The sequence below is a fragment of the Candidatus Dactylopiibacterium carminicum genome, assembly GCF_014736495.1.
Taxonomy (GTDB): domain Bacteria; phylum Pseudomonadota; class Gammaproteobacteria; order Burkholderiales; family Rhodocyclaceae; genus Uliginosibacterium; species Uliginosibacterium carminicum.
Genome location: NZ_MDUX01000002.1, coordinates 55,975 through 113,383 on the forward strand (window position 1 = coordinate 55,975; position 57,409 = coordinate 113,383).

Here is a 57,409-nt window from a genome sequence, read left to right on the forward strand (position 1 = left end):
ATGAAGGCATTCATGTCGGGGTTGTCCTCGATCACGAGGACCAGCGTGTTGATCGGGCTCCAGTAGCGCACCTCGAAGCCACCGCCCTCCTCCGGCGGCTTGCGGATGTCGTACTTCTGCACCGGCATCGCATCGACCTGGCCGGTCTGCAGCACACGCATCAGGGAAACGCGGAGATTCCTGACCCCTTCAGCCTCGGGGTCATCAGGATTGTCCGGAAAGACCTCGAAAATCCCCTTGCCAAGGATGTCTTCCCGCCGGGTTTTCGTGGCGCGGGCATACGCCTGGTTCACGGCCACGATCCGCAGTTGCGGGTCGAGCACAAGATACAGCCCCGGCGCCGCATCAAAGAGGCGCTCGTACTCGGGCGTGCGGACAGCGGGCTTCCCGGATGCCCCTTCTTTCGTCATTCCTCCACCTTTGCCTTCAACGCACCTACCAGGAGCCCGAAGACCATCGACAGACCCGACGGCCTCTGGCGCCCTGGAACCTTGCGAACCAGTTCAATGTAGATCGGCACCGCCCACCGCCTTGGTGGATAGCCCCGTTGTACAGTAAAGCGCGCCGCGATAAATGCGGCTTCGGAGGCGAGATAAATGGATTGTCTCAGCGTTTCGCTGAGTGAAACAAATTTACGCACTAGAAAACAGGCCGGCGCGATGCCGGCCTTGTTGTTTCTACCAGTTGCGGATGATCAGCTCTCCGGATCGCGCTTTGGATCGCCCAGAGCCTCCCACCTGATAGTTGATCTCCACCCGCTCCATCGTGAGCCCTGAGAACGCCTGCCGCATCTCCGGGATGTCATTCACGCTGATAACCATGCGCCCCTTGATCGATCTGGCCAGGTTGGCGATGTGGGTGTATTCATCCAGACCGAATTCGAAGCCATAGCCTTCTGTGCCCCAGTACGGCGGATCGCAGTAGAACAGGGTGTGCTCGCGGTCATAGCGGCTGATGCACGCTGCCCACGGCAGGTGTTCGATGTAGGCGTGCACGAGCCGCAGGTGAGCTGCTGCAATGTCATCCTCCAGCCGCATGAAGCTCAAGCGAGGGGCCGAGGTGGTGGCCGTGCCGAAGGTTTGCCCTTCCACCTTGCCGCCGAAACCGCACTTCTGCAGGTAGTAGAAGCGGCTGGCGCGCTGAACATCGGTGAGCGGCTCCGGCGGGCTGACCTTCGCCCACTCGTAAATCTGTCGGCTAGTCAGCGCCCACTTGAACTGCCGGGCAAACTCTTCCGGGTGATGCTTGACCACCCGATACAGGTTGATCAGCTCGCCGTTGATGTCGTTGAGCACCTCGGCCTTTGCGGGCGGCTTGAGGAAGTAGAGCGCTGCCGCACCGCAGAAGGGTTCAACGTAGCAGGTATGTTCAGGAAACAGCGGGAGGATGTGTTTGGCCAGGCGGCGCTTGCCGCCGATCCATGGCACGAGAGGTTTGGCTTGCATGGGCATCTCCAGATACAGACGCTCCAAGGCGCGCGGGTGTGGGGCGCACGGCCCTTGTATCTTTAAGCCTCGGACCGGCTCGGGTAGCCCGAGCGGCCTCTGGGATGTTTGAAGCCCGTGACTGAGCACTGGGCGCCTGAGCCGGACCGTCCTTTCTTGCAGCCCGAACGGTTGTAGGAATCTTTAGTTCGCATAAACAAGGATGGGAGCGAGAGGACGTGTCCGACTCTGTTTTTATAGGTATCGACGTTTCCAGCCAGACGCTGGAGGTCGCCAGCAGCGATCAGGCCAAGACTTGGCAGGTCGCCAACGACGCAAGCGGCATCGAACAACTGGTCAGCCAGGCATCGGCCTTGGCACCCACGCTGATGGTCCTGGAGGCCACCGGCGGCTACGAGTTCGAGGCAGCCTGCGCACTTCAGGCCGCAGGCTTGACGGTGGCCGTTGTCAATCCTCGCGCCGCGCGCGACTTCGCCCGTGCGATGGGCGCCCTGGCCAAGACCGACGCGCTCGATGCGCGCATGCTGGCGGCCTTCGCACGTGTGCTGCACCAGCACCCCGAGCGCGAGCGCTTCGTCAAACCGCTGGCCGATGCCGAGCTGCAGCAGTTGCAGGCCCTGGTGCTGCGCCGTCGCCAACTGGTGCAGATGCTGACGGCCGAGCGGCAGCGCCTGCGCTTGGCGCATGCGGCCGCACGCCCGAGCATCGAGCGGGTCATCGAGTTCTTGAAGCAGGAGCTGGGCGACAGCGAAGCGGAGGTAGCTGCGCATGTGCAGAGCCATCACGCCGCGCTGGCCCAGGCGCTGGCGAGTGTGCCGGGCATCGGTGCGGCCAGCGTGGCGGTATTGCTGGCCGAACTGCCTGAATTGGGCAAGCTCGACCGACGCCGTATCGCCGCGCTGGTGGGCGTGGCGCCCCTGAACCGCGACTCTGGCCAGATGCGTGGCCAGCGCTGCATCTGGGGCGGGCGCGCAGATGTGCGGCGAACGCTGTACATGGCTACGTTGACGGCAGTCCGGCATAACCTGGCGCTCAAGGCCTGCTACGAGCGCCTGCTGGCGGCGGGCAAGCGCAAGAAGGTGGCCCTGGTTGCCTGCATGCGCAAGCTGCTGACGATGCTCAACGCCATTGCGAAACATGGCTCGATGTGGGATTCGACTATGCATAGCGCTTGACGGCCAAGACGGTTGCTCAGTTGATTCATGACCCCGCAGCGGGGGCACTTGATGTTCAGAGCTGAATAATCGGCTTCAGCGAGCTTCCGGTTGCAGTTGGCACAGCGCACTTCTTTCATCACACGCAAATCCTTTTCGTGTAGTGATAGCCTTCGCCCTGCCTGTACAGGCAGGAGGGCCTTGGCCACGATCTGCAGTGTGCTTGCGGATACGGGTGGCGCCATCTGGTGTTCCCGCACCGGGTGGCGTCGCCCTCTTTCTGATGTCTCTCCAGAGCCCGGATCTCCCGGGCGATTCCTGAGTTCCTTTTGGTGTTGGCCGCCAGCTGCTGCGGCTCAGTGAATTTCGGGGCTTATTCCTGACGGACTTTGCATCGTGGCGCGCCACGCCGCCCTGGAGAGACTCGCTGGATGGCCCAGGCAGTCGCCGCTCCACCCAGCATTCCGCCGAGGTGGGCGGCGTGGGCCGTAGATGACTTCGATGCCACGAACGCCAGAACGGCACTAAATGTTCCAAACAACAATACCGACAGACGCATGCCTTTCGCTGGAACAACCCAGGCAGTCCCGGCCATGCAGCCACAAACGATTCCGCTCAAACCGATCGGAGCACCATTACCGCCAAGAAGGCAGTCAACTATGGATTGCGCAGCCACACCCACCGCTTGAGACACCGCACAAAGCGATATCAAGCGCAGCATTCCAACGATGCGCAGAAGCCTCGGACAGAACCATACAAGACCCATGATGTTTGCCATCAGGTGTCCAGCACCGGCATGTTTGAATACGTCAAGCACGACCCACAACCACCGAATGAGCCTGCCTACTCTTAAGATCGCCGCGTTGAGATGACAGCGTTATCTTGTAACTAGGAAGATTGGAGGTTGTGTCCAAGCTGGTGATAGACACGTTGTCCACGACGCCTGTCACTGTGGAAGTTGCGTATGCGCGAACGCCGAACAGCCCGGCACCGATGAGGTCTGAACTTGTAGCTGTGACCTTAAGGGCCCCATCTAAATAGACTTTATGGGAAGTGCCTTCGGCACGGATTTTCAACCGATATGTTGTTCCGGCGGTAAGCCCACCAGTGTTTGACCCATTGCCCGGCGCGTGAGCAATCAGCTCCACATCCAGACGGCGCGCCAGATTCTTGAATGCGCCGCTGGTCATTGCGCTGCCCATGTCCATCATCAGGATGTAGGGCACTCCGTAGAAGGGCTGATCGTCCCACTGCTGGGTAAAGCGGATGAAGCTTTCGGCCAGGTTGAGTGCGCTTTCAGCCCCCATCACATAGTTGAGCTTGATGGCGCCAGACCAGTGATCCGTGCTCTCGTAGCTCCACACCCGGTCGGCCTTGATACGCTTCAGGTTGGCGGGCTTGTTCTTGTAGAACTTGCTGTGCTCCATCACCTGCAGGCCGCTCTCCTTCTCGGTGCGCGCATTCAGGTAATAGAGCACGCACAGCGAGGCATCGATCTGCCAGGCATGATTCGGATGCAGGCTGGCGAGCTCCTTCGCCGGCTCCGGGCGCAGCAGCTGATCGGGGTGCAGGCCATAGGTGCGCAGCGCGCGGGCAATGGCGCTGTACGAAAGCTTGATCAGTTCGCCCGTGGCGTCATCCAGGCGCTCGGCGCGGATTTCACCATTGGCGCGCAGCAAGTCCACCGCCTCGCCGATGGACTTGAGGCGCTTATTGGTTTTGCGCAGGGAGTCCATCAGCAGGGCACTGATCAGCTGCGCCTCGGCCAGCGGCAGGCTCACATCGCCGGCATCGGCCCGCTGCTTGCGCGGCGCCTTCACGGCGATCTGCCCGAGATAGCGATGCAGGGTCGGCAGGCTGATGCCGAGCCGGCTGCAGGCCTCGGCATACACCGCACTCTTGCCGCCGTGCCCGGCCGCCTCGGCGGCGGCACGGATGGCGATAAGTGATTCGATCATGGCGGGTGACATGGCGGCCTCGCTCAGGACTGAGCTACCCAGCCCAGCTCATCATTGCGCACAGCCTCGGCCAGATCCGGCAGGCCGAACTCGGTGCAGAGCTGCACCAGGTCCGCCTGGATCTGCCCGAGCAGGCCGGCGGCAAACACCTTGGACGGAGACTCGCCACGCTCTTCGCTCTGGTTGTTCAGCGCGATCACCGCCTGGCGCAGGTTGCCCATGATGTGGCCGCGCACCTCGGCTGCGATCTCGGTAGCCTCGCGATGCAGGGTCTGCAGGGCTTCATCGGGCGACTGGCGCTGCAGCAGCTTCTGAGCGGCGCGGGCCTTGTCCAGCGCCTTGTTCTTGGTGGCGAGTACTTCCTCGGTAGCCTTCTGCTCCTCGCGCGCCTCACGCAGCGCTGCGCGCAATTCACCCGCTACCGCCAGTGCGCCAAGCGCCTCAACGCCCTGATCAACTTTAACGAGGGGAAACAGCCTTGAACCCGGCAGACATTGCCCAGGACCGCGAGCTGGAGGAATGGTCGCGCCCCCAGTCCGAGGCTGCCCAGCACGATACCGAGCTGCCCGCCGCCTTCTTCTGTGAAGACTGCGAGATCGAAATACCGCCTGAGCGCAGAGACGCTCAGCCCGGCTGCACGCGCTGCGCGGCGTGCCAGGCCGACTACGAATCACTCAAAAAACGGGGGCTTGCAGCATGAAGGTGGAATTCGAACTGTGGCACCTGGTGCTGTTGCTGATGGCCTTCTTCGGGTGCGTGGGCACCTTCGGCAAGGTGTTGCTCGCGCAGTTCGAAGCGCGACTCGATGAGCGCTTCAACGGGCTAGAAGACGGCCACACCAAGGCCCTCGAAGTGGAGCGCCAGCTGCTGATCTTCAAGGCCGAGCTGCCGCTGCAATACGTGCGCCGTGAAGACTATGTGCGCAACCAGACCGTGATCGAGGCCAAGCTGGATGCAGTGGCTTCCAAGATCGAAAACCTGCAACTGAAGACCAAGGGAGTCTCCTGACATGGATGCCGCCAAGATCCGCCGCGAATCGCTGCGCTGGTATTTGATCCTCGCGCTCTACAACGCGCGGCCTGAAGAAGTGTGCGAAGAAGTGGTGCAAACCACCATGCGCAGCATCTACCCGGATGTGACGCCGCTGGAGGTGCGCCAGCAGCTGGACTACCTCGCAGACCGCACGCTGGTGGATCTGCGCAAGGAACCCAGCGGCCGCTGGTGGAGCAGCCTCACGCGCTGCGGCATCGATATCGCGGAATACACCATCGACATTGAGCCGGGCATTGCGCGGCCGGCGAAGTACTGGGGCTGAGTGATGAACCCCCACGTTCGTAACTTCGTTACTTCACTGCCCCCCAAGGGGGCGAGCGCCTCCCTTGGGGCGGCCCTACGGGAGGCTTGATATGGCAAAGCCCAGTGCCATCGAGCAGCTGCCTGAGGACGTGCGTGAGTGGATCAACGCGCAGATCGTGGCGAACAACTTTGCAGGCTATGAAGCCCTGCAGGAACTCGTGCGCGAAAAGGGTTTGTCCATTGGCAAAAGCCAGCTTCACCGCCACGGCCAGAAGATCGAACGCCGCATGGCCGCGATCAAGAGCAGCGTGGAGGCCAGCAAGCTGATCGTGCAGGCCGCTGGCGATGACCAGGACGTGCTCTCGGAAAGCGTGATCGCCCTGGTGCAGTCCGAAATGTTCGAAGCCATCGTCAGCCTGCAAGAGGCCACCGGCGAAGAGGCGATGAGCAATGAAGATCGCATCGGCCTGCTCTCCAGCGCTGCGAAGAACATCGCAACCCTCTCGCGCGCCTCGGTGAATCAGAAGAAGTGGCGCCTGGAAGTGGAGGAATCCGCCCGCAAGAAGCTGCTCGCCGAGCAGGCCGAGAAGCTGGCCGCGATGCCCAACAAGGGCGGCGTTACCGCCGAGACCAAGGCGGCGATTCGCGAAGCACTGGGGATTGTGTGATGGCTACGCACAAGGGCCGGGCGAAGTGCATTCCGAAAGATCCGGACGCGATCTTTCTGCCGTTCCAGTCCAAATGGATCATGGATTCGTCGCGGCTGAAGCTGATGGAGAAGACGCGCCAGATCGGCATCAGCTGGTCGACCGCCTACGGCTCGGCAGAGCGCACCGCCGCGCAAGGCGCCCGCCACGATGAGTGGGTGAGCAGTCGCGACGACATCCAGGCACGCCTGTTCATTGAGGATTGCAAGCTGTGGGCCGGCATCATGAACCTAGCCGCCAAGGAGCATGCAGCGCAATCTCCGGCAGGGCGAAATGAACGGGCCTTCCTGATGCTCCCCATCCGCCAGAACCTTCCACGCAGAGTGGTCGACACCAGCATCAACCGCTGGGATCTCTATCTATTGCCGCTGGTGCTGGCCGTGCTGATCCTGGCGGCCTATGGCGCGCGCCAGATGACGGGCCCCTTCCAGCTGGGCACGCCTCTGCCGATCACGCTCGACCCCTGGAGCCTGCCCTACTACCTGCTGCGCACCACCGTGCGCATGTTCCTGGCGCTGGCGGCCTCCCTGCTCTTCGCCTGCGCCTTCGCGGCCATCGCCGCCAAGTACCGGGCGGCCGAGAAAGTGCTCGTCCCGATCCTCGACATCCTCCAGTCGATCCTTATCCTGGGTTTCCTGTCGATCACCGTGACCGGCTTCATCGCGCTTTTCCCCGGCAACCTGCTGGGCGTGGAATGCGCCGCCGTCTTCGCGATCTTCACCTCGCAGGCCTGGAACATGGTGTTCAGCCTGTATCAATCGCTCAAGACCGTTCCCGGCGAACTCCGCGAAGCCTCCGACGTCTTCCAGCTTTCCGGCTGGCAGCGCTTCTGGCGCCTGGAGCTGCCCTTCGCCATGCCGGGCCTGCTGTGGAACATGATGATGTCGATGTCGGGAGGCTGGTTCTTCGTCGTGGCCTCGGAAGCCATCTCCGTGGCGAACCAGAACATCAAGCTGCCCGGCATCGGTTCCTACATCGCCACGGCCATCGAAATGCGCGACCTGGGCGCCATCGGCTGGGCCATCGGCGCCATGCTGGTCGGCGTGGTGATCTACGACCAGCTTTTCTTCCGCCCCCTGCTGGCCTGGGCGGACAAATTCCGTTTCGAGGAATCCGGCGGTGAAAACGCCCAGTCCTCCTGGCTGCTGACCTGGCTGCGGCGCACGGGACGCATCCAGGCGCTGGGGCTCACAGGCATCCGCCTGCTGGCGAGCAGCTTCACGCTGTTCCGCCGCGATTACGACGGCACCTCGATCCGGGCACGGCTGCGTGGCCGTCTGGCGGGGCTCGAACGCGTGTGGGATGCCACCCTCGCGGCGCTGGTGCTGCTTTCGCTGTGGCATCTGCTCGCCTTCATCCATACCGAAGTCGGCTGGCGCGAGGCCGCCCATGTCGTGCAGCTGGGCTTCTACACCTTGCTGCGCGTCAGCTTGCTGATCGCCCTGGCCGCGCTGATATGGGTCCCCGTGGGCATCTGGATCGGCATGAACCCGCGCTGGGCCCACCGCCTGCAGGCCGTCGCACAGTTCCTTGCCGCATTCCCCGCCAACCTGATGTTCCCGCTGGCCGTCATGCTGATCCACCGCTGGAATCTGAACACCGAGATCTGGCTCTCGCCACTGATGGTGCTGGGCACCCAGTGGTACATCCTCTTCAACGTGATCGCGGGCGCTTCCAGCATCCCCGTCGAGCTGCGCTACGCGGCGGACAACGTCGGCCTGCGGGGCTGGTTGAGATGGCGCCGCTACCTGCTGCCGGCGATCTTTCCGAGTTTCGTCACGGGTGCGATCACGGCCAGTGGCGGCTCATGGAACGCCAGCATCGTCGCCGAGTACGTTACCTGGGGCGGTACCACCCTCAAGGCACACGGGCTGGGCAGCTACATCGCGGAGATGACCGCCACGGGCGATTTCCCGCGCATCGCGCTGGGAATCGGCGTGATGTGCCTCTTCGTGATGTCGATGAATCACTTTCTGTGGCGCCGCCTCTACGACATGGCGCAAAACCGGCTGCACTTCTGAATGGTGTTCACATGGAACAGGCCCTGATTGAACTCAGAGACGTCGGCAAGACCTTCCGCTCTGCCGACGGCTCCGCACGCTCGGTGCTGGAGCATGTGGATTTCGACCTCCGCCCGGGCGAGATCGTCGCTCTGCTGGGCCAGTCCGGCTCGGGCAAATCGACCCTGCTGCGCATCATGGCCGGTCTGATCGGCGCGGATGGCGGCAGCGTGCTGTATCGCGGCCAGCCGCTGTACGGGCCGGCACGCGGTATCGCGATGGTATTCCAGTCCTTCGCGCTCTTCCCCTGGCTGACGGTGCAGCAGAACGTCGAACTGGGCCTCGAAGCCCGTGGCATGGCCCCGGAGGAAAGAGCCGCACGGGCCAGCCAGGCCATCGGCATGATCGGCCTTACCGGCTTCGAGGGCGCCCTGCCGCGCGAACTCTCCGGCGGGATGAAACAACGCGTGGGCATCGCCCGGGCGCTGGTCGTCGAGCCGGAAGTGTTGCTGATGGATGAAGCCTTCTCTGCACTCGATGTCCTCACCGGCGAACGCCTGCGCGACGACATCCTGGAACTGTGGGAAGGTGGCAGCATGCCGGCCAAGGCCATCCTGGTCGTCTCCCACAACATCGAGGAAGCCGTCCTGATGGCGGACCGCGTGCTGATCTTCGCCAGCGACCCGGGACGCGTGAGAGTGGAGCTGCCTATCCACCTGCCCCACCCGCGAGACGCCAAGGCGCCCGCCGTACGTGCCCTGATCGACGAGGTCTACGCCCTGATGACGGCCAGCCGTGCCGCGCCGCCCACAGAAGCGCCAGCCAGGCCGCATCTGGTGGAACGCCTGCCGGCGGCGGACGTCGAGAGCATGGAGGGCATCCTGGAGCTGCTCGCGGCACGCCCCTTCGCCGGACACGCCGACCTGCCACAACTCGCCGAGGAATCCGGGCTGACGGACGAGGATCTGCTGCCCATCTCCAGCGCCCTGCACATGCTGCGGCTGGCCGTGCTGGAAAAAGGCGACATCAGCCTCACGCCCATCGGCCAGCGCTACGTGGCAGGCAGCAATCTGCTGCGCCACGAGATCTTCGGCCAGCAACTGCTCGAACACGTGCCCCTCATCGCCAACATCCGCCACAACCTGGAGCAGGAAGAGCACGGCGCATTGCGTGCCGAGCACTTTCTCAAGCTGCTCAGCGACAGCATGAACCTGGAGGAAGCCAGAGACGTGCTCAGCACGGCCGTCGAATGGGCGCGCTACGGTGAAGTCTTCGAATACGACTACCACAACGGCATCATTCACCTGCCGGAAGGCACGCCGCTGACATTGCGCATGTGAGGCTCAGCGCCGTATTCCGGCCTGATTTCCAGCGCCCCGTCATCCTACCCGGGGCTGGCGCGTTAGGCCGCCAAGCCTCTGGCGCACAAGTGATTTTCCGCCCATGTAAAGGAAGGAAAATCTGGCAGATTTGCCGAGCCGGATACTTCATATTGCCGCACCAGTTTCCTGCCGGAGACGTAAATCCATGCCCGCTCTGACGCCTGCCGCCAACTCTCGAAACGCCACCCGCAGAGGCCGCCGAGGCTTGCTGCTACTGCTTGTCCTCGTACTGGTGCTGACCGGTGCCGGTGGTTGGTGGTGGTATCGCGGCCACAAGGCACAGCCTGCTGAAACGGCCGCCAAGCCCAAACGCATCGTGCCGGTACAGATCGGCACGGTCGGTGAGGACGACATCCGCGTCTTCTACAGCAGCCTGGGAACGGTGACAGCCTCCAGTTCGGTGATCGTGCGCTCGCGCATCGATGGCTACGTCACGAAACTCGGCTTCAAGGAGGGCGACAGCGTCGAAACAGGGCAGCTGCTGGCCGAAATCGATACGCGCCCTTACAAGATCCAGCTTACCCAGGCCGAAGGGCAGCTCGCCAAGGATCAGGCGCAACTGGCCAATGCGCGCAACGATCTGGCCCGCTATCAGGGACTGCTTGCCGAGGATTCCATCGCCCGCCAGCAAGTGGATACCCAGCAGACCCTGGTACGCCAGCTCGAAGGCACGGTGAAAGCCGATCAGGCGCAGGTTGAAAGTGCACGCCTGCAACTGACCTATGCGCGGGTAACCGCCCCTGCCGCGGGGCGCCTCGGCCTGCGCAACGTCGATATCGGCAGCCTGGTACGCAGTTCGGAAACGGGGGGGCTGGTCACCATCAACCAGATGCAACCCATCAACGTGCTCTTCACGCTGCCGGAAGCCCAGGTGCCCCTCATTCTGGACGCCCTGCACGCAGGCAAGAAAGTGCGCGTCGAAGCCTGGGATCGTGAGCGCAAGCAACAGCTCGCCGTCGGGCGCATCGCGGCGGCGGATAACCAGATCGACACGGTTACGGGCACTCTCAAGCTCAAGGCCATCTTCCCCAACAAGGACGAGAAGCTCTTCCCCAATCAGTTCGTGAACGTCCGCGTGCTGGCCGAGACCCACAAAGGGGTGACCGTCGTCCCCACCGCTGCGATCCAGCGCGGCCGGGACGGCGCCTTCGTCTATCTCGTCAAGGATGAAGGCGTGGCCACACTGCGGCGGGTGACCCTGGGGCCCACCGAAGGCTCGCTGAACGAGGTACTCAAGGGGCTGGAGCCCGGCGACGCGGTCGTCACCGACGGCATCGACCAATTGCGCGAAGGCACCCGCGTCGAAGTGGCAAACCCGGGCGACCTGCTCAAGCGCAAATCGAAAAAGAAGAAGAATGTGCCGGCGGCTCAGTCAGCCCCGTCAGCACCAGACGACAAAACGCAGCGGCACGCGGCAACCGGCGCAGAAGAAACACGCCAGCCACCGCGCAGCGAAAGCAGCGCCCCCACGGACAGACAACACCGCCAATCCCGGGCCGACGCCAACGGTTGAATCCGGCATGAACCCCTCCCGTCTGTTCATTCTGCGGCCGGTGGCGACCTCGCTGCTGATGCTTGCCCTGTTCCTCGCCGGCCTGATTGCCCTGCGCGTGCTGCCTATCTCGGCGCTGCCGCAGGTGGATTACCCGACGATCCAGGTGGTCACGCTCTACCCGGGGGCCAGCCCCGATGTGGTCACCGCCACCATCACCGCACCGCTGGAGCGCCAGTTCGGCCAGATGCCGGGGCTGGTGCAGATGAGCTCGCAGAATTCCGGCGGCGCTTCGGTGATCACCCTGCAGTTCTCGCTGGACCTCGATCTGGATATCGCCGAACAGCAGGTACAGGCCGCCATCAATGCCGGCAACAACCTGCTGCCCTCCGATCTGCCCAGCCCGCCGATCTACAGCAAGGTCAATCCGGCGGACGCACCGATCATGACGCTGGCTGTGATGTCTGCCGCCATGCCGATGCCTCGCGTGCGCGACATGGCCGAAACGCGCGTGGCGCAAAAAATCTCGCAGATCTCGGGTGTCGGTCTCGTCGGCATCTCCGGCGGCCAGCGCCCGGCCGTGCGGGTACAGGTCAATCCGCGTGCACTGGCAGCCCTGGGGCTGGATCAGGATGACATCCGCACCGTCATCAACAACGCCAACGCGCGTCAGGCCAAGGGCAACTTCGATGGCCCCCAGCGCGCCTCCACCATCGATGCCAACGATCAGCTCAAGTCGGCCAACGATTACCGGCAGCTGATCCTGGCCTACAAGAACGGAGCGCCCGTCAGACTGGCACAGGTGGCGACCGTGATCGATGGCGCCGAAGATGCACGCCTGGCAGCCTGGGCCGACACCACGCCGGCCATCGTGCTCAACATCCAGCGCCAGCCCGGTGCCAACGTGATCGAAACGGTAGACCGGATCAAGGCACAGCTGCCGGAGCTGCAGGCCAGCCTGCCCGGCGCGGTGGAGATCCGGATGCTCACCGACCGCACCGTGACCATCCGCGCCTCCATCGAAGATGTCGGCATCGAGCTGGCCTTCTCCATCGCCCTGGTGGTGCTGGTGATCTTCCTCTTTCTGCGCAACCTGCCGGCCACTCTCATCCCGGGCGTTGCGGTGCCGCTGTCGCTGGTCGGCACATTTGGCGTGATGTATCTGGCGGGCTTCTCGGTCAACAACCTCACGCTGATGGCGATGACGATCGCCACCGGCTTCGTGGTCGATGACGCCATCGTCATGATCGAGAACGTCTCCCGCTACATCGAGGCTGGCGAATCCCCCTTGCAGGCAGCACTCAAGGGCGCGCGCCAGATCGGTTTCATTATCATCTCGCTGACCATCTCGCTGATCGCCGTGCTGATCCCGCTGCTGTTCATGGGCGATGTGGTCGGCCGTCTGTTCCGCGAATTCGCCATCACCCTGGCGGTGGCCATCCTGCTCTCGGCAGTGGTTTCGCTCACCCTCACGCCGATGATGTGTTCGCGCCTGCTGCGTCATGTGCCGGAAGCCAGGCAGGGCCGTTTCTACCGCAGCAGCGGCCGCTTCTTCGAGTGCCTGATCGCGGCCTACGACCGGGCCCTGCGCTGGGTGCTGCGCCACCAGACCGCCACGCTGCTGGTGGCCGTCGCCACCTTGCTGCTCACCGCCCTGCTCTACCTCTGGATTCCCAAGGGTTTCTTCCCGGTGCAGGACACGGGCCTCATCCAGGGCATCTCCGAGGCCCCTCAATCTATCTCCTTCCAGGCCATGGCCGAGCGCCAGCGCCAGCTCGCCGAGCTGATGCTGCAGGACCCCGACGTGGCCAGCGTCTCCTCCTTCATCGGCACCGACGGCGCCAATGCGGCACTCAACAACGGCCGCATGCTGATCAACCTGCAGCCCGTGCAGGATCTGTCGCTGGACAACCGCGTGACCCGTACCCAGTACCAATACACGCTACAGGCCAGCGATCCGGAAGTGCTGGGCGAATGGATGCCGCGCCTGACCGGACAGCTGCAGGCCCTGCCCCAGCTCGCCGACGTGATCAGCGACTACCAGGATCAGGGCCTGCAAACCTACATCGAGATCGACCGTGAAGCAGCCTCGCGGCTCAACGTGACCGCGGCTGGCATCGACAATGTGCTCTACAGCGCCTTCGGCCAGCGCCTGGTATCGACGATCTTCACGCAGTCCAACCAGTACCGTGTGGTGCTGGAGGTGAAGCCGGAGTATCAGCGAGGGCCGGAATCGCTCTCCGAACTCTACGTGCCGGCGGGCGGCGGCAAGGTGGTGCCGCTGACCAGCGTGGCACGCATCGTCGAGCGCAACGGGCTGCTGGTGATCAACCGTCTGGCGCAGTTTCCCGCCGGCACGATCTCCTTCAACCTGGCCCCCGGCATATCGCTCGGCGAAGCCGTGGCAGCCATCGACGCGGCACGCGCGCAGATCGGCGTACCGGCCTCGATCCGTGTTGGCTTCCAGGGTGCGGCGCTGGCCTTCCGCGCCTCGCTCGGCAACGAACTGTGGCTGATCCTCGCCGCCGTGGTCACCATGTACATCGTGCTCGGCGTGCTCTACGAGAGCACCATCCATCCGGTGACCATCCTGTCCACACTGCCCTCGGCCGGTGTCGGTGCGCTGATCGCGCTGATGCTCGCGGGCAGCGCACTCGACGTGATCGGCATCATCGGCATCGTGCTGCTGATCGGCATCGTCAAGAAGAACGCCATCATGATGATCGACTTCGCACTGGAGGCCGAGCGCGAAGAGGGTAAATCACCGCAGGAGGCCATCCACCAGGCCTGCCTGCTGCGCCTGCGCCCGATCCTGATGACCACGCTGGCCGCACTGCTCGGTGCGCTGCCGCTGATGCTCGGCACCGGCATGGGCTCGGAGCTGCGCCACCCGCTCGGCATCACCATGGTGGGCGGCCTGATCTTCAGCCAGGTACTCACGCTATTCACCACGCCGGTGATCTACCTGGCATTCGACCGGGCCAAACGCTGGCTCACCGGCGCGGCGCCTGCAGGCGCCGCCGCGCCATGAAATTCTTCGCGCTCTTCATCCGGCGCCCGGTCGCCACCTCGTTGCTCACGCTGGCCATCGTACTGGCCGGCATGGCAGCCTTCGTGCTGCTGCCGGTCTCACCGCTGCCGCAAGTGGATTACCCGACCATCTCGGTGAGCGCCTCGCAGGCCGGCGCCAGCCCGGAAACCATGGCGGCCACCGTGGCCACACCGCTGGAGCGCGCACTCGGCCGCATTGCCGGCATCAGCGAGATCACCTCGTCGAGCACGCTGGGCAACACACGCATCACCCTGCAGTTCGAGCTGGACCGCGACATCAACGCCTCGCGTAGCCTGCTGCCGGCACTGCCGCGCAACCCCGGCTACCGCAAGGTGAATCCGGCGGATGCACCGATCCTCGTGCTGTCACTGACATCCTCCACCGCCACACGCGGCCAGATGTACGACATGGCCGCCACCGTGCTCGCCCAGCAGTTGCTGCAGATGCAGGGCGTGGGTGACGTGGGCATCGGCGGCAGCTCGCTGCCCGCCGTGCGCATTGAACTGAATCCGGAGCAGCTTGCCAGCTACGGCATCTCGCTCGATGCGGTGCGCACCGCGATCAACAATGCCAACGCCAACCGGCCGAAGGGCTTTCTCGAAACGGACGAGCGCCGCTGGCAGATCGTGGCCAACGACCAGATCGAACGCGCCGCCGACTACCGCCCGCTGATCATCCGTCATAGCGAAGGCCGCCTGGTACGCCTTGAAGATGTGGCCACGGTGAGCGATTCGGTGCAGGACATCCGCAACGCAGGCTCCGCCAATGGCGAGCCAGCCGTGTTGCTGTCGATCTACCGCGAACCCGGCGCCAACGTGATCCGCACCATCGACGGCGTGCGCGCGCTGTTGCCGCACCTGGAAGCGCAGATCCCGGCATCGATGCAACTGGCGGTAGCGCTCGACCGCTCGCCGATGATCCGCGCCTCGCTCAAGGAAGTGGAACGCGCCCTGGTGCTCTCCGTCGCGCTGGTGATCCTGGTGGTGTTCCTGTTCCTCAAGAACGGGCGTGCCTCGCTGGTGCCTGCCGTGGTGGTGCCGGTGTCCTTGATCGGCAGCTTCGGTGCGATGTACCTGTGCGGCTTCTCGCTGAACAACCTCTCGCTGATGGCGCTCACCATCTCGACAGGCTTCGTCGTCGATGACGCCATCGTCGTCATGGAAAACATCCACCGCCACGTCGAGCGCGGCATCCCGCCCTTCCGCGCCGCCCTGCTCGGTGTACGCCAGGTCGGCTTCACGGTGCTGTCGATGAGCCTGTCGCTGATCGCCGTATTCATCCCGCTGCTGGCGATGGGCAGCATCGTCGGGCGGCTGTTCCGCAAATTCGCCATCACGTTGTCCGTGGCGATCCTGATCTCGCTCGTCGTCTCGCTGACGACCACGCCGATGATGTGCGCTCGCCTGATCCGCCGCCAGCCGGCCACCGACAGTGAAACTCCCCGGGGCGGATGGCTTTACCGCCTGCTCTTCGCTGCTTACCGGCACTCGCTGGCCTGGGCGCTGCGTCATGGCATATGGATGCTCATCCTGCTCGCTGCGACCATCGCCCTGAATGTGTATCTCTACACCATCGTGCCCAAGGGGTTCTTCCCGCAACAGGATACCGGCATCCTCTCGGGCTCCATCCAGGCGGACCAGAGCATTTCCTTCCAGGCCATGCAGGTCAAGCTCAAGCGCTTCATCGACATCGTGCGTGCCGATCCGGCGGTCGCCAATGTCATCGGCTATACCGGCGGCTCGCGTACCAACAGCGGCAGTGTCTCGATCGCGCTGAAACCGCTGGATGAACGGCGGGAGCCGGCCGAAGCGGTGGTCGACCGGCTGCGCGAAAAACTGGCCCACGAGCCCGGCGCCCGCCTGTATTTCCAGGCCGTGCAGGATCTGCGCATCGGCGGACGCTCTGGCGGCGCGCAATACCAATACACCTTGCAGGCCGATGACCTGGACCTGCTGCTGAAGTGGGAGCCGCGCGTGCGGCTGGCCTTCTCCAACCTGCCGCAGCTGGAAGACGTGAATACCGACCAGCAGGAGCGCGGCTCGCAGACCTCCATCCTCATCGATCGCGATGCAGCCTCGCGCCTTGGCTTGTCGCCCCGCCTGATCACCGCTGCGCTGAGCAACGCCTACAGCCAGCGTCAGATCGCCACGCTCTACCGGCCCCTGAATCAGTATCGCGTGGTCATGGAAGTGGCCCCGCGCTTCCGTGAAGGACCGGAAGCGCTGGAGCGGATGGTGCTCATCAATGCCGCCGGCGAGCGCATCCCGTTCGCCGCCTTTGCCCGCTACAGCCAGACCTTCGCCTCGCTCGCGGTGAGCCACCAGGGCGAATTCCCCGCCTCGACGATCTCCTTCAACCTGAAGAACGGGGTATCCCTGTCGGAAGCCTCCGCCGCCATCGACAACGCGATGCGCCAGATCGGCGTGCCCAGCAGTGTGCATGGCAGCCTGCAGGGCTCGGCCAATGCCTTCAAGAAGAATCTCGCCGAACTACCGCTGCTGATCCTCGCGGCGATCGTCACGCTATACATCGTGCTCGGCATCCTCTACGAAAGCCTCATCCATCCGCTCACCATCCTGTCCACGCTGCCCTCGGCCGGCGTCGGCGCGCTGCTCGCGCTGATCGCCTTCATCGGCGTGCTGCTGCTCATCGGCATCGTCAAGAAGAACGCCATCATGATGATCGACTTCGCACTGGAGGCCGAACGCCGCGAAGGGCTGGCCCCGCGCGAAGCCATCCACAAGGCCTGTCTCCTGCGCTTCCGCCCGATCATGATGACCACCCTGGCCGCCATCCTCGGTGCCGTGCCGCTCGCGCTCGGCTCCGGCGATGGCGCCGAGCTGCGCGCACCGCTCGGCATCTCGATCATCGGCGGGCTGCTGCTGAGCCAGTTGCTCACGCTCTACACCACGCCGGTGGTCTATCTCTATCTCGACCGCTTCCGCCTGTGGTGCCACCGCTGGCGCCACGCAGCCCCAGCCCGGCCCGAAGCCACGGGAGTCCGCCCATGAACAGGATCACCGCCTTTCCGCTGCTTGCCCTCTGCCTGCTCACGGCCTGTAAGGTCGGCCCGGACTACACCCGCCCCGATCTGCCGCTGCCCGCCGCGTTCAAGGAGAACCCGGCCTGGAAGCCTGCCGAACCGCGCGACGATGCACCGCGCGGGCGCTGGTGGACCGTCTTCGGCGACCCACAGCTGGATGCCCTGCTCAGCCAGGTGGCGGGCGCCAACCAGAGCGTGCAGGTGGCACTGGCGCAATTCCGGCAAGCCGACGCCGCCACAGCGCTGACGCGTGCCGACCTGTTCCCCGAAGTGGATGCCAGCGGCGGCGCAACACGATCCCGCAGCAAGGACAAGCTGACGACCAATCACACGCTGGGCCTGTCAGCAAGCTGGGAGCCCGACCTCTGGGGGGCATCGCGCGGAGCGTGGAAGCCGGCGAAGCGAGTACTGCAGCCAGCCTCGCCACGCTGGCCTCGGCACGCCTGTCAGCCGAAGCCAGCCTGGCGCAAAACTATTTCCTGCTGCGCGTGGCTGACGCCAGCGCCAATCTGCAGCGTGCGACGGTGCAGGCCTACCAGCGCGCCTTGCAGATCACCGAAAATCAACTCAAGGCCGGCATCGTGACCCGGGCTGACGTAGCCCAGGCGAAAACCCAGCTGCACAACGCCGAAGTCACGCTGACCGATCTCGCGGTCTCCCGCGCCCAGTATGAGCATGCGATCGCGATCCTGATCGGCAAGGCACCGGCGGATTTCTCGCTCGCACCAGCCACGCTGCCCGAAACGCTGCCCTCCGTGCCCGCCCTGCTGCCGGCAGACCTGCTGGAACGCCGGCCGGACGTGGCCGCTGCCGAACGCAAGATGGCCGCCGCCAACGCACAGATCGGCGTAGCCCGGGCAGCCTGGTTTCCCAGCCTCAAGCTGACGGCCGGGAGCAGCCTGCAGAACACCGACCTCACGGAATGGCTGAATGCCCCCAGCCGCGTCTGGTCGCTCGGCGCCACACTGGCCGAAACCCTGTTCGATGGCGGACAACGCACGGCCAAGGATCGCCAGACCCATGCGGCCTACGACATCACCGTCGCCCAATACCGGCAGACCGTGCTCGGCGCGCTGCAGGAAGTCGAAGACAATCTCGTCGCACTGCGCGTGCTCGCCGACGAGGCCCGACAGCAAGCCACCGCACTGGCCGCTGCACGTGAAGCCGAGCGCCTCATGCTCAACCGCTACAAGGCCGGCACCGTGAGCTACACCAGTGTGGTGAGCACCCAGGCCACCGCCAACAGCAGTGAACGCAATGCCCTGCAGATCCTCGCCCGTCGCTATACCGCCTCGGTACTGCTGATCAAGGCGCTCGGGGGCGGCTGGCAAGGGCTGACGCAGGAATCCCCGCCGCTGGCATTCCGCCAGCCCCGGGAAAAACCGATGCCCGCCCCCGACGGACATCCGTCATGACGACACCGGGTCGGTGAAACTCAGATCCGGCTGATGACCCGATCGACCGGCAGGCGGGATTTGGGCAGCTTGGCGTTGAAATCCTCGCCGCCGCCGTAGCCCAGCGCCACGATCACCACGCTGGTCAGCCCTCGGGCGCGCAGGCCGAGTTCCTCATACTTGTTTCGCCCCATGGCCTGCCAGACGCAGCACCCGGTTCGAACGATGACGCGCTTTGTTAGCTGCGCTAAAGACTGTTACGGAGCCGCCTCTTCCGCAGTTTCTGCGCGCCGCAGGCTGCGAAAAGCACCCAACTCCCACTGCCGGAATGCCAGCACGAAGCCTACGCCGTGCCGTTTGTGCAACGGCACGGCGAGGCTTTCCTCGTGCAGCTCCGCCAGCTTCGCGCGGACCCTGCGGGCTTCTTCGTGCAAGCGCCCGAGCGCGGACTCCGTCAGCATGCCGTGGGCGAAGGCGAAGTATTCGTCCTCGCCGCCGAAACCGCCGTCGAAGAAGTCGCCCAGGCCGTTGCGGGCGAAGAAGCCGCGGATGGGGCCATGAGGCAGCCAGTCGAAGTCGCGGGTGACGTTCAGGCGCACACGGTTGCCGGGCAGCACATCAAGCAGGCGCAGTTTGTCCAGCCGCAGCAGCAGCGAGATCACTTCCGCCTCGCTCAACGCGTAGTTGGCCATGATGTCCTGCACGCGCCATTGGTTGAGCGTACACACCGCCACCAGCAACAGCTTCGGGTTGGAAACCAGTTCGGTTTCCTGCGTCGCGTCCAGCGTGCGAATCCGGCGCTCCTGCTCGGCGGCTTCCTGCGCCAGCTCGGCGATGCTCACACCGAGCAGGTTGGCCACCGCCATCAGGCGGTCCAGCGTCATGCGCTTGATGGAGAACATCCGCTTGACGCTGGCCTCAGCCAGCCCGAGCGCCACCGCCACGTCTCGGTAGGTCAGCCCCTGTTGCCGCAGCATGCGCTTGGCGCAGTCGATCAGCTTGCTCGCCTCATCCATATTGGTATCGTTTTTCTATACCTTTGATGCACAAATCCTAAACATCTCCGGCATTCATTGCAAACAGGGATACCTGAATGAAAACTGGGCCACCTTCATTCACGGAGATCCCTCGCATGTCACATATCCGCTTTCTCCTGGCCCTGATGAGTCTCACGCTGGGGCTGTCGGCCGCTCCGGTACTGGCTACCCCTGCCGCTGCCGCTGCCGATGGCACTTTTGCCGATACCCCGCTGGCTGCGCCTGCCGTAGATAGCATCCGCATCGGCGATCTCATCTTCATCCACGTCACACCTCTGCCCTTCGAGAAGGTTTCGCAAGCCACGGGAAGCTGGACCAATCACGTCGGCATCGTGGTCGATGTCGTGGAGGGCGAGCCGGTGGTGGCGGAAAGCACCTTTCCACGTTCGAAGATGACGCGGTTTTCCGCCTTCGTCGCCCGCTCGGCCGAAGGCCGGTACGCCGTCAGGCGTCTCAACGCGCCGCTGGACGACACCATGCGCCAAGGGCTGCTGGAAGCCAGTCGGAAGCGGATGGGCATCTTCTATGACACGGGGTTCAACCTGGATTCCTCGCGCCAGTTCTGCTCGCGCTTCGTGCATGAAGTGCTGCAGGAAGCCATCGGCGTGCAGGTGGGGGAAAGCGAGACCTTCCGTGAGCTGCTGGCCCGAAATCCGGAAACAGAGCTGGGCTTCTGGCGTGCCTGGTACTTCGGCTTCATTCCCTGGGAGCGGACGACGATCACGCCCGCCAGCCTCTATCACAGCCCGACGCTGATCACCGTAACCACGGCAGAGTAAGCCCAACGCCATGAATCAAGGGAGATTTCTCATGCGCAGCTTCATCAAGGCCGTGCTCGCCGTCATCCTCAAATGCCTGTTCCGCGTCCGCCTCAAGGGCGGCCAGAAAGGCCTGGACGCCCGCCGCCTGCTCATCATCGCCAATCACGAATCACTGCTCGACGGTTTGCTGCTGGGCGTCTTCCTGCTGATCGATCCAGTGTTCGTGGTGCATACCGGGGTGGCCCGCAGCCGCCTCTATCGCCTGATCCTCACGCTGGTCGACCACCTCACCGTAGACCCGAGCAGCCCGATGGCCATGAAGGCGGTAATCCGTCTGATCGAATCCGGCCGGCCGGTGATGATATTCCCCGAGGGGCGCATCACCGTGACCGGCTCACTGATGAAGGTGTATGACGGCCCGGCCTTCATCGCCGCACGCACTGGCGCCACGATCCTGCCGGTGCGCCTGGACGGCCCGGCGCGCTCCTTCTTCTCGCGCATGCCGGGCCGTGCAGACCGCCGACTCTTCCCGCGCATCACCCTCACGCAACTGCCGCCCACCACGCTGCCGATGCCCACCGGCGCCACCGCGCGCGAACGCCGCCGCGAGGCCGGCGAGGGCATGCGCCGGTTGATGCAGCGGATGCTCTTCGCCTCGCGCGAACGCCGCACGCTGTACGCCGGGCTGGTCGACGCCATGCACCGCTTCGGCCGCCGCCGCCCCATCGTGGAGGATCTCAAGCAGATCGAATACACCTATGGCGATCTGCTGAAGATGACGCTCGGGCTCGGCCGCCTGGTGAGCCGGCATTCCGCGCCCGGTGAAAACGTGGGCATCCTGATGCCCAATCTGGCCGCCACGCTGGGCATGATCATCGGCACTGGCGCCACCGGCCGCGTGCCCGCGCTGCTCAACTACAAGGCCGGCGTGCGGGGCATGCAGGATGCCTGCACGGCCGCCGGCATCCGCACGGTGTTCGCCTCGCGCGCCTTCGTGCAGCAGTCGAAGATCGAACAGGACGTGGCCGCGCTAAGCGACCTGCGCGTGCTGTACCTGGAAGACCTGCGCCCCACGCTGACGCTGGCCGACCGCCTGTGGATCCTGAAGGGCATACTGCTGCCCCGCACGGTGGAGCGCCAGCGCGATCCGTCGCACCCGGCGGTGCTGCTGTTCACCTCCGGCTCGGAGGGCAAGCCCAAGGGCGTGGCGCTCTCGCATGACGCGCTGATGGCCAACATCGAGCAGATCCGCGCCGTGATCGGCTTCACCCCCGACGACAAGATGCTCAACGCGCTGCCGGTGTTCCATTCCTTCGGCCTCACCGCCGGCGCGCTGTTGCCGGTGATGACCGGCATGAACCTCTTCCTCTACGCCACGCCGCTGCATTACCGCGTCATCCCGGAGATCGCCTACGACCGCAACTGCACGGTGCTCTTCGGCACCAGCACCTTCCTCGCCAACTACGCGAAATTCGCCCATCCCTACGATTTCTTCCATCTGCGCTACGTGGTGGCCGGCGCCGAGAAGCTGGCCGACCCGGTGCGCGAGCTGTGGCTGGAGAAGTTCGGCATCCGCATCCTGGAAGGCTACGGCGCCACCGAGACCGCGCCGGTGCTGGCGGTGAACACGCCGCTGGCCTACCGCTCGGGCAGTGTGGGGCAGTTCCTGCCGGCCATCGAGCACCGCCTGGTGAAGGTGCCCGGCATCGAGCGCGGCGGCATGCTGCACGTGCGCGGGCCGAACCTGATGTCCGGCTACTACCGCTTCGAGGCGCCCGGCCGCCTGCAGCCGCCGGCTTCCAGCCAGGGCGAAGGCTGGTACGAAACCGGCGACATCGCCGACGTCGATGAGGACGGCTTCGTCTCCATCGTCGGCCGCGTCAAGCGCTTCGCCAAGGTGGCCGGTGAAATGGTGTCGCTCGAAGTCGTCGAGCATCTGGCCGCGCAGGCCTCGGCCAGCGCCCTGCACGGTGCCACCACGCGGCCGGACGGCGCACGCGGCGAAAGCATCGTGCTGTTCACCACCGACGCGAGTCTCACCCGCGAACGCCTGTCGGACGCCGCACGCAGCCTCGGCATCCCCGAGATCGCCGTGCCGCGCAGCCTCCGGCCGCTGGCGGCGCTGCCCCTGCTCGGCACCGGCAAGATCGATCACGTCACCCTCAAGCACCTGGCGGAGGCCATCGCATGAATACCCGCACCCTGAATCTCCCGCTCGCCTCCACCGGCATGTTTGCCGTGCTCGGCGCGCAGTTCTTCTCCGCGCTGGCGGACAACGCCATCCTCATCGTCGCCATCGCCCTCGTGAAGGCCCGGGGCGCCGGCGAGATGGCGCCCTTGCTGCAAGGCGCCTTCGTGCTGCCCTTCATCCTGCTCGCGCCCTTCGTCGGCCAGATCGCGGATGGTTTTCCGAAAGGCCGCGTGATGCTTGCCGCCAATGCGTTCAAGCTCATCGGCGCGGTGCTGATAGCCTGCGGCATCCAGCCCATCCTCGGCTACGGGCTGATCGGCGTGGGCGCGGCCGTGTATTCGCCGGCCAAGTACGGCATCCTCTCGCAGATGTTCGCGGCGGACCGCCTGGTGCGCGCCAACGGCATGCTCGAAGGCTCCACCATCGCCGCCATCCTGCTGGGCTTGCTGCTCGGCGGCTGGCTGGCCGACCATTCGATGGCCTGGGCGTTCGCCGGCGTCATCGGCGCCTACGCGCTGGCGGCGGCTATCAACCTGCTCATCCCGCGCCTGGCGCCGGAAAACCCCGCCCCCACCTTCGCGCCGCGCGCACTCATCCGCCGCTTCGGCCAAGCCCTGCGCACGCTCATGCGCGACCCCGACGCCCGCTTCAGCATGCTCGGCACCAGCGTGTTCTGGGGCTGCGGCAGCACGCTGCGCCTGATGCTGTTCGCCTGGGTGCCGGTGGCCCTGACGATCCAGGACAACCAGACGCCGGCCAACCTCATGGGCGTGGTGTCCATCGGCATCGTCGCCGGTGCCGCCATCGCCGCCGGTGCCGCCATCGCCGCCGGCTGCATCTCGCTCGACAAGGTGAACCGCAGCCTGATCGGCGGCCTGCTGATCAGCCCCATCGTGCTCTGCCTGGCCCACATCAACCAGTTGCTGCCCGCCTCGCTGCTCATGGCCACGATCGGCGTCTGCGGCGGGATCTTCGTGGTGCCGCTGAATGCCCTGCTGCAACAGCGCGGGCACGAATCGGTGGGCGCCGGCAACGCGCTGGCGGTGCAGAACTCCATGGAGAACACCGTCATGCTGCTGTTCGTTGGCGCATACTCGCTGGCCAACCGGGCCGACCTTGCGGTGGGTACGGCAATGACCGGTTTTGGCCTGCTGCTGTCGGTGTCCATCCTCCTGCTGGCTCTGGCACGTCTGGCCCGTGGCAAGGCAACGATGGCCCGGAGCCGTTGCTGACCCCATCCCGCAAACAAACGGGCGGTGCGCATATCCGCCATCGCGGCATGTGCACCGCCCAGACGAAAACAGACGAAAACATGACCTTGCACCAGCACCGTTCGCGCGCCGTCAGCCTGCTCGGCACCGGCCACGCGCTTCCCTCCGTCGTGATGACCAGCACCGACCTGGACCGCACGCTCAACCACGCCCCCGGCACCATCGAACGCCTCAGCGGCGTACGCGTGCGGCATTTCGCCCGGCGTGATGAAACGGCGGCCATGCTGGCCGCGGCCGCCGCCAGCCTGGCGCTGGCGGACATCGATTGCCTGGTCGCGGCCAGCGGCACACAGGATTAGGGCCTGCCGCACAACGCCGCGCTCATCCACCGGGAACTCGGCCTGCCGGCAGACGTTCCGGCCTTCGACATCAACGCTTCCTGCCTGGGCTTTCTGACCGCGCTGGACACGCTGGCGTGGCCCATCGTCGCCGGCCGCTACCGGCACGTTCTCATCGTGGCGGCAGACATCGCCTCCTGCGGCCTGGACTGGAGCAAGCTGGAGGCCAGCGCCATCTTCGGCGACGGCGCGGCAGCGGCCGTGGTCGGTACGGCGCCTGCCGGAGCCTCCCGTCTGCTTGCGGCCGAACACCAGACTTTCTCCGAAGGCGTAGCCCTGTGCCGCATCCCCGGCGGTGGCAGCCGCTACCATCCGACCCGCATCAATCAGCCCTTCGAGCCACTGGCCCGCTTCCACATGGACGGCAAGGGCGTGTTCAGGCTGGCGGCGCAGCATCTGCCGGCATTCGTCGCGCGGCTGCTGGTCCGCGCCGGCCTGCGCCTGGAACAGATCGACTGGATCGTGCCGCATCAGGCCAGCCAGTTGGCCCTGACGCATCTGGGCCGCCGCCTTGGCTTCGCCCGGAACAAGTTCATCGACGTCTTCGCCGACCACGGCAATCAGGTGGCCGCCTCGCTGCCCACGGCGCTCGACATCGCCATCCGCGATGGCCGCATCCAGCGCGGGCAGCGGGTGCTGCTGCTGGGCACGGGGGCCGGCCTGGCCGTCGGCGGCATGATCTTGGAGTACTGATGAAGATCGTCATTACCGGAGGCACGGGCTTCCTCGGGCGCCACCTGGTCTGGCGTGCGGCCGCCGAAGGCGCGCAGGTCATCTTCACCGGCCGCGACGCCAGCGCCGCCCGCGAAGTGATCGATCACGCCCCTGCGGGCGCCGTCCGCTGGCAGGCCGTGGCGCACGGCGAGGCCGACGCCCAGGCTACGCTCACCGACATCGCCCACGATGCCGACGCCCTCGTGCACTGCGCGGCCCTGTCCGCCCCCTGGGGCCGGCGCGAGGCCTTCCATCGCGCCAACGTCCTCGGCACGGCGGAGGTCATCGCTGCCTGCCAGGCCAATGCGGTGCCGCGCCTGGTTCACATTTCCACCCCCAGCGTGTACTTCGGCTTCGCTGACCGCCTGAGGATCAACGAAGACGCGTCATTGCCGACGCCCGCCAACGAGTACGTGCGCACCAAGCTGGCCGCCGAAGCGCTGGTGCGCAAGGCGGTGCTGCCTTCGGCGGCCATCCTGCGGCCGCGCGCCCTGCACGGTCCCTGGGATCAGGCACTGGTGCCGCGGCTGCTGCGCGTGATGCGCCGCGGCCCCATCCCCATCATGCGAGGCACGGACATCCAGCTGGACCTGACCTACATCGACAACGCCGTGGACGCCGTCTGGCTGGCGCTGACCCGACCATTGCCACGCCCGCTCAGCGTCTACAACGTCAGCAACGGCCAGCCGGCCACGCTGGGCGCGCTGCTGGAAGCCATCGCCCGGGAATTCGGCCTGCCCCTGCGCACGCGCGTGCTGCCCTGGCCGGTGGCGGCACTGGTGGCGCGCGGGCTGGAAGCCACGGCCCGCCTGGGGCGCGGCAAGGAGCCGCTGATCACGCGCTACAGCGCCGGCGTGCTGGCGTTCAGCCAGACGCTGGATGTCTCGCGTCTGCGCAACGAACTGGGCTGGCAGGCATCGGTTTCGACGGAAGAAGGCATCCAGCGCCATGCCCGCTGGTGGAAGGCCCGGCAAACATGACCCGCGTCAGCCTGGAGGTGTTACGCGTGGGCGCCTGCCGCCATCTGGAATGCATGGCGGCGCGCGGCGGCCGCTGGCGCCTGGTGGACTTCCCCGCCCTGTGCGGCCTGATCCGCCACCCCACGCGGGGCTGGCTGCTCTACGACACGGGCTATGCCGATCACTTCTTCACCGCCACGGCAGGCTGGCCAGAGCGGCTTTACCGCACGGCACTGCCCGTGGAACTACCCACGAACGAAATCCTGGGCACCCAGCTGGCGGCATGGAATCTACGCCTCGCGGACATCGGCACACTCATCGTGTCGCACTACCACGGTGACCACATCGCGGGCCTGCGCGATTTTCCCGCCGCGCGCTTCATCGCCCTGCAGGCGGATTCCGCGCCTTTCATGGCGCTCAGGGGCAAGCGCTGGCGGGCCACCCTCGGCGGCCACCTGCCCGGCCTGCTGCCCGACGACTATGCCAGCCGCCTCACGTTCGCCGAAACCTGCCCGCTGCGCGACCTGCCCGGCTGGCTGGCCCCCTTCACGCAAGGATTCGATCTGCTCGGCGACGGCAGCCTGCTCGGGGTGCCCCTGCCCGGGCACAGCCACGGCCAGCTCGGACTTTTCATGCCGGATGCCGATGGCCGGCCGGTCTTCCTGATTGCGGACGCCTGCTGGTCGCTGCCTGCGCTGCGCGAAGGGCGCCCGCCCGCGTTCCCGGCGATGCTCCTCAGCGCCGAGCGCCAACGCTTCCACCACACCTTCAACGCGCTGGCCGGCCTGGCCGCGCGCGAACCGGCCATCGCCCTGCTGCCCTCGCACTGCCCGGCAGCCTGGCAGGAGTACCAGAATGAACGCTGATGCATTGATCATGGCGGCGCATTTCGCGCATACCCGCTGGCGGCTGGCCTTCGACGACAGGCAGAAGCTGGAGGACTGGCAGCAGGCGCGCCTGCAACGCTTCCTGCGCGAAACGCTGCCGCGCGCGAGTGCTTTCCGCCATGCCGGATACGAACGGCTGAGCGATCTTCCCATGATGGATAAGGCTTCGATGATGGCGGCATTCGACGCCTACAACACCCGGGGCATCCTGCTCGACGAAGCCTTGCCGATCGCGATGCAGGCGGAGCGCTCGCGGGACTTCGAGCCGACCTTGGGCCAGGGCAGCCGGGCGCTGACGGTGGGGCTTTCCAGCGGCACTTCCGGCAATCGCGGCGTGTTTCTCGTCAGCAAGGCCGAACGGCTGCGCATCGCCTTCTTCCTGCGCGCCAACAGCAATCTGTACACCACGCTCAACAGCCGGCGCATCGATTTCGCATTCCACGACCTGCTGGAAGGCATCGAACCGGCATTGCCACGGCTAAACGCGAACAGGCCCGACGTGCTGGTCGGCCCGCCTTCACTGCTGCGCGCGTTGGCCACCGAAGCGGCCGCAGGGCGGCTCCACATCCAGCCCGCGCACATCATCTCGGTGGCCGAAGTGCTCGAGGATGACGACCGGGGAGCCATCCAGGCCAGTTTCGGGCAGGCGCCCCATCAGCTCTATCAGGCGACCGAAGGCCTCCTGGGCTACACCTGCGAGCATGGCTGCGTGCATCTGAACGAAAGCTTCGTGCACATCGAGCCGGACTGGCTCGACGAGGCACGCACCCGATTCCAGCCCATCGTGACCGACTTCACCCGGCAGACGCAGTTGATCGTGCGCTACCGCCTCAACGACGTGCTACGCGTGTGCGACGCGCCCTGCCCCTGCGGCCGCGCCGAACGGGCCATCGCCGCCATCGAAGGGCGCAGCGATGAAGTTCTCTGGCTGCCCGCGCTGGCCGACGGCCGCGCGACACCGGTATTCCCGGACTTTCTGCGCCGTGCCATGCTGTTTGCCGGTACGACGGTGCGCGAGTACCGCATCGTCCAGGCCGGCATGCGGCTGGACATCGCGCTGCAGATCCCGGGCGATCGTCCGCAGGCCATCCAGCGCGTAAGCCACGAACTGGCCGGCCTGTGGCAGGCCCTTGGGCTGCAAGCCCCCGCGCTGAACTTCAACGACTGGCAGGCACCGGCAGCAGGCGTGAAACGCCGCCGGGTGGAACGCCGGCAGGCGCCCCCGGGGCTCGCATGCACGTTCTGATCCTCGGTGCCCGCGCGCCGGCCAGTCTCGAATGGGCACGCGCCTTCCATGCCGCAGGCTGGCGGGTCACGGCCGGGGACAGCCTACGCTGGCCGCTGACGCGTTTTTCCAGCGCGGTCGATGCCTGGCTTCCTCTGCCGTCGCCCCGGCGGGCTCCTTCGGCCTGGATCGAAACGCTGCGGCAGGTGGTCCAGCAGCGACACATCGACCTCGTGCTGCCCACCTGTGAAGAGGTCTTCTATCTCGCGCACGGTCGTGACCGGATTCCGGCACGCGTGCTGGTGCCGGACTTCGATCTCCTGCACGAGTTGCACCACAAGGGGCGTTTCGCCGCGCAGGTCCGGGGCTGGAGTGTGGAAGCACCCGAAACGTATCTGCTCTCCAGCCGCGAAGAACTTCATGCGTTCATGGCCGGACACGATCCTCGGTCCTGGGTATTCAAGCCGACGTACTCCCGCTTTGCCAGCCACACGCTGATCCGCCCGGACGCCAGCGCCTTGGCTCGCCTGAGCCCCACACCGGCCCAGCCCTGGGTGGCCCAGCACCATGTCAGTGGCCGGGAATGCTGCAGCTACAGCCTGCTGGTGGAGGGCCGCCTGACGGCGCATACCTGCTACCGCCCCCGCCATCGTGCGGGCCGTGGCGCGGGGATCTGGTTCGAGCCGGTCCGGCCTGCACCCGTGCAGGCCTTTGTCGAGCACTTCGGCCGCCAGACAGGCTACACGGGCCAGGTCGCCTTCGATTTCATCGAGCACGCCGACGGCCGCTGCCACGTCATCGAATGCAACCCGCGCGCCACTTCAGATCCGGCTGATGACCCGATCGACCGGCAGGCGGGATTTGGGCAGCTTGGCGTTGAAATCCTCGCCGCCGCTGTAGCCCAGCGCCACGATCACCACGCTGGTCAGCCCTCGGGCGCGCAGGCCGAGTTCCTCGTCGAGCACGGTCGCATCGAAGCCTTCGATGGGGCAGGCATCCACATCCAGCGCGGCAGCGCCGAGCAGCAGGGTGCCGACGGCGATGTAGACCTGCTTCTCCATCCAGTGCTGGGCGTCCTTGCGGTCGAAGCGGTGCAGGTTGACGTAATAGCCACGCCCCTTGAGCTGGCCGGCCTTGGCCTCGGCGTTGGCGATGCGGCCATCCACCTCTTCCTGATCGATCACGGCGGCGAGATGCGCGTCGTCGAAATCCTGGCGCGCGCAGAAAACCACCACATACGAGGCATTCAGGATCTTCGGTGCGTTGTAGGCCGTGGAGCCATAGGTCGCTTTGGCGACACGCGCCTTGCCTTCATCCGAGCCGGCCACCACGAAATGCCAGGGCTGGGAATTGATGGACGAAGGCGAGAAACGCAGCAGCTCTTCCAGCTCGGCGACAGCCTCCGCCGGGATCTTCCGGGTCGGGTGGAAAGCCTTGGTGGCACGCCGTTGATGGACGATTTCCGAGATCTTCATGAAACGACTCCTTGTAGGGGTGAAAACCTGGCGACGATCTTGCCACGCCGGCCCCCGCCAGCGCCGGATACTTGCGCGGGAGTTGCAGGGCGTCAAACCACCGGAGTGCCCCTTTTCCATGAATCGCGCCCCGAAGATAAGGCTACCGCCGGGTAATGCCATGCATTTCGGACATTCTCGTCATCCCGGCGAAAACCGGAATGGCGCCGATCTGAAAGAACTCACGCTTAAGTGAACAGCATCGGGTATGCAAACCCGCCCCTCCGGCTGGGGAGGGTTTTGCATGGCAGACGGAAGATCAGGAACAGCTTCTATCTAAGTGGACGGGATGCCTACAGCCCCCTGCTCTCCATATGCAGCGCCAGATCCACGAGACGGTTCGAGAAGCCCCATTCGTTGTCGTACCAGGCGAGCACCTTCACCAGGCGGCCACCGATCATCAACGTCGACAGGCCGTCGATGATCGAAGAGCGCGCGTCGCCCTGGTAATCGCTGGAAACCAGCGGCTCATCGCTATAGCCGAGAATGCCCTGCAACGGACCGGACTCGGCCGCACGGCGGAAGGCAGCGTTGATCTTCTCGACGCTGGTCTCGCGCTGGAGCGTCACCGAAAGATCGACGATGGAAACCACCGGCACGGGCACGCGTAGCGAATAGCCCGTCATGCGTCCGTCCAGCGCCGGGATCACCTTGCCGATAGCCTTCGCCGCGCCACTGGAGTACGGCACGATGGAAAGCGCCGCGGCACGCGCACCGCGCAGATCCTTCTCGGGCTGGTCGTGCAGCGCCTGGCTGTTGGTGTAGGCATGCGTGGTGTTCATCATGCCGTACTCGATACCGAAATTTTGATGCAGCACCAGCGCCGCAGGTGCCAGGCCGTTAGTGGTACAGCTACCGTTGCTCACCACGTGATGCAGCGCAGGATCGTAACGCTCGTGATTGACGCCCATCACCACCGTGATGTCATCGTTCTTGCCCGGCGCCGAGATGATCACGCGCTTCGCGCCGCCGTGGGTGATGTGTGCCTCGGCCTTCACCTTGTCGGTGAAAAAGCCTGTGGCCTCGATCACGATGTCGACTCCGGCACTGGCCCACGGAATGGCGCCGGGATCACGCTCGGCAAAGACACGGATCGGCCTGCCGGCCACGGCGATCTGCCGCTCAGTCGCCTCCACCGTGGCAGGCAAGGCGCCCTGAATGGAATCGTGCTTGAGCAGATGGGCGAGCGTCTTGCTGTCGGTGAGATCGTTGATTGCAACGATCTGGAAATCCTCACGCCCGAGGGCCGCACGCAGCACATTGCGGCCGATGTGGCCAAAACCGTTGATGCCTACCTTGACCATGACTGGCTCCCTTGTCGTTCGTCGTGTCGCCAATCTAACGCCAGCCTCCAATGACGTACACGACAACAAAGGATCAAATCAGGACAGAATGCGCGGCTGGAATCTCTCCCTGTACTCGCCCGGAGTCACCTGCAGGTTGCGCTCGAACACACGGCGCAGGTTCAGGCTGCTGCCAAACCCCGCCGCCAGCGCCACCTGCTCGATACCCTGGCCGCCCTGCTCCAGCAACTGGCGCGCAGCACCGAGACGCATCTCCTCGACGTAGCGGGCTGGCGGAATACCCGTCTCGCGCGTGAACACCCGGGTGAAGTTGCGTGGGCTCATGGCCACGCGTGCGGCCAGGCGCTCGACGCTGAGATCCTCATCCAGATGCACCATGATCCACGCCTGCAAATCGCGAATCGGCCCGGGCCTAGCCGCCTCCGTCTGCAGGAAACGCGAGAATTGCGATTGCCCGCCAGGCCGGCGCAAGAACATCACCAGCTCCTGCGCCACGTCGCGAGCCACCGCGAACCCATGGTCCACCTCGACAAGCGCCAGCGTGAGGTCGAACGCCGAGCTGACGCCGGCCGAGGTCCACAGCGCCCCGTCCTGCACGTAGATCGGCCCGCGCTCCACCCGCACCTGCGGAAACTGCGCCTGCATCGCATCCAGCAAGCGCCAGTGCGTGGTGACGCGGCGCCCCGCCAGCAACCCCGCCTGCGCCAGCAGCAAGGAGCCCGCACATACCGCCGCGATGCGCTGCGCCTGCGGCGCAGCAAGCCGCAGCCAGTCGGCCACCGCCGCGCGCTCTTCCTCGCTGCTGCCGCGCCCGCTGAGCATGATCGTGTCGCGCGGTGCATGCGGATCGAGATCCGTCAGGCGCACATCCGCCAGCAGATTCAAGCCGGAGCGGCTGTGCACCACGCGATGCGGCTGCGTGGTGGCCACGGTGACGACATAAGGCGCCTTTGCCGAATCCGGCGCACGCGTCCGGTTGGCCTGCATGAGGATGTCGGCAATGCCGGCCGCCTCGAAAAGCATGCCGCCATCGAGAACGATGATCAGAAAATCGCACATGGCGTGGATGATACATTCAGCACAGATCAAGCCACAACGCAGAGCACGCAGCCCTGAAGGATGGGCCAGCCCCCGGACAGTCAGGAAGCGCGGTCTTCCCCAAGGAAGGCCTGATAATGGCGGCCAACTCGTTTTTGCACGCCATTTCAGGATTTCCCCATGGAAATCAAGGTCAACTTCCTCGACAAACTGCGTCTCGAAGCCAGGTTCGACGACTTCACGGTCATCGCCGACCAGCCCATCCGCTACAAGGGCGATGGCTCAGCGCCGGGGCCTTTCGATTACTTTCTGGCTTCATCCGCCCTGTGTGCCGCGTACTTCGTGAAGCTGTACTGCGACACCCGCAGTATTCCCACCGAGAACATCCGCCTTTCGCACAACAACATCGTCGATCCGCACGACCGCTACAAACAGATCTTCAAGATCCAGATCGAGTTGCCGGCGGATATCTCCGCCAAGGACCGCCAGGGCATCCTGCGCTCCATCGAGCGTTGCACAGTGATAAAGGGTGGTGCAGACCGGGCCGGATTTCGTGATCGAGGAAGTGGAGAATCTGGATGCCGACGCCCAGGCCCTGCTCACGCTGAATCCGGATGCGGAAACCAGCACCTACATCACCGGCAAGGATCTGCCGCTGGAGCAGACCATCGCCAACATGTCCGGCTTTCTGGCAGGCCTGGGCATCAAGATCGAAATCGCCTCGTGGCGCAATCTGGTGCCCAATGTATGGTCGCTGCATATCCGCGACGCGCATTCGCCGATGTGCTTCACCAACGGCAAGGGCGCAACCAAGGAAAGCGCGCTAGCATCCGCCCTGGGCGAATATATCGAGCGCCTGAACTGCAACCATTTCTACAACGACCAGTTCTGGGGCGAAGACATCGCCAATGCGCCGTTCGTGCATTACCCGAGCGAGCGCTGGTTCAAGCCGGGCCGGAAAGATGCGCTGCCGAAGGAAATCCTCGACGAATACTGTCTGGCGATTTACAACGCCGACGGCGAGCTGCGTGGCTCGCATCTGTTCGACACCAATTCCGGCAACGTGCAGCGCGGCATCTGTGCGCTGCCCTATGTGCGCCAGTCGGACGGCGAGGTGGTGTATTTCCCGACCAATCTGATCGACAACCTTTTTCTCAGCAACGGCATGAGCGCCGGCAACACGCTGGCCGAGGCGCAGGTGCAATGCCTGTCGGAGATTTTCGAGCGCGCGGTAAAACGCGAAATCCTCGAAGGCGAAATCACTCTGCCGGGTGTGCCGCAAGAAGTGCTGGCGAAATACCCCGGCATTCTGGCCGGCATCGAAGAGCTTGAGAAACAGGGCTTCCCGGTACTGGTGAAAGACGCGTCACTGGGCGGGCAATTTCCCGTGATGTGCGTCACCTTGATGAACCCGCGCACAGGTGGCGTGTTTGCCTCGTTCGGCGCGCATCCCAGCCTGGAGGTGGCACTGGAGCGCAGCCTGACCGAATTGCTGCAAGGGCGCAGCTTCGAAGGCCTAAACGATCTGCCCCGCCCCACCTTCGAGAGCAACGCGGTGACGGAGCCGAACAACTTCGTCGAGCACTTCATCGACTCCAGCGGCGTGGTGTCCTGGCGCTTTTTCAGCGCCAAAGCGGATTTCGGCTTCGTTGAATGGGATTTCACCAGCCAGGCTGAAAACGCCAACGCCGAGGAAGCCGCGGCCCTGTTCGGCATTCTCGAAGGCATGGGCAAAGAAGTTTACGTGGCGGTGTATGACCAATTGGGCGCCACGGCCTGCCGCATCCTGGTGCCAGGGTATTCGGAAATCTACCCGGTGGAAGACCTGATCTGGGACAACACCAACAAGGCGCTGCAATTCCGCGCCGACATCCTGAACCTGCATCGCCTGGACGACGCCAGCCTGGAAGCGCTGCTCGAACGCCTGGAAGACAGCGAGCTGGACGATTACACCGACATCATCACCCTGATCGGCATCGAATTCGATGAAAACACGGCCTGGGGTCAGCTGACGATTCTGGAACTGAAACTCCTGATCCGCCTCGCCCTGCAGCAATTCGAAGAAACCAAAGAACTGGTGGAAGCCTACCTGCAATACAACGAAAACACGGTCGAACGCGGCTTGTTCTATCAGGCCTTGAATGCGGTGCTGGAAGTGCTACTGGACGATGAGCTGGAGCTCGACGATTACATCGTCAATTTCCGCCGCATGTTTGGCGACCCGCGCATGGATGCGGTGATGGGGTCCGTAGACGGCAGCGTGCGCTTCTTCGGCTTGACGCCCACGAGCATGAAACTCGAAGGTCTCGACAGACACCAGCGCCTGATCGACAGCTACAGGAAACTGTACACGGCGCGGGCCAAGGCGGCGAGCTGATTCACTCAGGAATGCGATCCGTGGATGGATCAACCGGGAGCGGCTCGGTGACTGACCGCAAAAACTGCCTGATGCAGCTGCTCACAGGCGGCTCCTAGACCAGAGCGACCGGTCACTACGGTGAGAGCCGATGGCTGCTGCCGACTCTAAGTGGGAATAACCAGCTCGCAGAAGCGGACGTTCAGGGCTATTTGATGCGGAGACCGGTACCTATGCGGTGAGTCATGCTTCATCTGTCCCTAGACTAAGCACCTCCCCGCATCGGTCGCGATTGTGAACAAACACAGAGGAATATCTGGATTGAATGTCTTCGTTTCCAACATCGAGACGAGGCGCAACAGCATCGTCTTGCCCGGGCAGTTCCATCCGTAAATGAGGCTCTTGACTCCAAATTCGACAGCGCCAGCAGGTGGGGTGTAGTCGGCGAACATGCCAAGCCCCTTGATACGTAGGAAGCTCTTCAGCATGGCAGCCCCTTATATCTTTGAATCTCTGGCCGGATCGGATCGATGCCAATGGTCGCGATCGTTCGAAATCGATCCGTAGCATTCCGTGATGCGGCAACCAACATCGGATCTATTTCACCACAACAACGCCCAAGGCGTTCATCGTCTCAGTACTCATTATGAATCGCCCTGAATCGCCCCGGGTTTCCTAGACAGCCCCGAGCTTCATGAAATACTGTTTTTCATAGTCTATCGGAGACATGCCATTTGCGTGGCTGTGTCGCCGTTTCGGGTTGTAGAACATCTCGATGTAATCGAACACGTCACGGCGGGCATCCTCGCGTGTTGGATAGATTTTGCGTTTGATCCGCTCGCGCTTGAGCAGCTGGAAGAAACTTTCTGCGACTGCGTTGTCGTGGCAGTTTCCTCGGCGACTCATGCTGCCCTTGAGCTTGTTGGCGCGCAGGAACGACTGCCAATCGTCGCTGCTGAACTGGCTGCCCTGATCCGAATGAACCATGACCTCCTGCGTCGGCTTGCGGTGCCAGACGGCCATCAGCAAGGCGTTCAGTGCGAGGTCTGCCGTCATCTGAGCACTCATCGACCAGCCCACGACCTGTCGCGAGAACAGATCCAGGACTGCCGCCAAAAACAGCCAGCCCTCATGCGTGCGGATGTACGTAATGTCAGTCACCCAGACCTTGTTCGGTTCGCTCACGTCGAACTCGCGCTGAAGATGGTTCGGTGACACGTTGGCAGGACAGCCCCCCCCGTAGCGGCCCGGCCGACGCCCATAGCCCGTCAGGGACTTGAGGCCGATCTGGCGCATCAGCCGAGCAACACGATGCTTGCCGCAGGATTCGCCCAGATCGCGCAGGTCATGCGTGATCTTACGGTAACCATACACGGCACCACTTTCCAGCCAGCACTGCTTGATCAGGCCTTCAATGCGCTGATCTTCCAGGGCACGTGCAGACAGCGGCTGGGCTTGTGCCAGGCGTAGTACCCACTCGGATGGACCCGCATGACCTTGCACATGCGTCGGATTGGCCAGACGTTCTGATGCGCTTCGATGAAGGCGTACCTTACCCGGACTGCTTGGCAAAGTACGCTGTGGCCTTTTTTAGGATGTCGCGCTCCTCGGTTACCCGCTTGAGCTCGGCTCGTAGCCGACGTAACTCGTCCTCTTGGCTATCCTGCGTTTGACGCTCCTGCGGCGTCAGGCTGTAGCGCTTGATCCATGCGTACAGACTGTAAATGCTCACATCCAGTCGCCCGGCAACGTCCGCAACGCTATGTCCGCGATCGGTCACTTGCTTGACCGCTTCAATCTTGAACTCTTCCGTGTATCGCTTGCTACTCATAGACACCTCCACTTGGTTGCCAGCTTAAGGCTTCGAAGTGTCTAGTGAACCGGGGGCGATTCAAGGCAAAGAGTCGAATGGCTCCTTTGGCCGAGATCCGGGCGCTAAAGGGTAAAAAAGAAGGGCCCCTCAGGGCCCTTTCTCTTGTACGCAGTCCGACAGACTTTGTTTTTCTCCGACAGACTTTATTCCCTGAATACATCAATTGCAGTCCCTCAACTCACTCCACCGTCACACTCTTCGCAAGATTTCTGGGCTTGTCCACATCCGTTCCCCGCGCGCAGGCAGTGTGATACGCGAGCAATTGCAGCGGCACGACATGCAGGATCGGTGAGAGCGCGCCGTAGTGTTCCGGCATGCGGATGACGTGGATGCCGGGTTCGCTTTCGATGCTGGAGTCGGCGTCGGCGAAGACATACAACTCGCCGCCACGTGCGCGTACTTCCTGCATATTGCTCTTGAGCTTTTTCAGCAGCTCGTCGTGCGGGGCGACGGTGACCACCGGCATGTTGGCGTCCACCAGCGCGAGCGGGCCGTGCTTGAGTTCGCCGGCCGGGTAGGCCTCAGCATGGATGTAGCTGATTTCCTTGAGTTTGAGCGCGCCTTCGAGGGCGATCGGGTAATGCTTGCCGCGGCCGAGGAAGAGCGCGTTGTGCTTCTTCGCGAAGTCCTCGGCCCAGGCCATGATCTGAGGCTCCAGCGCGAGCACGCCCTGCAGCGCGACCGGCAGGTGGCGCATCTGGCGCAGGTGTTCGGCTTCCTGTGCTTCGGTGAGGCGGCCGCGCACCTGGGCGAGCGCCAGCGTGAGCAGGAAGAGGCCGGCGAGCTGGGTGGTGAAGGCCTTGGTGGAGGCCACGCCAATCTCGACACCGGCGCGCGTGATGTAGGCCAGCCGGCATTCGCGCACCATGGCGCTGGTGGCAACGTTGCAAATGGTGAGCGTGTGCTCCATGCCCAGGCTGCGGGCATGCTTGAGCGCGGCGATGGTGTCTGCCGTTTCGCCCGATTGCGAGATAGTGACGACCAGGGTGCGCGGGTTGGGCACGCTGTCGCGGTAACGGTATTCGCTGGCGATCTCCACCTGGGTGCTGATGCGGGCGATGGATTCGAGCCAGTATTTGGCTGTGCAGCCGGCGTAATAGCTGGTGCCGCAGGCAAGGATCAGCACCGAGTCGATATCCCGGAAGATCTTCCAGGCTTCGTCACCGAAGAATTCCGGCGTGATGCCGGTGACGCCCTCGAGCGTGTCGCCAATGGCGCGCGGCTGCTCGAAGATTTCCTTCTGCATGAAGTGGCGATACGGGCCCAGCTCAGCCGCGCCACTGTGGGCATACACCGTGCGCACTTCGCGCGTGGCGCGCACGAAGCCCTCGCCTTCGCGGGCTTCGACCCAGAACTTGCCGATCTGCAGATCCACCACGTCGCCTTCTTCCAGATAGACGATCTGGTTGGTGACGCCGGCCAGTGCCATGGCGTCGGAGGCGAGGAAGTTCTCCCCTTCGCCCGCGCCGAGGATCAATGGCGAGCCGGCACGCGCGCCGACCACCCGGTGCGGTTCGTCGCGGCAGAAGACGGCGATGGCATAGGCGCCCTTGAGACGCACGATGGCGGCCTTCACGGCGGCGAAGAGATCACCCGCGTAATGATGATCGACGAGGTGAGCGATGACTTCGGTGTCGGTCTGGCTGACGAAGGTGTAGCCCTTGGCCTGCAACTCGGCACGCAGCGCTTCGTGATTCTCGATGATGCCGTTGTGCACCAGCGCGATGCGCGCATTGGCGTCGCTTGGCGAGAAATGCGGGTGCGCATTGTGCACTGCCGGCGCGCCGTGCGTGGCCCAACGCGTGTGGGCGATGCCGGTGAAGCCGGCCACGCCGTCTTCCACGATGAGGGTATCCAGCTCGGCCACGCGCGAGGTGGAGCGCGCCCGGCGCAGCGCGCCCTCTTGGTGCACAGCCACGCCGCAGGAGTCATAGCCCCGATATTCCAGGCGCTTCAAGCCTTCGACGAGAACGGGAACGATATTGCGCTGGGAAACGGCTGCAACGATGCCACACATGGCGCTACCTCACGGAAAGGGCTGACGATGCCGTGCATGCTAGACGCCACCCGGAGAAATTTGATTGCAAATACACAGAAGATTTGTGCTTTTATTTCTACGCACAGAATCCGTGAAATAATATTTCGTGACTGCGTCACTTTCCTAGATCGGGCGAGCTTGTGCCAACGACGGTATCGACGACCTCATCTCGTGACCCATCACTTCGCAAATGCAAGGCCAGCGTTTGCGTCAGCCTACATTGGAGGCAGCAACATGAACGTTTCCCCGTCGCTGGATGCCACCGATCTGCGCATCCTGGCGCAGTTGCAGCAGGATGCCGGGTTGACCAACCAGGATCTTGCCCAACGCGTGCATGTGTCGCCCGCCACCTGCCTGCGGCGCGTGCAGCGGCTGGTGGAGGCCGGCATCATCGAGCGACGCGTGGCGATCCTCTCGGCGGAGAAGCTTGGTTTCGGGCTGACGACCATCGTGGAGGTGACGCTGGATGAGCAGGCCACCGAGCGGCTGGATGCCTTCGAGGCCCGTGCGGTGGCGGATGTGTCCGTACAGCAGTGCTACCGCGTGGCGAGCGGCCCGGATTTCGTGCTGATCCTGCAGGTGGCGGACATGCAGGCCTATCAGCAGGCGGCCAACCGGCTGTTCGCGGCGGATGCCAATGTACGCAACGTGCGCAGCTTCTTCAGCCAGCATCGGGCGAAGTTCTCCCCGCACATCTGCCTGCCTGAGAACCTGTCCAAGGATTTCCATATGCCATGAAAACCCCTCCCGACCTCCAATGCTGTTCACTTAGGCCCCGATCCTTGCGGGTCGGCGTCATCCCGGCGCAAGCCGGGATCCAGAGGTACCCGAAAACACTGGATTCCGGCTTGCGCCGGAATGACGAAATTGAACTGAACGGTATTAAGGGTTGGGGAGGGGTTTTACACAGGAATCCAACCCTGAAGCTGCCGGATGTATGGCGATGAAAAGACTATGCGCAGGTTCTGAGGGTACGACAGGCAACAACAAGGGCTGATCTCAGGTGCGAACCGGGTTACGGCAGCCGGATCCGACTCCACGCGCTTCGGGGCTTCGGGGCATCGACGCCCGCATAGAAAGACGAAAACAGATTGCAGACCTTCAAACCCGAACCGCACACAAACGCCATGTGACCGAATGCACACCTGACACCACGAACGGCCCTGGCCGATGGACCATTGCTCCTACAATGCCCTCACCTGTCGCCGGTCGGCGGCCTTGGGTGGATGCAGGAGTTCGCAATGGCTAGATATCGGATCGTGTTTGGCGGGAACTTGCGCGAGGATGTCGAACCGGTCACCGCTAAGGCGCGCATCGCGAAGCGCTTTGCGCTCAGCCCGGAAAATACCGGAAAGCTGTTTTCGGGCTGCCGGGTGATACTCAAGCACGATCTCGACGAGGCCACAGGTCAGGCCTATGCGGCCCGGCTCACGCAGCTTGGCATGCTGGTGCAGCTTGAGCACCTTGAAGAAACGCCGGCCGCGGCCGTCGCCACATCCGATGGCGAAGCCGCGATGCTCAACACCATGGCCCGCATCCACAGCAACCTCGCCCGTGCGGAGGCAGTGCTACAAGGCACGGCGCGCACCGAACAGGATACCCAGCCCAATCTCGCCACACAGGGATTGGCCATGCCGGAGGAGGAGCACTCGCCCTCCGTCGAAACGCAAACGCCCGTACAGGAAAGTGTTGCGGCAGGCAGCACGGAACCACCTCCAGCGGAAACCCCGGCACGCCTCGACGAAACCGCGCCGCTCGCCCGAGCCGCGCGTGAAGCCCTGCCTGAGGCGAATGCACCGGCCCGGTCCCTGGCGCTGGCAGGCAGCTTCGTCTGCCCGCACTGCGGCTCGACACACCGGCTGGAACTCGGCCTGCAAATCAGCACCGCCACGACTCAACACCAGCACTCGGCCTGAGTGCCCGATGCCGCTCCCTCGTGATTTCGGTGCAAGCCGAAATCCAAACCCATGGTGCGCGTAGCGCACCCTACACGCCCTGCCCCACCTCGTAGGGTGCGCCATACGCACCGTCCTACGGAGCCCGGCATCGCCCGCATTCCAGTCGCGAAATGCGGACGGTTCTCCCGCTGTCTGTCAGCTTTTTAGGCGTGCCTCGCGCATCGCACGCTTGTTGATCTTGCCCACGCTGGTGCGTGCCAGTGCTTCGACGAACTGCACCTGCAGCAGCACGCCGTGGCGCGAGGTGCCGGTTTCCTCGATCAGGCGTGCCGCGTGATTGCGCAGGGCGTGTTCGCTGAGCTGGCCGACGAACTCCGGTTTGAGCACCACCAGGGCCAGCGGGCGCTCGCCCCATTTTTCGTCTGGCAGACCGATCACCGCCACCTCGGCCACGGCCTCGTGCTTGCCGACCACGTCTTCCAGCGCGAGGGAGGAGGTCCATTCGCCCGCAGTCTTGATCACATCCTTGATGCGGTCGGTGATCTTGAGGAAGCCCCGTGCATCGATGTAGCCGATGTCCTGGGTGTGCAGATAGCCGCCGTCCCAAAGCCCTTCGGAGGCGTCCGTCGCCTTCAGGTAGCCCTGCGTGAGCCAGGGCGTGCGCACCACGACCTCGCCCGTGCTCTTGCCGTCCGGCGGCAGCGGTGCCATGTCCGGATCGACCACGCGCAGATCCACCAGCATCATCGGGCGGCCGGTCTTGGCGCGCAGCAGGGCCTGATCCTCGGCGGACTGACGCATGTCGCCGCTGTTCAGGTTGGCCAGCGTGAGCACCGGGCAGGTCTCGGACATGCCGTAGCCAGTACACAGGTCGATGCCGCGCTTCATGGCGGTGAGTGCCAGCGCGGGCGTCAGCGCGGAGCCGCCGATGAGTACCTTCCAGCCGGTGAATTCCATGCCCTGCGAAGTCGGGTGCGTCAGCAGCATCTGCATGATGGTGGGCACACAGTGCGAGTAGGTGACCTTCTCTTCGCGGATCAGGCGCAGCAGGGTTTCCGGCATGTACTTGCCGGGATACACCTGGCGCACGCCAAGCATCGTCGCCAGATACGGGAAGCCCCAGGCATGCACGTGGAACATCGGCGTGATCGGCATGTACACGTCTTCGCGATGAAAGCGCCCCTGCCCGGGCGCCGTGCCCAGGGATGCCGCCAGCGACATCGTGTGCAGCACCAGCTGGCGATGGCTGAAGTACACGCCCTTGGGGTCTCCCGTGGTGCCGGTGGTGTAGAACACCGTGGCCTGGGCGTTTTCGTCGAAATCCGGGAAGTCGTAGCGGCTGCCGGCCGCGGCGAGCAGCGCTTCGTATTCGCCGGCAAATTCGATCGGCGATTCAGCCGGCGGCGCGCCGTCGGCGATCAGCACGAAGCTGCGCACCCGGGTGAGGCGCGGCGCGATGCTCGCCAGCAATGGCAGGAATTCGCTGTTAACCAGCACCACTTCAGCCTCGGCGTGATTCAGCGTGTAGAGGATCTGCTCGGCCGAGAGGCGCACGTTCACGGTCTGCAGGATCGCGCCCATCATCGGCACGGCGAAGAAGCATTCGAGGTAGCGATGGCTGTCCCAGTCCATCATGGCCACGGTCTGCCCGGGTGCCACGCCCAGGGCGGCCAGCGTGTTGGCGAACTGGCCGAGGCGGGCATTGAATTCACGGTAGGTGTAGCGCAGCCGCCCCTGATAGCTGATTTCCTGTTCCGGCGCGGTGGCCAGCGGCGTGTGCAGCAGTTGCTTGATCAGCAGCGGGTACTGGTAGGCCGAGGGTGTGGACGGCACGATCTTCACGGGCATCTTGGTCTGTCTCCGGATTGCAGGCTGCGGGTGCGCCTGCTTGTCGCGGAATCTTACCGTCTGCGCGGCTCCGGTGCCCGTGATGAATCCCGGTGACGCCATCGGGCATAATCGCGCTTCCGCAGCATCCCATCGTTCGCCATGCCCGCGCTGGCCCGTTTCCGCCGCTTCTTCGCCATCCTCCTGCTGGGCTTCGCATCCGGCCTGCCGCTGGCGCTCACCGGGCAGGCCATGCAGGCCTGGCTTACGGTCGATGGCGTGGATCTGGTCACCATCGGTTTCCTCGGCCTGGTCGGCCTGCCCTACACCTTCAAGTTCCTCTGGGCGCCGTTGATGGACCGCTTCGAGCCGCCCTGGCTGGGGCGGCGACGCGGCTGGCTGCTGCTCAGCCAGCTGGCACTGGGGGGCGTGCTGTTCGCCATGAGCGGGCTGAGCCCGCATGCCAACCCCGCGCTCTTCGCGCTGGCAGCTGTGGGCGTGGCCTTCCTTTCCGCCTCGCAGGACGTGGTGGTGGATGCCTACCGCACCGATGTGCTGCCGGACCGCAGCGAGCACGGTCTTGGCGCGTCCATCCACGTCTTCGGCTATCGCGTGGCGATGATCGTCTCGGGTGGCATCGCGCTGATCTGGGCAGACCAGTGGGACTGGCCGAGCGTGTACCGCGTGATGGCCGCGCTGATGGTCGGCGTGGCGGTGATCGTGGCGCTGGGCGCACCGCGCATCGACGGCCCGGCACAGCCCGCCGGACAGCAGCAGGCAGGACAACGGGAAGTCGCCGGTTTCCTGGCGATGCTCGCAGGCGTGGCCGTGGGCTGCCTCGGCGTGAGCCTGCTGGCAGAGGCCAGCGGGCTGGCGCAGACACTGCCGCCGAATGCCTGGCGCCTGCTGGTGCTGTTCAGCCAGATCGGCGTGGCCGCCCCGCTGGCCTGGGCCTGCGCGCGTGGCGGGCGCCTCGCCGTGCTGTGCTGGATCGCGGCGCACGGCTTCGCGGCCTTCTGGCTGCTGGCACAGGGATATGGCTGGGCGCAGGTGCTGCTGCCGCTGCTCGGGCTGTTGCTGCTCAGCACACCCTGGATCGCCCGCCAGGCGCGCTTCGAGACCTTGAATGCCTCGCTGGTGAGCTATTTCTCCCTGCCCGGCGCCGGCGCCTTCCTGCTGCTGATCGTGCTCTACAAGCTGGGCGACGCCTTCGCGGGCAGCCTGACCACACCTTTCCTGATCAAGGGCATGGGCTTCACGCAGGCCGAAGTCGGCATCGCCAACAAGATCATCGGCATCTGGCTGACCATCTTCGGCGCCTTCCTCGGCGGCCTGCTGATGCTGCGACTGAAGCTCTACCGCGCGCTGCTGGTCTTCGGCCTGCTGCAGTTGATTTCCAACGCCGGTTTCTACGTGCTGGCCTCGCTCGGCAAGGGCGCCTGGGGATCGGTGCTGGTGCAGCCCTTCGACTGGACCTTCGTCGCCCTGAAGGAAGCCGCCTCGCTGGACTGGCTGCTGCTCACCGTGATCGCCGGCGAGAACATCAGCGGCGGCATGGGCACCGTGGCCTTCGTCGGCCTGCTGATGGCGCTGTGCAACAGCCGCTTCACGGCCACGCACTACGCGCTGCTGTCCGCCTTCTCGGCCGTCGGCCGCATCTACGTAAGCCCGCTCGCCGGCGTGCTTTCCGAGCAGCTCGGCTGGCCCGGCTTCTTCCTTCTGTCCATCGGCATCGCCACCCCCGGCGTGCTCATGGTGTGGTTCATGCGGCCCAGCATCCTCGCCCTGATCCAGCCCTCCAACAGCACGCCGGAATCCGGAAAATGACCGTCTCCCAGCCCCAGCTCCTCATCGACGCCGCCCGCAAGCTCTCCGCCGCAGTCTCCCCGATGCGTTTCGCCGCGCCGATCACCCACGTCTATAACCCGCTGGACTACGCCTGGGCGCCGCACGAGGAATACCTGCGCAAATTCGGCGGCGGCAACAAGCGCGTGGTCTTCGTCGGCATGAACCCCGGCCCCTTCGGCATGGTGCAGATCGGCGTGCCCTTCGGCGAGATCGCCGCTGCGCGCGACTGGATGGGTCTCTCCGCGCCGGTGGCAAAACCCGCCGCGGAAACGCCGGCCCGCCCCATCGAGGGCTGGGCGTGCCCACGCTCGGAGGTCTCCGGTCGCCGCCTGTGGAGGCTCTTCGCCGAACGTTTCGGCACGGCGGATGCCTTCTTCCGCGAGCACTTCGTGGCCAACTATTGCCCGCTGGCCTTCTTCGAGGGCAAACGCAACGTCACGCCGGACAAGCTGCCGGTCGCCGAGCAGGCACCGCTGCTGGCAGCCTGCGACGCGCACCTGCGCACGCTGGTGGAAACCACCCGTGCCGAGTGGGTGATCGGTATCGGCGCCTGGAGCGAGCTGCGCGCGCGCGAAGCCTGCAAGGGGATGGCGCTGGCATTCGGCCGCGTGCTGCACCCCAGCCCGGCCAGCCCTGCGGCCAACCGCGGCTGGAGCGAAGCGGCCACCAGGCAGCTGACCGAACTCGGCGCCTGGTGAGACGCCAGCGCTCTCCGCGCCAGGTCTGAACGTCATGCCGGCGCAAGCCGGAACCCGGGGTTTTCGTGCCTCGGTCTGGATCCCGGCCCAGGGAGGCGCCGAGATTCTGCCGGAGGCAAATGGTCTCTACCCGGGATCGTCAGGCTGGAAAACCCATTTATCAAAGGATGCTTCTGCGCACCACTACTGCGCCGTGCGGACCACGGGCGTCTGCGGTTCCCCCTGGGCGTTCAGCGCCGAAAAGGATTCCACCAGCCGCAGCATGAATACCTCGTCCAGCACCAGGATCGGGCGCACGCCCTCCGATTCGGGCAAGGGCAGGATGGCTTCATGCGAGAAGCCGTATTGCTCGTGCGCCAGCAAGTTGGCCCGCCCGATGCGCTTGGCGTCCACGGTAATCACGGTATCGATGGCATCCACCCGCAGCCCCATCAGCTTGCCCTGCACGCGGATCACGACGATGTAATCCCCCGTGCCTTGTTCGGCGCCGCGCCGGAAGAAGCGCCTGGCGTCCAGCACGGTGAGGTGCACCACCATGTTGTTGCCGCCGGCCGTGCTGTCCCGGTAAACAGCGCTGCCCGCGAGATAGGGGCTGGCTTCCATGCTGGGCGGCGTAAGACCTTCCGCGGTGATGGTTTCGCAGACCGAGACGGCCGGCAAGGCGTAGCGCTCGCCAGCGACGAGGACGGTGGCGAAGTGCGCCGGCTCGACGACCCGCCCTTCTTCATGGCGCTGATCGTCCAGCAGGCTACGCACGGTACTTGCCGCGGGCGGATCGCCGATGGGCAGCACGACCAGGCTGATCACGGGATTGCTGTAATCCCCGGTGGTCTTGTATTCGCGATAGCCATTCGTGGCCACGGCAGCCACCACGTTGTACTGGCCACGGAACACCGTGAGCGCTTCGCGGGACTGCCCGGGCATCAACTCGAAGAACGCCGGATCGAGTGGCACGACCTCGCCGATGCCCAGCCCCGAGCCACTGCTGCCCGCGATCACGCGGCGGCTGTCGCGTTCCACGTAGAGCGCGTAGGCCCCGGCGAAATCGGGCACGCAATCGTCGAGCATGCGCCGGAACTCCGGCCCTGCATCGAAGACGATGCCGATGCCACCGACCACCTCGCCCTCATGCGCGGGCGAGCGGATCGCCGCCGCGTAGACGTAGCTCGGGAAGCCTCCGTAGAGACGCGTCGGCTCGAAGGGCGAAACCACGTACTGACGTGTCTGCGTCAGCGCCAGCGTCTGCTTCACCCAGCCATCGGTCAGCATGTCGCCACGCAGTGCGATGTTGTCGCCATGCAGGTTGGATGCGGCGACCACGCGGCCGGCCGTGTCGAACACGAACAGCCGCGTATAGACCGTGTACAGCGCATTGATCTCGGCGAGGATGCCTTCCAGGCGCCGCACGTCCTCCACGCCACGGCCGGGATCGGCCAGGATGGCGCGCAGCTCGGAGGTGAGCGCCCACCAGCGGCAATCGTCCGAACGCTCGTAGAGGTTGCGGTCCATGATGTTGCCGGCGAGCCGCGCCAGATCGCTACCGGTACGCAGATAGGAGGAAACCTCCATCGTGATCAGGTTGCCAATGGCATCCGAAAAGGCCTGCGCGGTTTCGGCGCCGGCCTGCTGGATCTGGCGCAGCACGGCCTTGAGCGGCTCGCGCGAAGCCTCGTGATCGTGGATCGCTTCCACGCTGCCGTTCCACACCACGATGCGCAGCGCGGTATTCACGCGGTTGGCCGAATCCAGGATGCTGCGCAGCGCCGGGCAGAGCACGTCCACATAGCCGAGCACGTCGCCCAGCGTGCCATCCGAAAGCTCGCGGATGCCGGTTTCGCCCAGATATTCCTTGGGCACCAGTGCATGCCCGTACCAGGCCGGGCCGCGATGGCTCTGATAGGGCCGGCCACGGTGCGAGACCATGAAGAAACGGCGCCCCATGAAACTTACCTCGCGACCGCTTTCTTCCTCGACGATGGGAATGCGCTTGCCCGGCTCCAGATAGGTTTCGTCGCTGGAGGCGAGAATCCTGCCGCTGGCATCCGACAGGCACATGAAGCTCATGCCCACGGCGCCGAGGTCGCGGAAGATGCCTTCCATTTCGTTCTCGAAACGGAACACCAGCGCCAGCACGCCGATGGCGGCCCCCTGATCGTCCCGGATGGCCTGGGCGTACACCAGGTTGCGCGCGCCATCGAGGAAATCGAAGGTGCCGAAGGCCTCGACATACTCCGCACCCGCCAGCGCACGTGCGAGGAAGGCATCCGCGCTGCGTGCGCCCGGCGCCTGCGCATCGAGGCGGGCCAGGACTTCGCCCGTGGTGGCGAAAATCACCACGTCGCGATAGACGCTGTATTTCTGCGCGTATTCCGACAGACGATGGCGGATTGTCTCCCTGCCGCCCACGCCGCCAGTCGTCACGAAATGGCGGATGTCCGCATCCTGCGACAGATAACCGATATCGGCCGTGCGCTCGTAGAGGTTGCGGAACAGGATGTCGACCGCCTGACACGCCCTGAAGCGGAGCAGGAGCAAGGCATTCTTGTACACCGCCGCATCCAGCTCGGATTGCAGCGCGTTCTCCAGCGTCAGGAATTCATCGCGCGTACTGCGGATCATGTTCAGGATCCGCGACGCCCGGTGCGAGAGCACGGCATCCGCGATCCGCCCGATGACATCCCATGAAACTCCAAGCCTCGAAAGGGTGGCGTTCTGCATGCTTTTCATGCCTCCATCAACAACGATAGATGTGATCCTGCTCGAATTACAGCCAGCCCCTCTGCGAAGCAGGTTCTGCACCAAACGTCTGTTTCGCCACAACTTTTCATCATCACGACAAAGCGGCAGGCAGCTTTAGGGCGCATCCCTTTCATTCACTGCCGCGGATAACCATTCGGACTGAAAGGTTGAACCGGGAAGCCTTGCCCTTAGAATGCAACTTCGTTGCATCTGGAGCTCCATATGCCCTCTCCTGGCCGTATCCCGGTGACTGTCCTGACTGGTTTCCTCGGCGCGGGCAAGACCACCTTGCTCAACTACATCCTCACGACGGAGCACGGCCATCGCATTGCCGTGATCGAGAACGAGTTCGGCGGGGCGGATGTCGATGGCGCACTGCTGCGGCAGCGCGGTGAAGAGCAGGTCGTGCTGATGAGCAATGGCTGCATCTGCTGCACCGTGCGCGAAGATCTGGTGCGCATGCTGGGCGAGCTTGCCGCCCGCCGTGAAGCCGGCAGCCTGGCGTTTGACCGCGTGCTGATCGAGACCACCGGCATGGCGGATCCCGCACCGGTTGCGCAGACCTTCTTCGTCGAACCGGAGGTCGTCGGGCACTTCGCGCTGGACGCCGTGATCACGCTGGTCGATGCGATGCATGGCATGCAGCAGCTGGATAGGCACCGTGAAGCCCGGCAGCAGGCCGGCTTTGCCGACCGCTTGCTGATCACCAAGGTGGATCTGGTCGACCCGGTCGCACTCGACTTGCTGGTCGCACGGCTGGGCTCGCTCAATCAGCGCGCACCGGTCGCGCTGGCCCATTTCGGTGAAACGCCACTGGCAGAGATCCTGGACATCGATGCCTTCAGTCTCGCCCGTGTGGAGGCCATCGATCCGGCGTTCCTGCTGCCGCAACAGCACCACCACACGGATGACATCCGTTCCTTCGTCATCCGCGAGCGTCGCCCCTACGATATGGATCGCCTGCGCTTTGCGCTGGGCGGCCTGATCGACCGCTATGGCAGTCGCATGCTCCGCTACAAGGGCGTACTGCAGCTGGCCGGTTTCGATGAGCGCATCGTCCTGCAGGGTCTACACACCCTGATGGCGCTCAATCTCGCGGAAGCATGGCGCACGGACGAGGCACGCGAATCCATCCTGGTGTTCATCGGCGAAACCTTGCCGGAAGCAGAATTCCGCCGCGTGCTCCACGCCTGCCTTCTGGGCGCCAGCGAGCGCTCCGAGACGACCTTCGCCCGCGTGATGGGGCTGCTCGGTGGCAGCAGCTGAACCCGACCGACACCGAAGACCTGGCGAACCGCGCTACCGGGTGCGGACCGCGCGCCCCAGCGTGGCGATGGTGGCCGCCTGTGCCGCCCCATCGAACCGGGCACCCGTCAGGAACACGCACAGAACGATAGGGTCGCCAGCGGGCGTCCAGTAGATGCCCACATCGTTGGCGGTGCCGTTACGACCGGAGCCGGTCTTGTCCGCCAGCCGCCAGCCTTCCTCAAGGCCCGCACGCAGCCGCGCGCCGCTGGTGCGGGTGGCAAGCATCCAGTCCGTAAGCTGGCGACACGAGGCGGCACTGAGCCTGTCCTCCAGCAACAGACGATGCAGATCCCGCCCCATGGCGGATGGCGTGGAGGTGTCACGCGGATCGCCGGCACGGGCTTCATTGAGTTCCGGCTCGGGCCTGTCCAGCCGCGTGACCTGATCTCCCTGCATCCGCAGGAAGGCGTTGAAGCCGGAGGGGCCACCCAGGGCATTCAGCAGCAGGTTGGCCGCCGTATTGTCACTATCGACGATGGCGCCTTCACACAGCTGCGCGAGGCTCATCCCCGGGCCATCGGCAAAGGGCGTGGTGGCTGGCGAGTATTCGAGCAGATCCCGACGGCTGAAGCGCACGCGACGATCCAGCCGTTCCTGGCCGGCATCCACACGCCCCAGCACGGCTGCGGCGAGCAGCCATTTGAAGGTGCTGCACATGGCGAAGCGTTCGTCCTCGCGATAAAGAAATTCTTGGCTTCGACACACGTCATGCATGTAAACGCCGAGCCGTCCGCCACTGCTCTGCTCCAGCCGTTTGCACAATGCCCGGAGATCGTCCGATGCACTGGCAAGCATTGCACGGGTGGCAAAAGCGAGGCCAAGGCTTCCCGTCAGCAAAAAGTTACGGCGATTCATGTGTCTGGCTCCTGGTTGTCTGGACGGACGCATCCTAAGAACCTTGGCCGGTGGCCTCAAACGGGAAATCCAAGCGGCGCCCACAAGAAAAACTTGGGCATACAGTCAATAATGCACGCATGAATGTTCCACTCAACGCCCTGCGAGCCTTCGAAGCATCAGCCCGCCATCTGAGCTTCACGCTGGCCGCCCAGGAACTCAACGTCACGCAGGCGGCGGTGAGCCAACAGGTCAAGAATCTCGAAGCGCGGCTCAACACGCAGCTGTTCCGGCGCCTGCCGCGCGGGCTCCTGCTAACCGACGAAGGATTGGCCCTGTTGCCGGCGCTCTCGGACGCCTTCGGGCGCCTCAGCGCGGTGCTGCAGCAGTTCGAGGGCGGCCGGGTGCGCGAGGTGCTGAACCTGGCCGTGGTCGGGACTTTCGCTGCAGGCTGGCTGCTGCCCCGCCTGGTGGGCTTCCGCCAGATCCATCTATTCATCGACCTGCGCGTCTTCACGCACAACAACCGCGTGGACCTGGCTGCGGAAGGGCTGGACTTTGCCATCCGCTTCGGTGACGGCGCCTGGCGCGGCATGGGTGCGGAAATGCTGGTGGAGGCGCAGATGGCGCCACTGTGCGCACCACGCCTGGCCACCACCCTGAAGACACCGGCCGATCTGCTCGGCCATGAGTTGCTGCGCTCTTACCGTGCGGATGAATGGTCACGCTGGTTTGCCGCGGCAGGGCTGCCCGATCCACTCATCCATGGCCCGGTGTTCGACTCTTCGCTGGCCATGGCTGACGTCGCGATGCAGGGCCTGGGCGTGGCCCTGCTGCCCCTGGCGATGTTCGAGCGCCCCTTGCGCGAGGGGCTGTTGGTGCAGGCGTTCGATCTCACGGTCACCACCGGTCAGTACTGGCTGACCTGGCAGAAATCACGCCCCCACACCCGCGCCATGCGCGACCTGCACGAATGGCTGTCGGATCAAGCCCGAAACACGCACAGTCCTGCGACGACGCGGGTCTGAATACGTCATGGACGCGCGCCGCGCAGGGCCGGCTCTCTCAGAACAGCTTGCGGTACAGCGCCAGGATCTCGGCTTCGCTCACGTCACGCGGGTTACCCGGCGTACAGACATCGCGATAGGCCGCATTCGCCAATGCCGGCAGGTCGGCCTCCCTGGCGCCGATCTCGGCCAGGTGCTGCGGGATGCCCACATCCAGCGCCAGCTGGCGCACGGCCTTGCAGGCAGCCTCGCGGTACTGCGCCTGACTCATCGCTTCGGTATCGGACACCCCCATGGCACGGGCGATGTCGCGATATTTCTCGCCGCTGGCGGGGGCGTTGAACTCCATCACCGTGGGCAGCAGCAGCGCGTTGGCGACACCGTGCGGCGTATCGTAAAAAGCCCCCAGGGGATGCGCCATGCCATGCACCAGCCCTAGCCCGACGTTGGAGAACCCCATGCCGGCGATGTATTGCGCCAGGCCCATCTTCTCGCGTGCGGCAGGGGCCTCGTCGAGCACCGAGCCGCGCAGGTTGGCGGCGATCAGCTCGATCGCCTTGAGCGTGAACATGTCGCTCATCTCCCAGGCGCCACGCGTGATGTAGCCCTCGATGGCGTGGGTGAGTGCATCCATGCCGGTGGCTGCCGCCAGGGATCTCGGCATCGACGCCATCAGCTCGGCATCGACGATGGCCAGCACGGGGATGTCGTGCGGGTCGACGCAGACGAACTTGCGGCGGTTCTCCACATCGGTAACGACGTAGTTGATCGTCACCTCGGCGGCCGTGCCGGCGGTGGTCGGAATGGCGATCACCGGCAGGCAGGGCTTTTTCGTGGGTGACAGGCCTTCGAGCGAACGGATGTCCTCGAATGCCGGATTGGTGATCACGATACCGATCGCCTTGGCGGTATCGATGGCCGACCCGCCGCCCACGGCGATCAGGAAATCCGCCTTGGCCGCACGACAGGCCGCCACGCCCTGCTGCACGTTTTCGATGGTGGGGTTGGGCTTGACATCGGTATAGCGCGTGAAGGGGATACCGCCTTTCTGCAGTACGGCCTCGACCCTTTCCACCGGGCCGACGCCGACCAGCCCCTTGTCGGTGACCAGCAGTGCGTGCCTGTAACCACGCCGCGCCACTTCCTCTGCGATCACGCCCACGCTGCCGGCGCCGAAGTACGAGGTTTCGTTGAGTACGATGCGGGATGCCATGATTTTCCTCCTGTCAGATCGCGGGATTCACTGCAAAAACCATTGCGGGTGAGTAAGCGACAGGCCGGATCAGCCCGGGCCCAGAGCGCCCGTACTGGTTTCAGTCTGGACGCCGGAGATCGGCTCCGCGTTGTTTCAGCGCAAAGAACGGGGAATCCGAAAAAGTTCCCCTCAGATCATTGCAATTATTGCAATGATCAATTGCGCGCCGTTGCGTTGAACGCATCGCAGGGCTTGCGTAGATTTCGGCGCACTGCCCCGGATGCTGCGACGCAATATGAAAAACAAATCTCATCGCTACACCACGACGGCCGTCTCGCTGCACTGGCTCATCACGCTGGGCCTGACCGGCACGCTCGCGCTCGGCTTCTACATGAACTCGCTGCCGTTTTCCCCGGCCAAGCTGCAATACATTTCCTGGCACAAGTGGGCCGGTATCAGCCTGCTGCTGCTGGCGCTGTTTCGCCTGGGCTGGCGCGCGACCCATCCACAGCCTTCGCCGCCCGCCGGCATGCCGGCCTGGCAGCACGCCGCAGCCGAATGGACGCATCGCGTGCTCTATCTGCTGATGATCGCGATTCCACTATCCGGCTGGCTGATGAGCTCCGCCAAAGGCTTTCCCACCGTGTATTTCGGCCTAGTCCAGCTGCCGGACCTGATCGGCCGCGATGTGGAACTGGGCAAACAGCTTACCGCCTTGCACGTCTGGCTGAATTTCGCTCTGATCGGGCTGGTTGGGCTGCACGCGCTGGCTGCGGTGAAACACCACCTGATCGACCGGGACGACGTGCTGAGCCGCATGCTGCCCTTTCTCGCCCGTAACTGACCCGCCCCCGGAGCCTTCATGAACATCCGTGCGTCCCTCGCCGCCCTCGTCTTGCTGACCGCCACCGTCAGCGCCGCCCAGGCGGCCGAATACACCCGTGTGCTGACCGACAAGAGCAGCCTGGGCTTCACATACCGCCAGATGAATGTGCCCATGGAAGGCGGGTTCAAGCGCTTCCAGGCGCAACTCGCCTTCGATCCCGCGCAAGCCGCCAAGGGCAGTGCCAGTTTCGACATCGACGTGAAAAGCATCGACGTGGGCTCTCCAGACGGCAACGGCGAGATCGGCGGTAAAGCCTTGTTCGACAACGCCGCGCATCCCGCCGCACGCTTCGTTTCCAGCAGCATCAAGCCCCTGGGCAACAACCGCTTCGAGGTCGCCGGCAAGCTGACGATCAAAGGCCGCACGCGTGACGTGACGGCACCGGTGGCTTTCCGTCAGGATGGCAGCAATGGCGTCTTCGAAGGCGCTCTGAACATCAAGCGCACCGATTTCGCCATTGGCGAAGGCGTGTGGGCCGACACCAGCATCGTGGCCGATGAGGTGCAGATCCGCTTCCGCCTGCTCGCCGCCGGCAAATAGAAGAAACGCCCCACCACCCCAACCCCGACAGAGGACCCCTCATGAAGAAAATCCTGCTCTCGCTCGCCCTGCTGGCTGCCACCGGCAGCAGTTTCGCCGCCCCCGAAATCTACGTAATCGATCCGACTCACACCTTCCCTGTCTTCGAATACAACCACTTCGGCCTGAGCAAGCAGAAACACGGCTTCGACAAGACCAGTGGCCAGATCGTGCTGGACCGCGAAGCACGCACCGCGTCGGTGGATGTGGTGATCGACGCGAAATCGGTCAACACCGGCATTCCGGTGTTCAACGGCCACCTGCAGGATGAGGATTTCTTCGACACGGCCAAGTACGACAGCATCCGCTTCAAGTCCACCCGCGTGAAGTTCGAGGGAGACCAGCCCGTTGCCGTGGAAGGCGAGCTGACGCTCAAGGGCGTGACCAAGCCGGTGACGCTGACCATCACCCACTTCACCGCCCAGCAGCACCCGATGATGAAGAAGGACGCAGTCGGCGCCAATGCCACCGCCACGATCAAGCGCAGTGACTTCAACATGGGCAAGTTCGCGCCCTACGTCTCGGACGAAATCACACTCTACCTGGCCGTGGAAGCCATCAAGCCCTGACCCCCGTACCGCTCGGCGGAACTTCACAGAGCCGCAGCCTCGCTCATGCCAGCCATCGCCCGATGGCTGGGCGGTGACGTCCGCTCATGTTTCGATACCTCGGCACGAGCGGAATCGTGGCAATGATCGCCCCCTCACTAATCCGTTCGCACTGAAGTATCGAAGTGCGGGCGGATTTCGTCGCCGCCCTGCTCACTCATCTGAAGCCACCGTCCCCGGTGGCTTTTTGCCGCCGGGGCGCCCCAAGGTAAAAGCGTCCTCTTGGGGGACGGCGAGCCCACTCAGCAGTGATAGTGGCTGTTTTGGCCTGTCGCATCCCAGGGCTCCGCCTGCCGCCAGTTTCATGACCCTACGCGCAACACTGTTGCATCTCCGGGTGAGCGCCTTAGAATTCCGGGTATCGTCCTCGCCACAGTCATGCGCCAGAGCGAAAACCCGACACATTCCCCCACGGGCGGCGCGCCCATCCGTGATCGCCCTCCCCCGAGAGAATCCACAACATGATCCGCAAGAACCCCAGCGGCGATCTGCCGCAGATCCACGAATCCGCCTTCGTCGACCCCACCGCGATCATCTGCGGCAAGGTAATCATCCATGAGAACGTCTTCATCGGCCCTTACGCGGTGATCCGTGCCGATGAGCTGAATGCCACGGGCGACATGGATCCCATCGTGATCGGCGCGCACTCCAACATCCAGGATGGGGTGGTGATCCACTCCAAGTCCGGTGCCGCCGTACTCATCGGCGAACACACCTCGATCGCCCACCGCAGCATCGTGCACGGCCCGTGCGAAGTCGGCAGCCGCGCCTTCATCGGCTTCAACAGCGTGCTGTTCAACTGCAAGATCGGCGAAGGTTGCGTGGTACGGCACAATTCGGTGGTGGACGGGCTGGACCTGCCGGCAGGTTTCTACGTGCCCTCGACCACCCACATCCATCCGGACACCGATCTGGAGACCATCCCCAAGGTCACCGCCTCGGCCACCGAATTCTCCGAAGACGTGGTTCGCACCAACAACGAACTCGTGGCCGGCTACAAGCGCCTGCAGAATGAATTCTGAAAACGATGCCCGCATCCCCGTCACACTGCTGACGGGCTTTCTCGGCAGTGGCAAGACCACGCTGCTCAACGCCATGCTGCGCGCGCCAGAGATGGCGGGCTGTGCCGTGCTGATCAACGAGGTCGGTGCCATCGGCATCGATCATCTGCTGGTCGAGCAGGTCACCGAAGACGTGGTACTGCTCGAATCCGGCTGCCTGTGCTGCACGGTGCGCGGCGAGTTCTCGCGCAGCCTGCGCGATCTCTTCATGCGCCGCCTGCGCGGCGAGGTGAAGGATCTGCGCCGCGTGGTGATCGAGACCACCGGGCTGGCCGATCCGGCACCGGTGGCGCACATGCTGATGCGCGATTTCTTCCTCGCCGAGCGCTTCCGCCTGGATGGCATCGTGACCACCGTGGATGCACGCAACGTGGCCTGGCAACTGGGCCAGCACGAAGAGGCCGTGCGCCAGGTGGCGATGGCGGACCGTGTGGTGCTGACCAAGTGCGACCTGCTGGATGAAGAAGAACTGGCCGACGGCGAAGCGCGCGTGCGCCGCCTCAACCCGCTGGCCTCGCAGTGGCGCAGCCGCCCCGGCGCCATGCCTGAAGGCCTGCTCACCGGCATGGCGCTTTACGATCCCGCCAGCAAGGGCGAAGATGTGCTGCGCTGGCTGAGCGAAACGGCCGCCGCCGAACAGACGCGGCTACGCACCGCCTCCGCGTTTGGCCGCCGCACCGCCAGCGTGAGCGCCGTGCGCCACGACGAACGCGTGGAAACCCACGTGCTGCGTTTCACCGAGCCCTTCACCTGGCCGGTCTTCAGCGATGCGCTGGACTTCATCCTGTCTCTCGCTGGCGAGCGCATCCTGCGCATCAAGGGCCTGGTCGCCATTGCGGGAGAGCCCGGACCACGCGTGGTCCATGGCGTGCGCCAGGAACGCTATCCCAGCTTCTCACTGCCAGCCTGGCCCGACGAGGACCGCGACACGCGCCTGGTCTTCATCGTGCGCGATGTGCCGCTGGAAGCACTGGAGCTGGGTTTCAAGCTGCGCACGGAAGCGGCGTCAGAAACCACCGGAGAGTAAGGCGGCAATATTCCAGACGCGATCCACAATGAAGAAAACACTTCAGGAAGAACGCAGATGAAACTCCTTGCCCTGCTGACGCTCGCCCTGCTCGCCGGCCTCGTCCAGGCAGAGCTCTACAAATGGGTGGATGCGGAAGGGCACGTACATTACAGCGACACGCCCCCCATCAACGGCAAGGCGCAGCCGGTGCGCGATGGCGTATCCGTCGTTCCGGCCCTGCCGCCCCAGACCGCGCCGGATGCCACGCTGGCGACACCGAGCCAGGCAAGCGCCATCTCACGCCCGGCCGTCACCACCGGCACGAGTGCAACGGAACGCCAGCGCCTCATCGAACGCTGCGAACAGAATCGCGGCACGGACTGCGCGCTGGAAGCCGACAACATCCTCCGCGGGGGCGCAGGCACGGTCTATGTTCCCGTGCCGGTTCTGGTCCAGCCACCACGCCCACCCAGGCCTCCCGCATCCTCGTCTTCCGCTTCGAGCAGTCGGCGCGCCTGGAGTGCCGTACGCCCGGAAGAACGCCAGCCCTCGCGCTGACACGGGCAGGTCGAGACGCCATCGGTCGCACTTCATCTTTCTTTACATCCGGGACACAGACCCCGGAATGCATCCGTGGGAGACTTTCGCTTCTCCTTTAACTCCTTTTACGACCATCCCGATGAATCCCATGCGCATCAATCGCCCCCTGTGCCTGACGGCAGCGGCCCTCGCAAGCACGGTCATCTGGCATGGAGCCCATGCGCAGACCACAACCGCAGCCCCCGCCACCAAGACTGACGCCGCCTCGGACGACGGCTGGAAATTCATGATCGGGGCGGGTGCGGCAAACCGGCCGAAGTACCCGGGCGCCAGCGAGCGCAAAACGCAGTTCGTGCCCATGATCAGCGCCAGCTACGGCCGCTACTTCATCGGCGGCGTACCAGGATCCGGCGCGCCTGCCGGCCTCGGCGCCCATCTCTATCGCTCCACGAACACACGCATCGGCCTGGCCGTCGGCGTGGGCTTCTCCAAGGCACGCAAGGAATCGGACGACGAACGTCTGCGTGGGCTTGGCGACATCGACAACGCCACGCGCGCGGCACTGTTCGCCTCGCACACGATGCTGGGCTGGCTGACGTTTGCAGGCAGCGTTTCTGCAGATGTCAGCGGCAAGGACCAGGGCGTGCTCGCCACCTTCGATGTCGAGGGTAAATACCGCGTGACCGAGCGCCTCGCACTCTCGGCAGGCCCTGGCCTCACCTGGGCGGACAGCGATTACACCCAGACTTTCTTCGGCATCGATTCCGGGCAGAGTGCCCGCTCCGGCCTGCCCACCTACACCGCGAAGAGCGGCCTCAACCTGCTGCGTTTCTCGGTCGGCGCGGAGTACGCCCTGGATCGCCAATGGGGCCTCGCGGCACGCGCCAGCTTCGCGCGTCTGCAAGGCGACGCGGCAGACAGCCCGATCACGGCTAGCCGCGCA

49 protein-coding genes and 4 pseudogenes (2 of these 53 running past the window's edge) are annotated in these 57,409 nt (G+C 64.6%); 34 read left to right on the forward strand and 19 right to left on the reverse strand.

What is annotated here, in order from left to right; translation table 11 throughout:
- A protein-coding gene (locus BGI27_RS00970) for an EAL domain-containing protein (RefSeq protein ID WP_095523054.1) crosses the window boundary here: on the reverse strand, positions 1-410 show its 5' portion. The gene continues 2,914 nt to the left of window position 1, outside the view; only the first 410 of its 3,324 coding nucleotides appear in the window; the start codon lies at positions 408-410; the stop codon falls past the left edge of the window.
- A gap of 267 nt (positions 411-677) precedes the next feature.
- Positions 678-1,445, reverse strand: a complete 768-nt coding sequence (locus tag BGI27_RS00975) for a DNA adenine methylase (RefSeq protein ID WP_223871515.1) — start codon at positions 1,443-1,445, stop codon at positions 678-680.
- A 218-nt stretch (positions 1,446-1,663) separates the two neighbouring features.
- Here BGI27_RS00975 and BGI27_RS00980 point away from each other — a divergent pair, with 218 nt between their 5' ends.
- Positions 1,664-2,620, forward strand: a complete 957-nt coding sequence (locus BGI27_RS00980) for an IS110 family transposase (RefSeq protein WP_095523055.1) — start codon at positions 1,664-1,666, stop codon at positions 2,618-2,620.
- A 29-nt stretch (positions 2,621-2,649) separates the two neighbouring features.
- Here the strand turns inward: BGI27_RS00980 and BGI27_RS18790 are convergent.
- The 4 genes and pseudogenes from BGI27_RS18790 to BGI27_RS01000 all read right to left on the reverse strand — a co-directional run.
- Positions 2,650-2,844, reverse strand: a pseudogene (locus tag BGI27_RS18790) (Com family DNA-binding transcriptional regulator); the annotation flags it as partial.
- Between the two features lie 128 nt (positions 2,845-2,972).
- Entirely contained in the window at positions 2,973-3,377 is a 405-nt protein-coding gene (locus BGI27_RS18795; RefSeq protein ID WP_095529935.1) for a rhomboid family intramembrane serine protease, read from the reverse strand.
- Positions 3,378-3,408: 31 nt separating this feature from the next.
- Positions 3,409-4,569, reverse strand: a complete 1,161-nt coding sequence (locus tag BGI27_RS00995) for a hypothetical protein (protein ID WP_095523057.1) — start codon at positions 4,567-4,569, stop codon at positions 3,409-3,411.
- A gap of 11 nt (positions 4,570-4,580) precedes the next feature.
- Positions 4,581-4,967 carry a hypothetical protein gene (locus tag BGI27_RS01000; RefSeq protein WP_095523058.1) on the reverse strand — a complete coding sequence of 129 codons (387 nt, stop codon included), beginning with the start codon at positions 4,965-4,967 and terminating at the stop codon, positions 4,581-4,583.
- A gap of 68 nt (positions 4,968-5,035) precedes the next feature.
- Here BGI27_RS01000 and BGI27_RS01005 point away from each other — a divergent pair, with 68 nt between their 5' ends.
- The 11 genes and pseudogenes from BGI27_RS01005 to BGI27_RS01050 all read left to right on the forward strand — a co-directional run bounded on the left by BGI27_RS01005 (position 5,036) and on the right by BGI27_RS01050 (position 18,944).
- Positions 5,036-5,257 (forward strand): TraR/DksA C4-type zinc finger protein, encoded by a 222-nt coding sequence (locus BGI27_RS01005; protein ID WP_095523059.1) that lies wholly within the window; start codon positions 5,036-5,038, stop codon positions 5,255-5,257.
- 2 nt (positions 5,258-5,259) lie between these two features.
- Complete coding sequence (locus BGI27_RS01010; RefSeq protein ID WP_223871516.1) at positions 5,260-5,565, forward strand: hypothetical protein; 306 nt, start codon at positions 5,260-5,262, stop codon at positions 5,563-5,565.
- Position 5,566: 1 nt separating this feature from the next.
- Positions 5,567-5,872 (forward strand): hypothetical protein, encoded by a 306-nt coding sequence (locus BGI27_RS01015; RefSeq protein ID WP_095523061.1) that lies wholly within the window; start codon positions 5,567-5,569, stop codon positions 5,870-5,872.
- A gap of 91 nt (positions 5,873-5,963) precedes the next feature.
- Entirely contained in the window at positions 5,964-6,521 is a 558-nt protein-coding gene (locus BGI27_RS01020; RefSeq protein WP_095523062.1) for a DUF3486 family protein, read from the forward strand.
- Positions 6,521-8,581 carry an ABC transporter permease gene (locus BGI27_RS01025; protein ID WP_223871517.1) on the forward strand — a complete coding sequence of 687 codons (2,061 nt, stop codon included), beginning with the start codon at positions 6,521-6,523 and terminating at the stop codon, positions 8,579-8,581. The genes BGI27_RS01020 and BGI27_RS01025 overlap by 1 nt, the downstream gene beginning before the upstream one ends.
- Before the next feature lie 11 nt (positions 8,582-8,592).
- Positions 8,593-9,900 (forward strand): ABC transporter ATP-binding protein, encoded by a 1,308-nt coding sequence (locus BGI27_RS01030; RefSeq protein ID WP_095523063.1) that lies wholly within the window; start codon positions 8,593-8,595, stop codon positions 9,898-9,900.
- A 247-nt stretch (positions 9,901-10,147) separates the two neighbouring features.
- A complete protein-coding gene (locus BGI27_RS01035; protein WP_223871518.1) occupies positions 10,148-11,455 on the forward strand; it encodes an MdtA/MuxA family multidrug efflux RND transporter periplasmic adaptor subunit in 1,308 nt (435 codons plus the stop codon).
- Positions 11,456-11,462: 7 nt separating this feature from the next.
- Positions 11,463-14,465 (forward strand): efflux RND transporter permease subunit, encoded by a 3,003-nt coding sequence (locus BGI27_RS01040; RefSeq protein WP_095523065.1) that lies wholly within the window; start codon positions 11,463-11,465, stop codon positions 14,463-14,465.
- Positions 14,462-17,497: an efflux RND transporter permease subunit gene (locus BGI27_RS01045; protein ID WP_095523066.1), complete on the forward strand. Its 3,036-nt coding sequence runs from the start codon at positions 14,462-14,464 to the stop codon at positions 17,495-17,497. Before BGI27_RS01040 ends, BGI27_RS01045 begins: the two co-directional genes overlap by 4 nt.
- A pseudogene (locus tag BGI27_RS18960) lies at positions 17,494-17,847 on the forward strand (RND transporter); the annotation flags it as partial. The gene BGI27_RS01045 and the pseudogene BGI27_RS18960, both read left to right, overlap by 4 nt.
- A 68-nt stretch (positions 17,848-17,915) precedes the next feature.
- A complete protein-coding gene (locus tag BGI27_RS01050) occupies positions 17,916-18,944 on the forward strand; it encodes an efflux transporter outer membrane subunit (protein WP_338140491.1) in 1,029 nt (342 codons plus the stop codon).
- Between the two features lie 20 nt (positions 18,945-18,964).
- On the opposite strand, the gene BGI27_RS01055 is transcribed toward BGI27_RS01050, so the two are convergent.
- A complete protein-coding gene (locus tag BGI27_RS01055) occupies positions 18,965-19,117 on the reverse strand; it encodes a nitroreductase family protein (RefSeq protein ID WP_223871519.1) in 153 nt (50 codons plus the stop codon).
- 63 nt (positions 19,118-19,180) lie between these two features.
- Positions 19,181-19,939, reverse strand: coding sequence for a helix-turn-helix domain-containing protein (locus BGI27_RS01060; RefSeq protein ID WP_095523067.1), 759 nt, complete (start codon positions 19,937-19,939; stop codon positions 19,181-19,183).
- 116 nt (positions 19,940-20,055) lie between these two features.
- Here BGI27_RS01060 and BGI27_RS01065 point away from each other — a divergent pair, with 116 nt between their 5' ends.
- The 8 genes from BGI27_RS01065 (at position 20,056) to BGI27_RS01095 (ending at position 28,327) form a co-directional block, all read left to right on the forward strand.
- Positions 20,056-20,739, forward strand: coding sequence for a YebB family permuted papain-like enzyme (locus BGI27_RS01065; RefSeq protein ID WP_223871520.1), 684 nt, complete (start codon positions 20,056-20,058; stop codon positions 20,737-20,739).
- Between the two features lie 31 nt (positions 20,740-20,770).
- On the forward strand, positions 20,771-22,912 hold the full coding sequence (gene aas / locus BGI27_RS01070; protein WP_095523068.1) for a bifunctional acyl-ACP--phospholipid O-acyltransferase/long-chain-fatty-acid--ACP ligase: 2,142 nt from the start codon (positions 20,771-20,773) through the stop codon (positions 22,910-22,912).
- Positions 22,909-24,144, forward strand: a complete 1,236-nt coding sequence (gene lplT / locus BGI27_RS01075) for a lysophospholipid transporter LplT (protein ID WP_095523069.1) — start codon at positions 22,909-22,911, stop codon at positions 24,142-24,144. The genes aas and lplT overlap by 4 nt, the downstream gene beginning before the upstream one ends.
- Before the next feature lie 80 nt (positions 24,145-24,224).
- The gene (locus BGI27_RS17795) at positions 24,225-24,482 is read left to right on the forward strand and encodes a hypothetical protein (protein ID WP_223871521.1); all 258 of its coding nucleotides are present in this window, start codon (positions 24,225-24,227) and stop codon (positions 24,480-24,482) included.
- A gap of 69 nt (positions 24,483-24,551) precedes the next feature.
- Positions 24,552-25,214: a 3-oxoacyl-[acyl-carrier-protein] synthase III C-terminal domain-containing protein gene (locus BGI27_RS01080; protein ID WP_223871528.1), complete on the forward strand. Its 663-nt coding sequence runs from the start codon at positions 24,552-24,554 to the stop codon at positions 25,212-25,214.
- Positions 25,214-26,215 carry an NAD-dependent epimerase/dehydratase family protein gene (locus BGI27_RS01085; RefSeq protein WP_095523070.1) on the forward strand — a complete coding sequence of 334 codons (1,002 nt, stop codon included), beginning with the start codon at positions 25,214-25,216 and terminating at the stop codon, positions 26,213-26,215. The genes BGI27_RS01080 and BGI27_RS01085 overlap by 1 nt, the downstream gene beginning before the upstream one ends.
- Positions 26,212-27,060, forward strand: a complete 849-nt coding sequence (locus tag BGI27_RS01090; protein ID WP_095523071.1) for an MBL fold metallo-hydrolase — start codon at positions 26,212-26,214, stop codon at positions 27,058-27,060. The genes BGI27_RS01085 and BGI27_RS01090 overlap by 4 nt, the downstream gene beginning before the upstream one ends.
- On the forward strand, positions 27,050-28,327 hold the full coding sequence (locus tag BGI27_RS01095) for a F390 synthetase-related protein (RefSeq protein ID WP_095523072.1): 1,278 nt from the start codon (positions 27,050-27,052) through the stop codon (positions 28,325-28,327). Before BGI27_RS01090 ends, BGI27_RS01095 begins: the two co-directional genes overlap by 11 nt.
- Positions 28,328-28,410: 83 nt before the next feature.
- On the opposite strand, the gene BGI27_RS01100 is transcribed toward BGI27_RS01095, so the two are convergent.
- The 4 genes from BGI27_RS01100 to BGI27_RS01115 form a co-directional block, all read right to left on the reverse strand.
- Complete coding sequence (locus tag BGI27_RS01100) at positions 28,411-28,746, reverse strand: hypothetical protein (protein WP_141239755.1); 336 nt, start codon at positions 28,744-28,746, stop codon at positions 28,411-28,413.
- A 381-nt stretch (positions 28,747-29,127) separates the two neighbouring features.
- A complete protein-coding gene (nfsB, locus tag BGI27_RS01105; protein ID WP_095523074.1) occupies positions 29,128-29,781 on the reverse strand; it encodes an oxygen-insensitive NAD(P)H nitroreductase in 654 nt (217 codons plus the stop codon).
- Between the two features lie 332 nt (positions 29,782-30,113).
- Positions 30,114-31,124, reverse strand: coding sequence for a type I glyceraldehyde-3-phosphate dehydrogenase (gene gap / locus BGI27_RS01110; RefSeq protein WP_095523075.1), 1,011 nt, complete (start codon positions 31,122-31,124; stop codon positions 30,114-30,116).
- A 78-nt stretch (positions 31,125-31,202) separates the two neighbouring features.
- Positions 31,203-32,183 (reverse strand): GlxA family transcriptional regulator, encoded by a 981-nt coding sequence (locus tag BGI27_RS01115; RefSeq protein ID WP_095523076.1) that lies wholly within the window; start codon positions 32,181-32,183, stop codon positions 31,203-31,205.
- A 159-nt stretch (positions 32,184-32,342) separates the two neighbouring features.
- Between BGI27_RS01115 and BGI27_RS01120 the strand changes: the two are divergent.
- Positions 32,343-34,539 (forward strand): annotated as a pseudogene (locus tag BGI27_RS01120) (OsmC domain/YcaO domain-containing protein).
- A 239-nt stretch (positions 34,540-34,778) separates the two neighbouring features.
- Here BGI27_RS01120 and BGI27_RS01125 read toward each other — a convergent pair.
- The 3 genes and pseudogenes from BGI27_RS01125 to glmS all read right to left on the reverse strand — a co-directional run bounded on the left by BGI27_RS01125 (position 34,779) and on the right by glmS (position 38,408).
- Positions 34,779-35,006 carry a hypothetical protein gene (locus tag BGI27_RS01125; RefSeq protein WP_095523077.1) on the reverse strand — a complete coding sequence of 76 codons (228 nt, stop codon included), beginning with the start codon at positions 35,004-35,006 and terminating at the stop codon, positions 34,779-34,781.
- 187 nt (positions 35,007-35,193) lie between these two features.
- Positions 35,194-36,349: pseudogene (locus tag BGI27_RS01130) on the reverse strand (IS3 family transposase).
- 220 nt (positions 36,350-36,569) lie between these two features.
- Positions 36,570-38,408 (reverse strand): glutamine--fructose-6-phosphate transaminase (isomerizing), encoded by a 1,839-nt coding sequence (glmS, locus tag BGI27_RS01135; RefSeq protein WP_095523078.1) that lies wholly within the window; start codon positions 38,406-38,408, stop codon positions 36,570-36,572.
- Positions 38,409-38,663: 255 nt separating this feature from the next.
- On the opposite strand from glmS, the gene BGI27_RS01140 reads away from it, so the two are divergent.
- Together BGI27_RS01140 and BGI27_RS01145 are read left to right on the forward strand one after the other, a co-directional pair.
- Positions 38,664-39,167 (forward strand): Lrp/AsnC family transcriptional regulator, encoded by a 504-nt coding sequence (locus tag BGI27_RS01140; protein ID WP_095523079.1) that lies wholly within the window; start codon positions 38,664-38,666, stop codon positions 39,165-39,167.
- 503 nt (positions 39,168-39,670) lie between these two features.
- Positions 39,671-40,345 (forward strand): hypothetical protein, encoded by a 675-nt coding sequence (locus BGI27_RS01145; RefSeq protein ID WP_095523080.1) that lies wholly within the window; start codon positions 39,671-39,673, stop codon positions 40,343-40,345.
- 177 nt (positions 40,346-40,522) lie between these two features.
- Here BGI27_RS01145 and BGI27_RS01150 read toward each other — a convergent pair whose 3' ends face one another.
- Positions 40,523-42,175 (reverse strand): fatty acid--CoA ligase, encoded by a 1,653-nt coding sequence (locus BGI27_RS01150; RefSeq protein ID WP_095523081.1) that lies wholly within the window; start codon positions 42,173-42,175, stop codon positions 40,523-40,525.
- Positions 42,176-42,316: 141 nt separating this feature from the next.
- On the opposite strand from BGI27_RS01150, the gene BGI27_RS01155 reads away from it, so the two are divergent.
- On the forward strand, positions 42,317-43,981 hold the full coding sequence (locus BGI27_RS01155; protein WP_095523082.1) for an AmpG family muropeptide MFS transporter: 1,665 nt from the start codon (positions 42,317-42,319) through the stop codon (positions 43,979-43,981).
- Positions 43,978-44,700, forward strand: a complete 723-nt coding sequence (locus BGI27_RS01160; RefSeq protein WP_095523083.1) for a uracil-DNA glycosylase family protein — start codon at positions 43,978-43,980, stop codon at positions 44,698-44,700. Before BGI27_RS01155 ends, BGI27_RS01160 begins: the two co-directional genes overlap by 4 nt.
- A 183-nt stretch (positions 44,701-44,883) precedes the next feature.
- Here BGI27_RS01160 and BGI27_RS01165 read toward each other — a convergent pair whose 3' ends face one another.
- On the reverse strand, positions 44,884-47,319 hold the full coding sequence (locus BGI27_RS01165; RefSeq protein ID WP_141239739.1) for a chemotaxis protein CheW: 2,436 nt from the start codon (positions 47,317-47,319) through the stop codon (positions 44,884-44,886).
- A 342-nt stretch (positions 47,320-47,661) separates the two neighbouring features.
- Here BGI27_RS01165 and BGI27_RS01170 point away from each other — a divergent pair, with 342 nt between their 5' ends.
- Positions 47,662-48,705 (forward strand): CobW family GTP-binding protein, encoded by a 1,044-nt coding sequence (locus BGI27_RS01170; protein ID WP_095523085.1) that lies wholly within the window; start codon positions 47,662-47,664, stop codon positions 48,703-48,705.
- Between the two features lie 33 nt (positions 48,706-48,738).
- Here BGI27_RS01170 and bla read toward each other — a convergent pair whose 3' ends face one another.
- On the reverse strand, positions 48,739-49,602 hold the full coding sequence (gene bla / locus BGI27_RS01175) for a class A beta-lactamase (RefSeq protein ID WP_095523086.1): 864 nt from the start codon (positions 49,600-49,602) through the stop codon (positions 48,739-48,741).
- A 119-nt stretch (positions 49,603-49,721) separates the two neighbouring features.
- Between bla and BGI27_RS01180 the strand changes: the two genes are divergently transcribed.
- Positions 49,722-50,609, forward strand: coding sequence for a LysR family transcriptional regulator (locus BGI27_RS01180; RefSeq protein ID WP_095523087.1), 888 nt, complete (start codon positions 49,722-49,724; stop codon positions 50,607-50,609).
- Positions 50,610-50,646: 37 nt separating this feature from the next.
- On the opposite strand, the gene fucO is transcribed toward BGI27_RS01180, so the two are convergent.
- Entirely contained in the window at positions 50,647-51,801 is a 1,155-nt protein-coding gene (gene fucO, locus BGI27_RS01185) for a lactaldehyde reductase (protein WP_095523088.1), read from the reverse strand.
- 277 nt (positions 51,802-52,078) lie between these two features.
- On the opposite strand from fucO, the gene BGI27_RS01190 reads away from it, so the two are divergent.
- The 7 genes from BGI27_RS01190 to BGI27_RS01220 all read left to right on the forward strand — a co-directional run.
- The gene (locus BGI27_RS01190; protein WP_095523089.1) at positions 52,079-52,627 is read left to right on the forward strand and encodes a cytochrome b; all 549 of its coding nucleotides are present in this window, start codon (positions 52,079-52,081) and stop codon (positions 52,625-52,627) included.
- Between the two features lie 18 nt (positions 52,628-52,645).
- Entirely contained in the window at positions 52,646-53,209 is a 564-nt protein-coding gene (locus tag BGI27_RS01195; protein ID WP_095523090.1) for a YceI family protein, read from the forward strand.
- Positions 53,210-53,250: 41 nt separating this feature from the next.
- Positions 53,251-53,817, forward strand: coding sequence for a YceI family protein (locus BGI27_RS01200; protein WP_095523091.1), 567 nt, complete (start codon positions 53,251-53,253; stop codon positions 53,815-53,817).
- A gap of 500 nt (positions 53,818-54,317) precedes the next feature.
- Positions 54,318-54,878 (forward strand): gamma carbonic anhydrase family protein, encoded by a 561-nt coding sequence (locus BGI27_RS01205; protein ID WP_095523092.1) that lies wholly within the window; start codon positions 54,318-54,320, stop codon positions 54,876-54,878.
- Positions 54,868-55,944: a CobW family GTP-binding protein gene (locus tag BGI27_RS01210; RefSeq protein ID WP_095523093.1), complete on the forward strand. Its 1,077-nt coding sequence runs from the start codon at positions 54,868-54,870 to the stop codon at positions 55,942-55,944. Before BGI27_RS01205 ends, BGI27_RS01210 begins: the two co-directional genes overlap by 11 nt.
- 57 nt (positions 55,945-56,001) lie before the next feature.
- On the forward strand, positions 56,002-56,484 hold the full coding sequence (locus tag BGI27_RS01215; protein ID WP_095523094.1) for a DUF4124 domain-containing protein: 483 nt from the start codon (positions 56,002-56,004) through the stop codon (positions 56,482-56,484).
- A gap of 121 nt (positions 56,485-56,605) precedes the next feature.
- Positions 56,606-57,409, forward strand: the 5' portion of a protein-coding gene (locus tag BGI27_RS01220) for a MipA/OmpV family protein (RefSeq protein ID WP_172425477.1). The gene runs 39 nt beyond the window's last position; the window shows 804 of its 843 coding nt (coding positions 1-804); it begins with the start codon at positions 56,606-56,608; its stop codon lies off the right edge, out of view.

What these genes read in the sequence shown, in the direction of transcription:
- BGI27_RS01055 (WP_223871519.1), bottom strand. Translation starts at nt 19,117, where the DNA reads ATGGGGCGAAACAAGTATGAGGAACTCGGCCTGCGCGCCCGAGGGCTG.
- lplT (WP_095523069.1), top strand. Translation starts at nt 22,909, where the DNA reads ATGAATACCCGCACCCTGAATCTCCCGCTCGCCTCCACCGGCATGTTT.
- BGI27_RS01210 (WP_095523093.1), top strand. Translation starts at nt 54,868, where the DNA reads ATGAATTCTGAAAACGATGCCCGCATCCCCGTCACACTGCTGACGGGC.
- BGI27_RS01090 (WP_095523071.1), top strand. Translation starts at nt 26,212, where the DNA reads ATGACCCGCGTCAGCCTGGAGGTGTTACGCGTGGGCGCCTGCCGCCAT.
- BGI27_RS00975 (WP_223871515.1), bottom strand. Translation starts at nt 1,445, where the DNA reads ATGCAAGCCAAACCTCTCGTGCCATGGATCGGCGGCAAGCGCCGCCTG.
- BGI27_RS01180 (WP_095523087.1), top strand. Translation starts at nt 49,722, where the DNA reads ATGAATGTTCCACTCAACGCCCTGCGAGCCTTCGAAGCATCAGCCCGC.
- fucO (WP_095523088.1), bottom strand. Translation starts at nt 51,801, where the DNA reads ATGGCATCCCGCATCGTACTCAACGAAACCTCGTACTTCGGCGCCGGC.
- BGI27_RS01095 (WP_095523072.1), top strand. Translation starts at nt 27,050, where the DNA reads ATGAACGCTGATGCATTGATCATGGCGGCGCATTTCGCGCATACCCGC.
- BGI27_RS01030 (WP_095523063.1), top strand. Translation starts at nt 8,593, where the DNA reads ATGGAACAGGCCCTGATTGAACTCAGAGACGTCGGCAAGACCTTCCGC.
- BGI27_RS00995 (WP_095523057.1), bottom strand. Translation starts at nt 4,569, where the DNA reads ATGTCACCCGCCATGATCGAATCACTTATCGCCATCCGTGCCGCCGCC.
- BGI27_RS01205 (WP_095523092.1), top strand. Translation starts at nt 54,318, where the DNA reads ATGATCCGCAAGAACCCCAGCGGCGATCTGCCGCAGATCCACGAATCC.
- BGI27_RS01160 (WP_095523083.1), top strand. Translation starts at nt 43,978, where the DNA reads ATGACCGTCTCCCAGCCCCAGCTCCTCATCGACGCCGCCCGCAAGCTC.
- aas (WP_095523068.1), top strand. Translation starts at nt 20,771, where the DNA reads ATGCGCAGCTTCATCAAGGCCGTGCTCGCCGTCATCCTCAAATGCCTG.
- BGI27_RS01170 (WP_095523085.1), top strand. Translation starts at nt 47,662, where the DNA reads ATGCCCTCTCCTGGCCGTATCCCGGTGACTGTCCTGACTGGTTTCCTC.
- bla (WP_095523086.1), bottom strand. Translation starts at nt 49,602, where the DNA reads ATGAATCGCCGTAACTTTTTGCTGACGGGAAGCCTTGGCCTCGCTTTT.
- BGI27_RS01015 (WP_095523061.1), top strand. Translation starts at nt 5,567, where the DNA reads ATGGATGCCGCCAAGATCCGCCGCGAATCGCTGCGCTGGTATTTGATC.
- BGI27_RS01115 (WP_095523076.1), bottom strand. Translation starts at nt 32,183, where the DNA reads ATGTGCGATTTTCTGATCATCGTTCTCGATGGCGGCATGCTTTTCGAG.
- BGI27_RS01200 (WP_095523091.1), top strand. Translation starts at nt 53,251, where the DNA reads ATGAAGAAAATCCTGCTCTCGCTCGCCCTGCTGGCTGCCACCGGCAGC.
- BGI27_RS01165 (WP_141239739.1), bottom strand. Translation starts at nt 47,319, where the DNA reads ATGATCCGCAGTACGCGCGATGAATTCCTGACGCTGGAGAACGCGCTG.
- BGI27_RS01025 (WP_223871517.1), top strand. Translation starts at nt 6,521, where the DNA reads ATGGCTACGCACAAGGGCCGGGCGAAGTGCATTCCGAAAGATCCGGAC.
- BGI27_RS01145 (WP_095523080.1), top strand. Translation starts at nt 39,671, where the DNA reads ATGGCTAGATATCGGATCGTGTTTGGCGGGAACTTGCGCGAGGATGTC.
- BGI27_RS01150 (WP_095523081.1), bottom strand. Translation starts at nt 42,175, where the DNA reads ATGCCCGTGAAGATCGTGCCGTCCACACCCTCGGCCTACCAGTACCCG.
- BGI27_RS01040 (WP_095523065.1), top strand. Translation starts at nt 11,463, where the DNA reads ATGAACCCCTCCCGTCTGTTCATTCTGCGGCCGGTGGCGACCTCGCTG.
- BGI27_RS17795 (WP_223871521.1), top strand. Translation starts at nt 24,225, where the DNA reads ATGACCTTGCACCAGCACCGTTCGCGCGCCGTCAGCCTGCTCGGCACC.
- BGI27_RS01155 (WP_095523082.1), top strand. Translation starts at nt 42,317, where the DNA reads ATGCCCGCGCTGGCCCGTTTCCGCCGCTTCTTCGCCATCCTCCTGCTG.
- nfsB (WP_095523074.1), bottom strand. Translation starts at nt 29,781, where the DNA reads ATGAAGATCTCGGAAATCGTCCATCAACGGCGTGCCACCAAGGCTTTC.
- glmS (WP_095523078.1), bottom strand. Translation starts at nt 38,408, where the DNA reads ATGTGTGGCATCGTTGCAGCCGTTTCCCAGCGCAATATCGTTCCCGTT.
- BGI27_RS01195 (WP_095523090.1), top strand. Translation starts at nt 52,646, where the DNA reads ATGAACATCCGTGCGTCCCTCGCCGCCCTCGTCTTGCTGACCGCCACC.
- BGI27_RS01065 (WP_223871520.1), top strand. Translation starts at nt 20,056, where the DNA reads ATGTCACATATCCGCTTTCTCCTGGCCCTGATGAGTCTCACGCTGGGG.
- BGI27_RS01125 (WP_095523077.1), bottom strand. Translation starts at nt 35,006, where the DNA reads ATGCTGAAGAGCTTCCTACGTATCAAGGGGCTTGGCATGTTCGCCGAC.
- BGI27_RS01020 (WP_095523062.1), top strand. Translation starts at nt 5,964, where the DNA reads ATGGCAAAGCCCAGTGCCATCGAGCAGCTGCCTGAGGACGTGCGTGAG.
- BGI27_RS01140 (WP_095523079.1), top strand. Translation starts at nt 38,664, where the DNA reads ATGAACGTTTCCCCGTCGCTGGATGCCACCGATCTGCGCATCCTGGCG.
- BGI27_RS01045 (WP_095523066.1), top strand. Translation starts at nt 14,462, where the DNA reads ATGAAATTCTTCGCGCTCTTCATCCGGCGCCCGGTCGCCACCTCGTTG.
- BGI27_RS18795 (WP_095529935.1), bottom strand. Translation starts at nt 3,377, where the DNA reads ATGGCAAACATCATGGGTCTTGTATGGTTCTGTCCGAGGCTTCTGCGC.
- BGI27_RS01060 (WP_095523067.1), bottom strand. Translation starts at nt 19,939, where the DNA reads ATGGATGAGGCGAGCAAGCTGATCGACTGCGCCAAGCGCATGCTGCGG.
- gap (WP_095523075.1), bottom strand. Translation starts at nt 31,124, where the DNA reads ATGGTCAAGGTAGGCATCAACGGTTTTGGCCACATCGGCCGCAATGTG.
- BGI27_RS01085 (WP_095523070.1), top strand. Translation starts at nt 25,214, where the DNA reads ATGAAGATCGTCATTACCGGAGGCACGGGCTTCCTCGGGCGCCACCTG.
- BGI27_RS01190 (WP_095523089.1), top strand. Translation starts at nt 52,079, where the DNA reads ATGAAAAACAAATCTCATCGCTACACCACGACGGCCGTCTCGCTGCAC.
- BGI27_RS01215 (WP_095523094.1), top strand. Translation starts at nt 56,002, where the DNA reads ATGAAACTCCTTGCCCTGCTGACGCTCGCCCTGCTCGCCGGCCTCGTC.